Origin of the sequence: Flavobacterium ichthyis (assembly GCF_009915155.1) — a bacterium.
Lineage (GTDB): Bacteria > Bacteroidota > Bacteroidia > Flavobacteriales > Flavobacteriaceae > Flavobacterium > Flavobacterium ichthyis.
In genome coordinates, this window is record NZ_JAABLM010000008.1 from 1 (window position 1) to 57,671 (window position 57,671).

The following is a 57,671-nucleotide window of genomic DNA, read 5'->3' on the forward strand; positions in this document are numbered from 1 at the left end:
GATCTTTCATGGGACGGCCAAGTGTAAGTTTGTCTTCATAGGTAAATTTACCATATTTTTTTAACCATTTTGATATACAACTATGCCCAAGAATATTGTAGCGTCTTTGAAGTTCTGCCTTGGTGAACTTTTTTCAGGACAAGACACCTTTATAGAATCGGTTAACAACGAAATACAGGAATACGGACAAATGGAAGAACCCATTATTCAAAAGCAGTTTGATGGCAGAGATATAACCACAAATAACCTTTGTTTTGAAAACCGACTGTTTGAACTACTACACAGATTAAGTGACATTTTACACACTTTTTAAAATTGGAACTATGGAAACGATTAACGATATAACACAGGACTTTGGCACATTGTATCACCCAAAATCGGCTTTGGTATTCTATGAAAGTAAAGGAAGCAATACCGATGTTTATGTAGAACATTTTGATATGGATAAAAATGGTAATCCTATCAATGCCCATCCTTTAACTGTAAGGGAAGCCAACACATTGGAAAAGGCACTCAATAACGAACAGGAAAAGAACAAAGCCTTTTTGAAATCAAACGGAATTTTGCCGACCAACATTTTGCATATCAACCCCAATGCAGATAAGGGAGCGGTAATTTGGTACACCAAAGCACAGCAACGGCAAATGTATTTTGTAGATAGTCTACAAATTCCAAACGGAATTGCACAAGTACCGTCAATGCTTTGGAAAGCGAGTAAAAACGGTTTGAGCGTGTTTGCTCTTTCAATTGATAGAAGACCAACAGAAAATACAAAATTGTACCATACACCGTATTTTAATATATACGAAGATGGCAAAGTATGTATGGGTACTGTAAGTGTAGATATTAAAAAATCCGCTTCGGTAGAAATTTGTACAGGCTTGGGAGTATTATTTTTTCAATTCCTATTTCAGCCATTTGTTAGGCAATCACAACCCGATAAAGGTTAATTGCGTAAACCTTTGGAAAGACCTTGTAAACACAAATCAACCCTTTCCAAAAGAAGTATTGAAATCGAATAATAAAACCCTTAAAAATTTATTGTAATGGAAACAGTAAAAACAGCCGTTCATTTTACGGACAACTATCTGATAAATCCGACCAACCCGATTGAAGTCAATTTGATTGGTGCAGGTGGTACAGGTTCAAAGGTCTTAACTGCTTTAATGGAAATGAGCCACAGCCTAACAGAATTGGGACACCCAGGATTACTGGTTCGTTTGTGGGACGATGACATTATCACGGAAGCCAATTTGGGCAGACAGCGATTTGCACCAAGTGAAACAGAATTGTACAAATCAGTAGCTTTGATAAACCGTGTCAATCGGTTTATGGGTACAAATTGGAAAGCGGAAACCCAAAAGTTTGAAAGGAATAATTTTGGTAGATTGCCCGAAATGCAAAGGCAACGATTTACATGACTTGTGTGGACAATGTACAAGTAAGGTTTGATATTGCAGAAATGCTCAAAGAAATGAAGAACGATAGAAATTACAGAAATACGCCAAAGTATTGGATGTATTTCGACAACAGCCAACAGACAGGACAAGTGATAATATCTACTATCGGAGAGATTAAACAACCGCAATCAGAGAAATACATAACGGTGGCAAGCCTGCCAATGGTTACAGATGAATTTGGCGAACTGCTGAAACAGTCCGAACAAACAGACGATACACCAAGTTGTAGTTTAGCTGAAGCATTGGAAAAACAAGATTTGCATATCAATGCAACATTAGCTCAAATGGGTTGCTCTTTACTTTGGTCTATGTTTCGCTATGGAATGACTGAAAAAAGAGGTTTCTTTCTTAATCTGAAGAACTTACAAACACAACCGCTAAAAGTAGACTAACAGTTAAAATCGCGCGGCAAAAATGCCATTCTTTCCTGCGGTCGGAAACGCATTTTTGCATTTAAAATCGGTGCAACCCTTTTGTCAAATGTGTCGTTTCATAAATTTCACTTCTAACATTTACCAAACAGGTTACAACGTTATTTTCACGGGATATTCAATATCCCATTTTATCAGAATAAATGAAGTATTAAAGTGCTCTATGAGAGATTAAGCAGTGATAGATTTTTCTATAATAAATCTCTTTTCGAAAAAAGTTATATCACTAATTTTGCCAAAATATGGCGAACGATTTCCGGTTTTTGAGTTCCAACAAGTAATTTTTTTCCGTTTTTAAATTCAAGTTGTATTCCATTTTCACCTGAAACAGTATAAGCATTTCCTTTTCCAAACCATCCTAAACGGATGCCCCATCCGCCATATTCGTATATTGCAGCGTATTTTCTTACATATACTTCGGACAAAGCGCTAAGCTCAAACTTTTTGTAAGAAAAATGAAACGGAAAAAATCTTACATATACTGCCTCAGGTTTAATCTGTGTCTCTAACTTCATTACAATGAAAAGCAACGTGATAAGTATCGTTATTGCCCATGCAAAAAACAATCCGGTATCACTCATCGGTTTTGCACCAAAAATTTTATGTTCTGTATACTGCTCATATAATGCGATACCAAATAGTATATTTAGTAAAATGAGTATTAGCCACAGCCACCATTGTGTAAATCGTTGTTTTTCAAAAAATAGTTGTTGGTTCATGTTATAATGGTTTTATAAGTTGGTAAAAAAAATATAATACTAAACGGTTAAAGCGACATTAATTGATTTCCGCCCAGCAAAACTTTATATAAAATATAACCAGTCTCAGTATTAAAGGTTATTAACAATTCATTGGTTCAGACCACAAGCATCTGTACAATTTATTTTTCGACGTATCGATATTGTATTGTAAATGTACGATCCAGCCCCGCAAATCTTTATAAGATACACACAAGGAAGAAAAGCCCATAGCAAAGGTAATCTTTTGGAAACACTAAAGAGCGTTTCAAACCCATAATGCCATTTTCTGTTGAAACTTGCCATTGACAGTTGTGCCTTTTGCTGATCCAAACCAGAAGGCAATGACCTTACTTCTAAGTTTCTTAAAGGAACGGGAGAGATTAACCCAAACCAATCTAATCGTTTGACCAATTTAACAAAATTTGTGCAATTAGAACACCAGTTGTCGTACACGATGTAAAGTGATACACCCTTCATAATTTTAAATTAAAATAATTATATTTTTTTTTGAATCCATTGGTTAAGATCCATTAGCACTTTTGGAGAAATTGTTTCTTCAAGTGTCGCATACTCGTCCATCATGCCGGTCTTACAAGTTTGCAAGAGATGATTCAAATCAGAATAAATCTTACTTTCTATATTTGATTTTAGTAATACTTTACCAATCGCTTCTACATTGTCATGAGTTTCGATTTGGACATCTTTTTCGCCGTTTAATGCCAATACAGAACAATTGATTTTTTTTAAGTATGTAGCTGGGTCTAATTTGATGAATTCGAGCATCCAAGGGGTAGTGATTCTCTCAACTTGTTGTTTTAAAAAAGCGTCCTTCGATACGGCCGCTGGCAAATTTGGTAGTGGATGAGTTTTGTAATAATTCTCGATAAGGGCGAAAAGTTCATGTTTCAGGGCGTCATCTTCACTACCGTGTTTTATTGCATTGAACAATTTTCGATTCAAGTCGATTGATTCTATAATTTCCGCTTGAGGAACCCCCAAAGACTGCGCGATAGTTTCTTGTTGCTTCAGCAGAATTGCTTGACCAGGTAGGCCAAATCCTGCGAGCATTGCCAAAAATTGTATTTTTTTATCTTTAGCGGCAACCATCTGGCCCATTACGGCACCTTCGCTATGGCCAATGAGGCCTATTTTGTTCTTTTTAATATCTGCGCGGGAACGAAGATAAAATATAGCACTCTCTACATCATTAGCAAAATCACTAATAGTCGATTGGCTGAAAATACCTTCTGAGCCTGCAACACCTCTATCATCAAATCGCAATACCCCAATTCCACGAGAGGTCAAATAATCTGCGATCACAAAAAAAGGTTTATGTCCAAACACTTCCTGATCTCTATTTTGGGGGCCACTCCCTGAGATTAAAATTGCTATGGGAAATTTTCCTTTCTTTTTTGGTAACGTGAGAGTACCTGCAAGACGTATATTTGCACTTGTATTAAAGAAAACCACTTCCTCAGTATGATAATGGTAAGGAGGTGCAGGAGTCTGAAATCTTTCTATGCTCGAACTATTATTTTTAATAGATGACAAATTCATCTCGACTTTAAGATTACCTTGTCTAAAAGTTCCGTTTATCTTATCATTATGACGTCTTCCTTGATAGTTTATTCCCATTTCATCCACATCTAAAATAAGATTTAAGCTATCAACTACCTGAATAGAAACTGGAATACCATATATATTTTGATCAACACTGGCCATTTGTGCTGAATAGTGTCCATCAAATTCATCAATAGTGAATTGTAAGCGAAGGGGCATTCCATTTACATTGAGTAGCCCAGACCATTTACCTTTAAAACCTTGGGCATTTGCGGTAATCCAAAAAAATATGTGAATTAAAAAAAGAATATAATATTTCATAATGTTTAATTTGTATTGAATGTAGAAATTAGTTTACAGCTAAATTGTATTTCCTGAACTCTTGCTGATTTAGAGTAATAAATTAATTACGCCGTCTTAGTCGATTGATTTAAAGGTGTTTTAAGGCCATGTAAGATGTCGAAAACCTTCAAAAAATCTATTGAGTATAATATCCAATTCTAAATTCCGGCTACAGTTGTAATTCCGCTTCCGAAATAGGATACTTTTCATCTAATACACTTTGCTGAGATTTAGAAATAATTATGGCTTTCTTTGTTTTAATTGGCAGTCCCAAAATTTTAAAAAAGGCTTCTTTATTTAAATCTTTTGGAACTAGATACAATATTAAAGCACCAGCCATTGCAAAGAAAAAACTTACTAAACCATGAAATAATATAATCATCAAATGGAAAATCAGAGCATATTTTAAGAATGAAGATCTTCTTTTTCTAGAGCTAAACAATAGACCAAATAATAAAATTTCAAAAATGATTGTACCCCAAGTGAATGCAGTAACGAAAAATCCATTTGAGAGTAACGGGTTCAGTAAATATTTTAAATAATCAGATGCGCCAAATACATTGTGATTTATCCAATAGTAAAAAGCAGTACCGTCTGCCCATTCCTCAGATTTATAGGGCTTTTCAATTCCGGCTTGTAAATACACAATAGCTACTTGCAATTCCATTAAGCAGAATGTACAAAACGCAGCAAAGTTTTTATATGGGCTACTTATAGTACCACGCCAATGATTAATTCTATTGTCCATAAGTGTGACAGGCAATAATAAAAAGGTAAGAACAGCCACAATCTGGTCACCTCCATCAATCAACATAGAAGAATGTATAAACGAGGCAGCAACCCACCAATGTAAAATTCCTGTAATCCGAGGAATATATCCTGATATAACAATCAACATGATACTAATAGCCATTAACTGCGAGATCCATAAATGCTCATATCCGAAAAGAAAGAACAAATTGTACTCTCTTAGATAATACATAATGTCAGAATGGGAGTATAGATGTTCGGGAAATAGAACTTCTTTACTGCTTAATCCAATGGTCACTAACAAAGACATAGCTAATACTGACCGCGCTATTGCATAAGGAAAATTATACACTTTTTTAGCGGCGATTCGGTCACAAATTTTCTTAAGTTTTAATACGTACGATTTCATAAGGTATTTGATTAGGTTGTACAATTTCTTTCCACGCCCAAGGAATAGGGTAGCTCTTTACCACAACTAAGTCATGGTTTTTTAAAAAGTGGAGGTTTTTCGAATCAATTTCTACTAAATTTTCAGGTAGGTTAATATGTGAAAGGTCACTCTTTTTCTGCCAAAGTTCCGTTGCCACTAAATCAGTTACAATACTCACCTCCATACTAATTTTTCTAGCCTTGCGCGAAAGTCCAAAATAATTTGACGAAGACGTGTTGCGGGTTTCTAACAATTCTAAATTACCTTGATTTACAACATAGACTGTGTAACCAGCTTCTCTAGGGCTTTTTGTAAAGAATCCCCATCCTTCAGGTAAAGTCTTCGAAAGTATCTTTTTAATGGGGTAGTTAGGTGTCTGTGCATTGTAAGACAAACTAGCAAAAAAAAGGTTGTAAAGAAATAAAATGGATACGAAGACAGTAAAAACGTAAAAAATACTTTTTTTCATATAGTTAAATTTTAGAAAGATGTAAGGTTGTTTAAACCTTACATCTTATTAGATTTAGTAACGTGTAATGACTTGCCTTACAAAAGACTCATATTCCAACATATTCACATTATTCGTAAATAGTTGACTGCCTCCCACAACTGGTGGCATTGGTAGAACAATTGCAATCATATATAAAAGTCCTTGTCCTGGATCGATGACAATACCTCCATAGATAACTACTCGAGCCATTTTGTTGTCTACGGTTCGTTGATTATATTGAGATCTTAAATCGCTTTTTAAGCGATTGTAGTCTTCATCTTTAGTTAGGTCATACCGATCTCTATGAGTGATCATGTAATTTTCAATTTGATTGTACTCCTCAACAAGACCTATACTTGTGGCCACAATGGAACGAGCCTCTGTAATGGCTTGTATTACAGTATATGGATTGTCACTTAAAATTTTGCTTTTAAAATTTGCAAAGTAGCTCGCATCCTGCTTTTTGATAAGTTCGATAATTTTGTCAAAAGTGGCGCTTCGAGCGCTGCGTTGCTCTGGAGTCAATCGTTGGTTGATAGACCTTAAGTCACGAAATGCTGGAAGATTCATCGTAAAAACTTCACCTTCAAAAAAGATGACCTCACGAAAGATTTGTTCACCACTTCTATCGATTATTTTTACATCTTTGACCGATAACGTAGTTTTGGCGAAGCTGCCCACACTGAGTGTGAGCAGCATGCTAAATATAAATAATGCTTTTTTCATAATATAAAATATTAGTAAGCGCGCATAACCTGAGTGATAAACATATCTTGCTCTAAAGTACTATGCGAGATGTCTTGCATCACCCCCCATTTTACATTAAATACGACATAAGCGATTGCTGCTACGGCAACTACTGCCAAAGCTACTGCAATTACAACCGGTCCTACAAATAAAGCTTGTCTACCACCATTCATGTTTTTGCTTAGTGCTTCCAAATCTTTGGTCAAACGATTGATGTCTTCCTTATTTGTGAGGTCGTAGTTCTTCCCATTTTCATTCATATAATTTTTGAACTCATTAAACTCACTGACAAGGCTTAAGTTTCTAATTACCAAGTTACTGGCATCATGGATAGTTTGAGCGATTGTGTATGGGTTGTCGCTTAAAATATTAGTTTTGAACGTACGGAAATAATTTGGATTAGCCTGCTTTAAAACATTTACAATGTTGTCAGCTAATGCGCGTCTTTCTCGTTGTTGTTCCGCACTTAGATTTCGCAATAATTCGAACTGATCGCGAAACGCTGGTAAATCCATACCTAACTCGTTATTGTCCAAGAAAAGAATTTCCTTGAAAATTTCTTCACCAGTCTTATTGGTATCAACTAATATTGTTTTTTTCGACGGGCCAGCATAAACGGCGCTAAATCCCATCACTAATGCTAAAAATGAAGCAAAAAATTTGTTTTTTGAAAATTGTCTAATTGTTTTCATGATAAGTAAGTTTTTGTACTGCAAAAGCAGTGGTTGAATAAATGATTTTGTTTTAATATTTCCTTTTTTCTAAAAGGACAATCAACGAGGGATTTAAGTTTTTTTCATAATTCTATATTTTTTAGTTAAACAATTCTTTTTGCCTTGCTACTGGTGTTTTATAAAGTATACCACGACACAGAGGATTGCAGTTAAGAGAAAAACACTCATTAGGATGATTGCAATATTTGTGAACGAATGAGTATCAATTGTGGAAATTCCCATAACCAAAGCCAATGCGATTCCTAAACATATCATTAATACTGCAATCTTTAAATAACTCTTTCTCTTAACCATTATTCATATTCATTAATACCGTATAAAATTTCTTTCATCTTAGACCCATTCACTTCTACAGGGCGATATGCGACATTAAATTTGTTAATAGCAACATCGATGTCATTTTTTAGTTTTTGGTATTCAATCGGAAGTTTGGATTGGCATTGCTGCTCATTCTCGTAGCTATTGAGTATAATCTTGAATTTTTCGTAAAACTTTCCGCCTTGGTCAATGAAGTTGTTGTACTGTGTAATAAACTGCATTAAGCGGTCTATCGGAAATTCTATATTGATGTACATTTTAGTCTGTTCCGAACCGGTACTTTGAGCCAACTTGTTTAGATAGTCACTCATGTTTTTTCGTACAGTTTCCCAGTCATCATTGCTACGACATTCCTCTAGGGAAACCAAATAATTGATTGGCTTGGTGTAATCTTTGAAAAGAATTTCAATATCAGCCTTTACTTTGTCGTTGCTTTTTTGTAAAAATGAAGTTTCAAAATAAATGGTGTTTAAATCACCCTGCATTCTAAGAGTAAAGTCAATGATGCATTCGATATTTTTCAGCTCCGCTTCCTTTTCCTCTTTAGTCAATCCGGATACCAACATGTTTGAAAATGTATTGACAACCGATACTAGAGTATTTGTTCCTAAAATCGATGTCAGATCAAAACCTAATTTTTTATCACGTTTGTTTTGTAGCATCTCTTTCACCTTGGTGAACTCCGGGTACTGATTTGGATTGGCAATTTTGTTTATCTCTGAAAAGGTTCTAACAGATGCAAAATGATGATCCAAGCTCAATACTTTTTCGTAAAGAATTCTAATGATTTGTAATCCTTTTAGATAGCGAATTCGGGAAATGTCACTGGCATTATCTGTTTTAAGTTTTTGAATGCTCTCTCTCAACTTATCTTTTTCCAATATAAGCGTAAGCTTCACATCAATTGATTGAAAACGTTCAAGAGCTTTGTTAATTTGCCTGATTTCTAATTCTTTCTTGCTAATTAACGTTTGATAATCAGTGTTGCAAGTGTGGATTGCTGTAAACATATCCTGCATAACCTTATTAGGATCTAATTCGTCATTATCAATCCCAAAACATTGTGAATTACCAAAAAAGAGAACTGAAAAAATGATAAGGAGAGCTTTCATAATAGTCTTTTTTTTATTTACTGGTAAGAGAAAATAAAATCTCTAAATGTGTATTACCTTTGATTGTGATGAGGTATTTGCCCTTTGCAATGCAATTGGAATTCTGGTCAAGGTATAATCCTGATATAATCTCTTCGTGTAATTCAAAGTTAAAGTCCTGGGTAAAGTAAATTTCTTCACCTGAGTTTACTTCACTTAAAGATTTCCCGAGCCAATTCACCTCTTCTTTATCCCCCAAACCGGTCAGATCTACCCGCATTAACAATGTTGTATTGGATTGTTTTTCAAGGGTGATTGATTGTGAAGGATCGTCAATTTTTTCAAATTCACAGATATTTCCCTTGTTCCCAGTACAATTTCCCATTTTCTCACCTCGTCTAGCTACAAAGTTGTCTAAAGACGTTGTCTGTTGCGCGGCCAAAAAACTTGGCAATAAAACGGATGCCAATAAGAATTTTCGTTTCATAATATTTTTTGTTGAGTTTGTAAAAGATTTATTGCAACAATCCTGCGAGGGTGGCCATTATAATTGCATTTGCTTCACTGTATTCGTAGCCCATGGCAAATGATAATGTGCGTTTATCTCGACGATCATCATCGCCAGTGTCATATATTTGAGTGCATTGGTTCAATATTTGCTTTTCTTCTTCATCGATTGGCGGCAAAGAAGTGTACTGGTTTGAAATATCGTAACCCAAAAGTTCGGCTAGACCAACTTTGAAGGTACTAGAGCGTTGCAAATTGTTTATGTTACTAACAGGATTGTTCTGAAGTGAATTAGCCCAAGCTGTGCCAACAGAGTCGTTATATCCGTTTGCTGCAATGTTGATAAATCCTTCATGTGAAAACGCTACTGATTTTACCGCGTTATGCAAATTTTGCAAATCGGTAGCGGGCTGGTTTGTTAACGTAGATTCAAGGTCGAACACAATAGTTGGCGCGTCATAGTATTTAATGCTATATGATGCATATTGATAATCGAGGGAATTAGCGTTTTCAATTTCCATTTGGTCGACCGAACAGCTTACGAACGTCATTAATAGTGGGGCGGCAAACAATAAAATTTTTTTCATAATAAGTTTGTGATTAAATTAGGTTAATACTGTAATGAAACATTAAGCATGAGCTTTTTGATAGGACAAACTTATAGAGTGAAAGGTGGAAGAGGAAGGAAATTTAAATATGTATCAGTAAAAAGATAATATTGTGCGGCATAATTGTTATAGAAATGTGAAAATTATTAATTGAGTGTTCGGTAAAAATGTCAAAAAAATAGAAATATTGTTAATGTGTTTCTGATAATCAGTTTGTTAGGTTTGTTAAAAAAATTGTAATTTGCAACTATGAATGTCCCAAAATGTAATTTGCAATGTGTAGAATATTTTCCCTCTTTACCGTATTCCTCCTAACAATTATTGTTGACCAGCCGGTTAGAGGACAAGCGATGCCTAAAAAATCGAGTGATTATAAAAGTTGGTCATTAGAACAATTACTTTTTACAATAGATTCGGGTTTGTTAGACGATGTGCAGAGAACAGATTACATTGAACATTACCTGCAAAAGGCAAAACGTAGCGCCTCCCACAAAGATATCGTTGAGGGATACAAAAAGAAAATTGCCAATTTGGAGGATTATAGCCTAAAAGAGAGATACGCAGATAGTTTGCTTATTTATGCAATTAAGTCAAACGATAACAAAGTTATTGCAATGGGTTATGACTACAAAGGTTATGTGGCATTTACAAATAAAAAATATGAATTGGCTTTAAAGCATAGTATGAAAGCAGAGGAATTTGCTGAAAAAGTAAACGATCAAAATACATTGCACGATATTTATGCAACTATCGGTAATTCCTACTATCATCTTGAAAATTACGAGCAAGCATATTTTTATTTTAGAAAGAATACCTTTTACCACCGTTCAAAGTCAAAAGACGATTACAATAACAAGTTAAGTTATATTGTCAATCTGTATAGTCTTAGTAAAACGGCATTTCGACTCAAAAAATTTGATACGCTAGAGGTCTTATTGAAAGATGCGAAATTGGATGTTTACAAACTAAAAGAACATCACCAGCCTTTGGAATTTGCCTACGTTAAACTTGTGGAGGGAATGTATCAATCACAAAAAGGCAATAGAAAATTGTCAGACTCCTTGTTAAGCGATGCGTTGCCGACAATTAAAGAAAATCATGATTTCGCTAACGAACATTTGGCTTACCTACATTTAGGAATAAACAAGTGGTTAGATGGTGATAAAACACATTCTCTAAATTATTTCCTGAAAATAGATTCTTTATATCAATCTAAACAATTTATTAATAACGAACTTTCTGAAGCCTACACTTACATCATCAAATTCTACAGTGAGAAGAAAGATCCAGAAAAACAGCTGTACTACACTAACACTTTACTCTCAATTTCCCACGATTTACAAAAATCTAATAGCCATCTTAGCAAATATATGTACGCCAATCTGGATACTAAAAATTTAAAAGATTCAAAACAAAAACTAGAGCAGCAATTGCGAAACAATCAATATTGGATGTATTTAGGCGGCACACTACTTGTTGTTTTAGTTTTTGGGTTTCTGTGTTATTACTTATGGAATAATAAATCTCAACGAAAACTTCGCCTCCAAGTAAATAGCCATAATACAACCAAGGTAAATGATTTAAATAGCGATAATTTACAATATGCAAAGCCGATAGCAATAGAAAATGCCAAGAATTTTGACCGCACAACCCACATACTCAATAAATTAAAAACTTTTGAAGATAAGAAAGAATTTCTGAACAAAATTACACTAGATGAATTAGCCGACCAATTTGGTACTAATAGAACAACACTTTCAAAAATTATAAATGAAAACAAAGGAAGTTTTGCATCTTATCTAAACAATCTTCGTATTTCGCATGCAATCGAGGTATTATCAGATGAACAAAGTACCCACCATTTGCTTACAGTTGAAGCATTAGCTGAGGAGTTCGGTTTTGGAAACCCTAAAAGTTTTTCTGTAGCTTTCAAAGAAATTGCAGGTGTTTCCGTTTCCGATTTTATAAAATTTAGAAGATACACAGAATAATGAAATGTGATTATTAAAAACTTTGTGAATACAACTTCTATAAAAAAGTTAATATTTATACCTGTGAGAATGGACAAATTTCTTACTGTAACAATGTTACTTCTCAACACTAAAGCAACTTATCACTTATTAATTGTAATAATTTCAATACTCTGACTATAAGGCAAATAAGAAATACTCGCTTAGTATTTTCCTATGCTCCTAAATTTTTAACTTCCTTGCATTTTTCTCAGATTCTAAAAGGTCAAAGAAGAGGAGGCAGTCTCTTTTCTCGAATATGCCATAAAGCTATTTTTAAGCAAAATCTGATCTCGCTCTTATTCACTTAGATTATATTATACAAACATAGGAGAAGCAAAAGAAGGTTGATTGTTTCTGAATTATTTTAAAATTTATAATTACATACAATTAAGTACTACACGAAATTTTTGAGGTTATTTAAATTATTTCTATTAGTCCGATTTATATTCCGACAACTTTAATTTAATTTACAATTGTTGCTCCTATTTCGAAGTTTCATTCTTATTTTCAATCAGAAGTGATAGTGTCATAAAAAAATATCGACATTTCAATCTCAAGTGTAAGCTTATTATTTTTAACTATCAATGAATACTTTAAATTGACACTTATATAAATATGATTATGAAGTAGTCAATAAAAAGAAAATTCTAAATTTAATTAAATAGAAGAAATGTTTGGACATCTAATACCATTTCCTACCATTTTATTTATAATTATAAATTAATACTTTAATTTAAAGCATTTAATTATGAAGTCATTTTCAAAAAAGCAAATTTCTAATAAATTAGACGAAATTTTAAATAAGATCGAGTCTATTGAAGAGAGGATACAAAATCAAAAAAGTACAACAATTGCTGAAGAACCCATTAATGTTCTAGAGGTTTCAAAGCTCGTTAACCTCTCTGTTTCTACGATCTATTCAAAAGTCAGCAGGAATGAGATACCGGTCAACAAGGTAGGTAAAAAGCTATACTTTTTCCGTTCCGAACTCGAACAATGGATCAGATCAGGGAGAATAAAGACCACCCTAGAGATCCGCCGCGAAATCGAAATACAATTTAAGTCAAAACGGTAATAAGTTAATCCAATGAAATCCTTTTGGCTGCCTCCTTTTTCTTCTCATCTACAATTTTTGTATAAACCTGTGTAGTCTTTATATTCTTATGTCCTAGCATCTTTGAAATCGTAAATACATCGGTTCCAAGCGAAAGCTGCAGTGTAGCGTAAGTGTGCCTGAAGCAATGGAATGTGATGTGCTTGGTGATGCCCGCCTAGGCAATCCAAAGAGGCAGGTGGCGGTACACATCCCATTTGTGTAGGCCGTCGAAGACAGGCTGGTTCTTTAGGCCAGTTTCACCTAAGAGCACGTAGGCCTGAAGTGATATGGGCATAGTTTGCGGCTGCTCGGTCTTTTCCTGACGGAACCTTATTTGACAGTCTTCACCTTAACCCATAACATCGCCCCATTTCAGGTTCTCGATATCGGAATATCGAAGACCGGTAAGTATGGAAAAAAGACTTATTCTTTTGATGATTTCCTTTTCACAAGGAGTCCTAAAAAGAATTTGGGCTTCTTCAAGGGTAAGGTAGTTACGCATCGACTCCTGCTCGGATATGCCGTTCACGGCAGCATTCACGTCGCTTTCAAGTATCCGCTCCTTATAGGCTTTGCGTAGCGTTGCTTTGAATTTGCTGAAATAGGAGAGGGCAGTGTTCTTTAAGAGTTTCTTTCCTGTGTGTCTGAGGCTCTTTACCTTTAGTAGATATTCTCTGAAATCTTCTGCAAGGTCTGTGGTGATGTTCCTAAATTTGAAATCTCGACGCTCTGCAAACATTTCAAAATGTTGAATGCTACTGTCCCATATCTGCTTATTTGGACCTTCTTTATTATCTGACTGCTTCTTAAAATATTTGACAAATGAGCCCTCAAGTACTTTGTCCTTCCTGATTTGCTCAATCTCGAAAGGCGTATAAATAAATTCCTTGTTGACCTCGTTCTGTCTCTTTGTGCAAATCAACTCTGCAGTGTGCAGGTTCTCCATGTTGGCTATCTTATCTATCTGGTTTTTTGGCTTGGCAATGAGGTGTATCCTAAGGAACTCTCTTCGTGAATATGCGCCGATGTGTGCATTTAAGTACGGCGGGTAGAAATCCAAATAGAGTGAAAGTTTACCGTTTGACAAGGCTTTCTTCCGTAAAGTAACTTTTATCCTTTTCATAATCAGTCTGCATTAAAGATTAAATGAATATCTTCCTTTGAAACATATGTAAATTTCCCAACAACATACTTTGCAATTCCGTAGCGTTGTAAGACGTTATTTAAAGTAACTTGCGATACGTTGTGACGTTGTTATATTTCGGAGATTGTGTAGCAATTTTTTACCCCCGGGAATTCTTTTACAGCTGGGGCTATAACTTGGACCTTGGGTAGCTCAAACAAACTTTCAAGATCACTTTTTTTCAATACTGTTCGGGTGCCGAATTTCGCAAAATTTAGACATCGTTGGTGAATTAACCGGTAAATTGTCCTTTTGCTGATTCCCAGTAATACCGAGGCTTGGCTGATGGTTAGGAACTCCATTGCCTTGATTTTTGTCAAATGACCAGTTAGACTAGAATTTGTTACTTGTTCGACTTTTACTATTTTTTCCTGACGCTTTTTCGCCTTGTATTCCTTACGGTTACAGGGGAGAGAGCAGAAGCGGGTTCGAAAAGTTTTGGCGATAAACTGCTTTTTGCAAAATTCGCAAATTTTTGGAATGCTTAAGTTTGAACTCATTTTGTGACTGTTTATGTCCCTCGGTGTCTACATGTGCCTCTGTGTGCCTCCGTGTGCCAAAATTTCCCTCCGGATTTGTACCTCGAAAAAATTTTGATTTTGAGGTACAACTGGGGTACAAATCTGATACAAAAAACGCAAACCATCGCAAAATATCGCAAAAATGAAAAACCAGCTAAAGTGCTTTTTTATAAGCAATTGAGCTGGTTTTGTTTGTGGTATTATGTTTTTTTATACCTTTTTACTTCCCGATACAAAAATTCGCAAAAATATTACCCAGCAACTCGTCATTAGTTACTTCGCCGGTAATCTCACCAAAATAGTGTAGGGCAGAGCGAATATCTATCGCCATCAAATCCGAGGAAAGTCCCGCATCCAAGCTCCATTTTACCTTCTGGATTTCTTCCAAAGCTTTTAATAATGAATCATAATGCCTTGTATTGGTCACAATTGTTTCGTTATTTCGCAAAGCACCAGTATTGACAAAGGATAATAATTGACTTTTTAACTCTTCAATTCCGAGGTTGTTTTTAGCAGAAATGGTTTCAAGTTTAACGTTTAAATTTTCAAGTTGTTCCTTAATGTTTTGAATTTCATCTTCTGAAAGCAAATCAATTTTATTGATAACAACAACCAACGGTTTCAGCGGAAATTGATTTTTTATCTTTTCAATTTCAATGATGTATTCCGAACTTTGAACTTTGAACTTTAAACTTTCAAACAAGTACAAAACCACTTGCGCTTGCTCGATTTTTTCAAAAGTTTTCTTAATTCCTATGCTTTCCACAACGTCTTTCGTTTCGCGAATTCCGGCTGTATCAATGAATCTAAATCCAATTCCGTTAATGACCAATTCGTCTTCAATGGTATCGCGAGTTGTTCCTGCAATATCGGAAACTATTGCTCGTTCTTCGTTTAACAATGCGTTTAAAAGTGTCGATTTCCCAACATTTGGTTCACCAACAATAGCAACCGGAATTCCGTTTTTAATCACATTTCCAATAGCAAAACTGTCAATCAATCGTTTTAAAACAAATTCAATTCGGATTAAAAGTTCTTTGAATAGTTTTCTATCGGCAAATTCTACATCTTCTTCGGCAAAATCGAGTTCGAGTTCAATTAGCGATGCAAAATTTAATAATTCTTCTCTCAATTTAGCAATTTCAGAGCTAAATCCGCCACGCATTTGTTGCATTGCAATTTGGTGAGAAGCCTCATTTTCTGAAGAAATTAAATCGGCAACTGCTTCCGCTTGAGATAAATCTAATTTACCATTGATAAAAGCTCTTAAAGTAAATTCTCCCGCTTGAGCCATACGGCAACCTTTACGAAGTAATAATTGCAAAATTTGCTGTTGTATGTAAGTCGATCCATGGCAAGAAATTTCTACCACATCTTCACCTGTATAAGAATTTGGACCTTTAAAAAGCGTGAGCAAAACCTGATCATACGTCTTTCCATCTTCCACAATATGACCCAAGTGAACGGTATGCGATTTTTGTTTCATTAAATTTTTCCCGGAAACTGATTCAAAAACCCTTTCCGCAATAGAAAAAGCTTGATTTCCGGAAAGTCTAATGATGGCAATCGCGCCAGCTCCAGAAGGAGTAGCAAGTGCAGTAATAGTTTCTTGTGAAAGCATGGTTTTCAAATTTTTTTACAAAGATAAAGCTAAAGTTCCACTTCACGAAAACACAGCCAATCAGATTATTTAATCAATTATTAAGACTCAATTTTCTTTTAAACTTTCAAAATTTTGTACCTTCAAATAATCAAACACACACTAATATGAAACGAATTCTCTTCCCAACAGATTTTTCAGACACTGCAAAAAACGCTTTTCTTTACGCTCTGAATATGGCCGAAATTTTAAATGCTGAAATTATTTTACTGCATACTTTTGACATTCCATTGATTAATAGTGGCGAAATTCCTATTAATTATAAAGAAATCTACGACACAATTGAATTGCAGCAAACCACTCAATTTCAAGATCATATTCCAGAATTGATTCAAATTGCTACGCAAAATAATTTGCAACATATTCCGATGAAACACGTGATAAAATCTGCAGGTTTACATATTGCCATCGAAGATGCCGTGAAACAAAATGATGTGGCATTAGTAGTGATAGGCAATTCCGGAAGTCATGCATGGTTCGAAAATTGGTTCGGCTCAAACGCTTCGGATTTAATTACATCTTTGCCAGTTCCAATTCTTACGGTGCCAAAAGAAGCCCACTTTTCTGCTATAAAAAACATCGCTTTTACAAATTTATACCGCGAAAAAGATTTTCAAACTTTGGAACGCATCTCGATAATTGCCAAAAAATTAAATGCAACCATTAAAAGTATTTATGTTAAAATTTCGTCAAGTGATATAACTGAAGATGACATTCAAATGTTTCAAAATCGGGCATCGCATTTAAATGTTCAGTTTTTTGTAATTCCACACGATGATGTTCGGGAAACAATCGAAGATTTTTTGGCAACACAACAAATTGACTTGTTAGCGATTCTCACTTCCATCAGAGGTTTCTTTGCCGAATTATTTTCAAGTAGCTTAACGCAAAAGTTATCCTCTGAAATTGAAGTACCTATTTTGTCGTTACATGAAGAAGATTAATTTGTAAGCTGTTAAAGATTCATTAATTGACTTTCTGTACTCCAATTGGTTTACTAATTTTAAAGTAACCGAAAAAAAATACGTCCATTATCTGCATTTGATAACATGCATTAATCAAACTAATAATAACACGAAAAAAATAAACTATGGCTATAGAAACTGTAAATCCTTATAACAACGAAAAAGTAAAATCATTTGAGGAAATATCTGAAAAAGAGTTAGATAATAAAATAGAAACCGCACACCAAGCGTTTCAAAAATGGAAAAAAACTTCAGTTGAAAAACGATGTCAATTGCTTGAAAAAGTAGCATCTATCATGAAAAATAGAAAAACTGAACTGGCAAAACTCATCACTTTAGAAATGGGAAAACTCATCGAACAAAGTGAAGCGGAGATTGATATGTGTATTTCAGTTTACGAATATTACGCTAAAAATGCGGCTTCCTTTTTAGAAGATAAAAAAATAAAAATCGAGGATGGTGAAGCTTTTGTAAGGCTTACGCCAATAGGTTCCATCTTGGCAGTCATGCCGTGGAATTATCCGTTTAATCAAGTGGCCAGAATTGCCGCTCCAAATATTGCTGCTGGAAATGTTATCTTAGTTAAACACGCTTCAAATGTACCACAATGTGCCGCAATTATTGAAGAAATTTTTACCGAAGCTGGTGCAGAAACTGGAATCTATACCAATCTGTTTATCGCCAGCAAACGTGTAGCAAAAATCGCAGAAGACAAAAGAATTGCTGCCATGTCATTGACCGGAAGTGAAGGAGCAGGAGCAAGTTTGGCGGAAGCTGCTGGAAAAAATCTCAAAAAATCTGTTTTAGAATTAGGTGGAAGCGATCCGTTCATCGTTCTAGAAGATGCCGATCTTGATAAAGCCGTGGAGAATGCTGTGAAAGGGAGATTTGGGAATATGGGACAAGCCTGTACCTCATCAAAAAGAATTATTTTACTAGAGGAAATAGCCGATAATTTTATCGAAAAATTCAAAAAAGAATTACAAGATTTAAAAGTAGGCAATCCTATGGATAAAGACACCGAAGTCGGACCTTTAAGTACTGAAGAAGCTGCAAAGAAAATCGCAAAACAAGTGAAAGAAACGGTTGATGCTGGTGCAAAAGTTTTATTAGGTGGAAAACGAATGGATCGTGAAGGTGCTTTTTTTGAGCCTACCATTTTAACGGATATTAAACCAGGAATGGTAGCTTATCACGAAGAAATTTTTGGACCAGTTGCTTCAATTTTTAGAGTTAAAGATGAAGAAGCAGCGATTGAATTGGCCAATGATTCTTCATTTGGATTAGGAGGTTCGGTTTTTAGTAAAGATTTAAAAAGAGCCGTTGCCGTAGCCGATAAAATTGAAACTGGAATGGTATTTATAAACGAACATACGGCTTCAAGACCAGATTTACCATTTGGTGGCGTAAAACGTTCGGGTTATGGGCGCGAACTTTCAGCGTTAGGGTTTGAGGAGTTTTTGAATAAAAAATTAATCCGTATAGCAGAATAATGTTATACTTTCAATTATTAAAAATAACCTGCTGATGCAGGTTTTTTTTTGGAAAAAAAAACCGCAACAGCAAGTTACGGTCATTTTGGTTTTTGGGTTGGATTACTATTTATTATTCAGGAGCAACTGAATCATTATTTAATGTACCTTGATAAACTCCTTCAATTACTTGACCGTCGTTTCGGACAAATTGAAAGTTGAGGTCAATAAAATTATCTTCTAAATCTACTTGGTTAATTGTAACTAATGTTGAACTTGCGGTTAAACCAGTTTCAGTATTCAAAACCGAAGTTCCGGTTACGTAATTTCCTTCGGCATCAAAATAAGAACCAATTTCTATAGAATAATTGGGAATTACTTCGTAAGTTCCGGGTTGCAAGTCAATTAAATTTTGAATTGTAAAATCAACTTTTGACACATTAGAAATTGCATTTGCCAAGCCTAAATTCACATTTGACAACGTGAGCGAAATATCAGAAGGTGTTTCGTCAATTACATTTAAATCTTCAAACCACGCCTGATTGAGTGCATAAAAATTATTGCTGTACGAAAAACCAAAGGTATTCGGTTCCACTTTTCCTTCATCATCACTACAAGAAAAAAGCAGTAACAATGCCAACGCAATATTTATTTTGAAGATTTTTTTCATCAAAAATTAGTTGTTTAGCATCACTGGCATTACTAACATCGTAACCGTTTCGCCATCTTCTAAACCGTCAACTGGCGTTAAGATTCCGGCTCTATTTGGTAACGACATTTCAAGCTGTATTTCGTCGCTTTGCAAGTTAGTCAGCATTTCGGTTAAAAATCTCGAATTAAAACCAATTTGCATATCATCACCTTGATAATCACAAGTTAATCTTTCTTCTGCTTTGTTAGAATAATCGATATCTTCGGCAGAAATATTCAATTCTGCACCTGCAATTTTTAAACGAATTTGATGTGTTGTTTTGTTCGAAAAAATTGCCACACGACGAACAGAACTTAAAAATTGTGTTCTGTCAATCAATAATCTATTTGGATTTTCTTTTGGAATTACCGCTTCGTAATTAGGATATTTTCCGTCAATTAATCTACAAGTCAGGACATAATTATCAAATGAAAATGTAGCATTTGAGTCGTTATAATCAATTTTTACATCAGCTTCAGAAGTTCCTAAAATATTTTTTAAGATGTTAAGTGGTTTTTTGGGCATAATAAAATCTGCCACTTGTGACGCTTTTACATCAGTTCTGGCATATTTTACTAATTTGTGAGCGTCTGTTGCCACAAAAGTTAAACCTTCCGGAGAAAATTGAAAAAATACGCCAGACATTACCGGACGAAGATCATCATTTCCGGCAGCAAAAATAGTTTTGCTCACTGCTGTTGCCAAAACTCCAGCGGGAACAATTGTAGAAGATGGATCGTCTAAAATAACCGATTTTGGAAATTCTTCTCCCGGAGCATAAGCCAATGCATATTTACCTGAATTAGAACTAATTTCTATAGTATTATTTTCTTCAACGGTGAATGTAAGCGGTTGTTCTGGGAAAGTTTTTAAAATTTCCAATAACAATTTTGCGGGAACAGCAACACTTCCGGTACTTGAAGAATCGATTTCTAATGTTGCTGACATGGTTGTTTCTAAATCCGATGCCGAAACAGTCAATTGGTTATTTTCTAATTCGAATAAAAAATTATCCAATATTGGTAAAGTATTGCTGCTGTTAATAACGCTTCCTAAAACTTGAAGTTGTCTTAACAAATATGAACTCGATACTATAAATTTCATTGTTTTTTTTTTTTGGAATGTAAAAATCTACATATTTTTTACGATGCACAAATATATTTTAAAGTTACTGAAATCAAAAATGATTTAGTAACATTTATCGTGCATATTTTTTCTTTCTGATATAATTGAAAATAATTCCGAAAAGGGCTAAAATCAACAAGGGTAATCCAATGGTGATCAGCTGAATTTTCGTATAATTTTGCGTCACTTTTGTTTCATTTAATAACGGGAGCACTACATTTTTACCTCTAACGTTGAGTAATCCGGTATCATCTAACAAATAATTGACAGCGTTCAAAAGAAATTCTTTATTGCCATAAACCTGTTGTGTCCATTGGTCAATTCCGTTCATCAAAGGTTTTTTATTCACATAAGAATAATTGACAATATCACCATCGGCAATTACAATCATTTTATTATCAATACCATCTTCCATACTTTTTAAAGCCGAAAAAGGCTTCACGCGGTTTTTGTAAGCCGAAGTAAATTTTCCTTCCAGAAGTACACCAATGGGTTGTTTTCCTTTGTTAAATTGGGTTTCATCTAGCTCTTCCATAAATTGGTTCAGCTGCAATTCAACTGGAGTTCCAATGACTTTAGTTTGTTCTGAAGATTCTAAAATAACGGTTTTTTTGATGTCATTTTTCAAAAGATCGATTTGGTTGGCAAATTCTAATTTTACCAAATTCACGTTTTTATTAATCGGATGATTTTCAGGTGATTTTGCAATTGGGGAATATAACCAATCAATAGGAAATTCCCCTTGTTCGCTTTGTGCTGTAACTGGGGTTGACAATAAATCCTGAACCAAATTATAATTGATTCTCACGCCATAACGGAACAACATATCGTCGAGATTCAGGTTCAACGGGAACGCCATCGTCGATTGATTTTCGTTTCGCATGTTTTCTAAATCTGCCGCCACTTTATCAACCATCCAAAGCGTTTTACCGCCGTTCATTATATATTGGTCTAAAATATATTTTTCCGATTCAGAAAAAGCTTCAGTTGGTTTAGCAATAATTGTAGCATCAAAACGTTGCAAATTTTGCAAAACTTTGTTAGGATTATCCGAAAGCGAATCAAGGTTAAATTCACCAATCATATAATATTCACGCAAATTCATAATGAAATCTGCCAAATATTTATCCGAAATTTCTCCATTCCCTTTCAAAACCGCCACTTTTTTCATCTCAGTTGTGGAAAGTTTTGTCAATGCATCGGCAAAAGCATATTCGAGCAATTGTACGGATTTACTGATATTTTCTTCCGGAGTATTGTCAAAATTATTTACCAAAAGCGGCACTCTAACGGATTTTGTTCCATAGTTGGCAATGGCCCAAGGAAAAACCGGAATAGTTGATTTTTTTCCTCCTTTATTCATTTGAATATTGGTAGGCGAAAAACCTAAAGCCGAAAGTTCAGCCATAAATTGTTCGGCCTTTGATTCATCAGCCAAAGGATCGGTAAAATTGAAAATGATATTAGAATTATAGGCTCTGAATTCTTCTAAAATCTGACGGGTTTCACCTTGCAAACGCTTAAATTCTGCTGGGAAATTTCCGTCGAGAAATACATCTATGTAAAGTGGCTGGTCAACATTTTTAATTAAAGTCAACGAACTTTCTGACAAAGTATAACGTTTATCTTGTGTTAAATCAAATCTTTTAAAGAAAAATTGTCCTACAATATTAAGACCAATTATTGCTATAATGAGCAAAACAAGTTTCTGAATGTTTTTTTTCTGATTGGCTTTCATTATGATTTTAAAGATTTAAGTTTGAAAGCAGTAAATGCCAAAAATAAAACGGTAATACTTAAAAAATATAAAATATCGCGGGTGTCAATCACGCCACGACTAATACTTTTGTAATGAAAATCCATACCGAATGAAGCAACCATATAGTCAAATTCTCCAGCAAAAGAGGCTAAACCATCAAAACCAAAATAAAAAATAAAACATAAAAATACAGCGATGATAAAAGCTACAATTTGATTTTCGGAAAGGGTAGAAGTAAAGATTCCTATTGAGGTGTAAGCGGCAATTAAAAAAATCAATCCGAAATAGGAACCCATTGTACTGCCGTAATCTAAGTTTCCTTCCGGATTTCCGTAGGACGAAATGGTGAACACGTAAATGATTGAGGGAATTAATGCCATAAAAATTAAGAACATTGCACCTAAGAATTTTCCGCCCACAATATCATTGCTGCTCAAAGGTTTGGTAAATAAAAGTTCAATGGTACCTTGTTTTTTTTCATCAGAAAAACTTCTCATCGTGATTGCCGGAATCAGAAAAAGCAAAATCCATGGTGCCAAAGTAAAAAACGGACTCAAATCAGCAAAACCTGAATTTAAAATGTTGAAATCGCCTTCAAAAACCCATAAGAAAAGTCCGTTGAGAAGCAAAAAAATGGCAATCACCAAATAGCCAACCGGCGAACCGAAAAAGGATTTGATTTCTCGCAGTAAAATTGATTTCATGTAAAAATTTTTGTGTAAAGTTAAAAAAGTTTGTCGCTTTTATTAAGATTTATGGCAAAGTTGCCAATTTATCCACACTCCAAGCCTCCGGTTTATTGTTGAATAATTTTTTTGTGAACGTCCAAACCTCATCAAACAACGCCGAATTTCTGTAATTTTCCAAATCTTCTGGCGTTTCCCAATAACTGTAAGTAAAGAAAATTTCGGGATTGTTTTGATCCTGATACAACTCTAAGAAACGATTTCCGGGCGAATTTCGTATTTTTTCTTTCATTAAATTAAAATTTTCTAAAAATGCCGGAATATTTTCTTGATGAAAAGAAAGTTTAACGATTCTGATAAACATAGTTCTTGTTTTTGTTAATTATCAAAGTTAATTTTTATCCTATATCCTAAATTACATCAAACTTCACTGTCACGATATCACGATAGGTAAGCCCAAATAAACTTGAAGCGCCACCGTGAGAATCAGGATTACTTCTATACATCGCAATTTCTAAAAATCCCGCTTCGTTAAAAATGGCGAGTTCTTTACCTTCGTAAAATTTCATGGGATTAGCATCAAAATTTACAATTGAAGAATAATTGGGTAAAATGGTTTTCAAAGAATAATTTCTGAATAAAATTTGGTATTTTCTTCCGTTGCCAACCTCTGTGAAAAGATTTTTAGAAATATTAGTTACCACATTCCCAAATCGGTCCACATAAATCACGTAACCTTTGATGGAAGATTTATCGGGAGATTCCACAGCTTGTAATTCTGTCACTTGATTGAGTTGCTGAATTTCTTTTCCAACCACGTTTAGCAATCCGCCTCTTGCGATATGAGCTGCCACTTTCACAAAAATATCCATTGCGGTTGCATCACTCGCAAAACGGTCATGGATGTTGATTGCCACAAGTTTCTGCGGAATAATTTTTTGCGTAAGCATCGATAAAATTCCGTTATCGGCACAAATAAAATACTGGTCATTCCATTGCATTGCCACATGTAGAGTTTGCTGATGTAATTCGGCATCAACCCCAATGATATGAATAGTTCCTTTAGGAAAAGAAGCATACGAAGCGGCTAAAATATAAGCGGTTTCTGAGGTATTAAACGGATCAATGTCATGCGAAATATCTACAATTTTGGCATCAGGAAATTCTGAATATATCTTACCCTTAATGGAACCCACAAAATGGTCTTTGCATCCAAAATCAGTTGTAAGGGTAATTATTGACATAAAATTGTTTATAACATTCGCACAATGGCGGCTTATTTTTTTATAAATTTGAGATATGCAAAGCTAATTATTTCTAAATTTAATACAGTAATAAATTATCTGAATTCCAATTTAAACACAAAACAATTGAACGAACGTACCATAGAACTCATAGACATCGCCCCAAAAGATTTTTGGGGAGCTCAAGATGCTCATCTTGAAACCATTAGAAAATACTATCCGAAATTAAAAATTGTAGCCCGTGGCACTACGCTCAAAGCTTTCGGTGAAAAAGAAGTTTTAGACGAATTTGAAAACCGTTTCAACCGATTAATGGTTCATTTTTCACGATACAATAATATTGACAATAATGTTATTGAACGCGTGATTGAAGGTGGCGTACAAATGGAAAAAATGGCGGATCACGATAAAATTCTGGTTCACGGAATAGGAGGAAAGCTCATTAAAGCCATGACGCCAAACCAACAATTGTTGGTCGATACTGTGAATAAAAACGATATGGTTTTTGCCGTTGGACCAGCCGGAACCGGAAAAACTTACACAGGTGTTGCCCTTGCCGTGAAAGCCTTGAAAGAAAAACAGGTGAAAAGAATTATTTTAACGCGTCCTGCCGTAGAAGCCGGGGAGAACCTCGGGTTTTTGCCTGGAGACATGAAGGAAAAATTAGACCCTTACATGCAACCGCTTTACGATGCCTTGCGCGACATGATTCCGCCAGAAAAACTAGAAGATTACATTTTAAAAGGAATCATCCAAATTGCTCCTTTAGCTTTCATGCGTGGTAGGACTTTAGATCATGCCTTTGTCATTTTAGACGAAGCGCAAAACACCACACATTCACAAATGAAAATGTTTTTAACCCGAATGGGAAAAAATGCTAAATTTATTATCACCGGAGATCCAGGACAAGTCGATTTGCCTCGAAGAACAATCTCTGGTCTAAAAGAAGCTTTGCTTGTACTTAAAGACATTGACGGCATTGGCATCATTTACCTTGACGACAAAGACATCGTTCGTCACAGATTAGTAAAAAAAGTAATCGACGCCTACAAAAAAATCGAAAATCACGATTAATTTTTTTTGGAGCGATCCGAAGCGTCGGGACATGTTCCCGCTTTTCGCTACAATCTTTTTATCAATTGCCCTGGATTTTCATCCGGGCAATCGATAAAAAGGATTTCCACTTCAAACACGGAGTGTTCACCGAACACATATGAAAATAAATGCTACGTGAGGTAATCGGGGCTATTTAAAAAACTTCGGCATCCCAAAAAACTTCCCAACCAAAACCTAAATACCTTGCTCGTTTCGTACAAAAAAATTAATTTTACCTACAAATAACAACACACTAAAATGAGCAACACCCTAACCCAAACCAATTTTAATTTCCCCGGACAAAAATCCGTGTACCGTGGAAAAGTCCGCGAAGTTTACAATATTAATGACAATCTTTTGGTCATGATTGCTACCGACAGATTATCGGCATTTGACGTCGTTTTGCCTAAAGGAATTCCTTATAAAGGACAAATTTTAAATCAAATTGCCACCCGTTTTATGGAAAGAACGGCTCATTTGGTCCCCAATTGGCTTATTGCCACGCCAGACCCAAACGTTGCCATTGGGCATCTTTGTGAACCTTTTAAAGTAGAAATGGTAATTAGAGGATATCTTTCTGGTCATGCCGCAAGAGAATATGCCGCTGGAAAACGAGAAATTTGTGGCGTTTCACTTCCCGACGGTTTAAAAGAAAATAATAAACTTCCTGAGCCAATCATTACACCCACCACAAAAGCCGATAACGGTGAACACGATCAAGATATATCTCGAGAAGAAATTTTGTCAAGAGGTTTGGTTTCTGAAGAAGATTATATAATTTTAGAAAATTATACCCACGTTTTATTTAACAAAGGAACTGAAATTGCGGCTGAAAGAGGCTTGATTTTAGTCGATACAAAATACGAATTTGGTAAAACCAAAGACGGAAAAATTGTGCTAATTGATGAAATCCACACGCCAGATTCTTCTCGATATTTTTACAAAGAAAATTACCAGGAACGACAAGAAAAAGGCGAATCTCAAAAGCAACTTTCAAAAGAATTTGTACGTCAATGGTTAATCTCAAATGGTTTTCAAGGAAAAGAAAACCAGCAAATTCCGGAAATGACAGACGAATACATCCAATCGGTTTCGGAAAGATATATTGAATTGTACGAAAATATTTTAGGCGAGAAGTTTTTTAAAGCTGATATTGCCAATATTGATGCCAGAATTGAACAACATGTAACTCATTTTTTATCCGAATATAAACAGTAAAATTACTTTTATTTAAAACAAAGAAAACCATGCAATTGCGTGGTTTTTTTGTTCTTTGTAATCAAGGTAATGATTTATTCTCAAGGAGTTAAAAGTTAAATCCATGTTAAAATCTAAATTATTGGTAACGAATGATTTATTCGTTCGTCTATTAAAGTACAATCAAAATAAATTAATCATCAATTAAATTAATCAATCATGAAAAAAACAGCAATTTTATTTGGAATGGCGTTTTTAAGTTTATCAACTTTTGCAAATGCAGCAGCGAAAGTTACTAATCCAGGTGTTGTAAAAGTTTCAACCCTTAAAGATGTTAACCCACTTTGTCAGGCGGTTGCCAAAGGAGATTTGGAAGCGGTAAAAAAAATGATAGAATTTGGTACGGATGTTAATTCTACATCCTCAAACGGAATGACACCTTTAATGTATGCGGCTCGTTATAACAAGATAGAAATTGTTCAATTTTTGTTAGACAATGGTGCAAATGTAAAGTTGAAAGATTCTAAAGGTAACACAGCTTTACAATACGCCGAATTTTCAAACGCTACGGAATCGGTAGAAATTTTGAAAAATCACAAGAAAAAATAATCGTCATCAATCAAAAAAAAGAAATCCCGTCCAAATTTGAGCGGGATTTTTTGTTGAAACGATTTTTAATTATTTATGAAAAATAGGAAAAAGTGTCGTCGCCTTTAATTTTTAAAACGGATTCGTATATTAATTTAATCACATTTTCCACATCGTCTTTATGCACCATTTCAACCGTGGTATGCATATACCGAAGCGGTAAAGAAATTAAGGCCGAAGCCACGCCACCGTTACTGTAAGCAAATGCATCAGTATCAGTTCCGGTAACTCTTGAAGAAGCCAAACGCTGGAAGGGAATCTTTTTTTCTTCGGCAGTTTCAAGTATTAATTCACGTAATTTATTTTGAACTGCTGGAGCATAGGTTACAACAGGACCTTTGCCAATTTGTGTGTCGCCTTCAATTTTTTCATCAATCATCGGTGTTGTAGAATCATGGCAAACATCGGTTACAATTGCTACGTTTGGGCGAATAGTTTTAGTAATCATTTCCGCACCTCGAAGTCCTACTTCTTCCTGAACTGAATTGGTGATGTATAACCCAAACGGTAATTTTTTCTTATTTTCTTTCAAAAGGCGTGCGACTTCTGCAATCATAAATCCGCCTAAACGGTTGTCAATCGCGCGGCAAACAAATTTATTTTCGTTCAAAATCATAAATTCATCCGGATAAGTAATCACACAACCTACGTGAACACCTAACTTTTCAACTTCTTCTTTGGTTGAACATCCGCAATCAATAAAAATATTGTCAATTCTTGCGGGTTCTTCTTTGGCTCTATTTCGGGTATGAATGGCAGGCCAACCAAAAACGCCTTTTACAATTCCGTTTTTGGTATGAATATTGACACGTTTTGAAGGAGCAATCATATGATCTGAACCACCGTTTCTAATCACATAAATTAATCCGTTATCTGTAATATAATTCACATACCAAGAAATTTCATCGGCATGACCTTCAATTACAACTTTATATTTGGCATCAGGATTGATGACACCTACAGCGGTTCCGTAAGTATCAGTTATAAAAGTATCAACGTATGGTTTTAAATAATCCATCCAGATTTTTTGCCCTTCAGATTCATATCCGGTTGGCGAAGCGTTGTTCAGGTAATTTTCGAGAAAAGCCATTGACTTTTCGTTCAAAATTGATTTTGATGACATAAACAGTAATTTTTTGCTAAAATATAAATTTGAAATTAGAGTTATCTATTTAATGTATAATTTTACCCAAGAAAATATCTTTAAATGAAAGCATTTGCAAGCCTTTTATTTTGTTTGATTTTATCCACACAAGCGATTTCGCAAGTGGATAAAAATGACGAATATTTAAACGAACCCGATACTATTATGCAGATAAATTTGCCTGAAGTTCTGGTGTTTAGAGGAGAAGTGGACGAAGAAAGTAGAAAGAATTTTTTGATTTTGCAAAGAAGGGTTTACAAAGTTTATCCTTTTGCGAAAGCGGCCTCGGAACGATTAACATCGTTAAATAATACTTTAGCAAAGTTGAAAACGGAGCGTGAAAAGAAGAAATATTTCAAGATTGTTGAAGATTATCTCGAAAAAGAATTTGAAGGAAAATTAAAAAATTTATCTCGAAAAGACGGGCAAATTTTAGTAAAATTGATTCATAGACAAACTGGAAGCGTAACTTTCGACTTAATCAAAGAACAAAAAAGCGGTTGGAAGGCTTTTTGGGCCAACAAAACCGCTCGTGTATTTAGTATAAATCTCAAAACGCCTTACAATCCTGAAAATAATGGCGAAGATTTTTTAATCGAAACAATTCTGTCGCGTGCCATTCAGGAAGGGCGATTGCCAAAACAAAATCCAAAAATGCAAATTGATTACAACCATTTGACTAAAATTTGGAACGACAGAATTGCAACTTCAAAATTAAAAGCGAAGGAATAATTTTTATTTGAATAAATCCATTCCAGGAATATTTGGCATGCCATCTTTGGCAACAGCTGCCAATTCTGCCTCGTTTACACTTGTTGCTTTTTCAATTGCTTTGTTGAAAACCATCAATAAATAATCTTCTAATTGCTCTTTATCTTGCAATAAGCTATCATCAATTTCTATAGATTTTACAACTCTATTTGCAGTTAACGTTACCTTCAAAAGCCCGTCATTGCTTTGTTCGTCAATTAAAACCGTATTTAGCCTGGTTTTAGTTTCTTCAATTTTTTGTTGGGTCTCTTTGATTTTCCCCATCATACCCATAATATCTCCAAACATGTTGATAAATTTTAAAATTAGTAACGGCGAAATTAGTAAATTGCATAGTTAATTTCAAACGAAGCCGTATGAAAATCTTAAGGATTTTGCCGAGTGCATTTCTAATGTTTACGGCAAGTTATGCTCAACAATCAATAAACAAAATGTCTGAAAAAATACTTCCCCCTGTTGCCAAAAAAATTCCGGTTACTTTAGAAAAACATGGTGATAAACGCATAGATAACTATTTTTGGTTAAACGAAAGAGAAAATCCCGAAGTAATTGATTATCTCAATAAAGAGAATGAATATTACCAAAAGTCAACCCAGCATTTGCAGAAATTTCAACAAGAACTATTTGAAGAAATGAAAGCCAGGATTAAGGAAGAGGACGAATCCGTTCCTTATTTTTATAACGGTTACTGGTATTTAACCCGATTTGAAAAAGGTAAAAATTATCCCATTTACGCCCGAAAAAAAGCTACACTTGACGCTCCAGAAGAAATTCTTTTTGACTGTAATCAACTTGCGGATGGACATAGTTATTTTAATTTGAGAGGTATTAGCATCAGTCCTGATAATAAATTTGCGTCATTTGGAATTGATGTAGTAGGTAGAAGAATTTATACCATCAAAATTAAAAACCTTGAAACAGGAGAAATTTTTAAAGACGAAATTCAGCATGCTACCGGAAATTCGACTTGGGCGAATGACAATAAAACGCTTTTTTACACCACTCAAGATGAAAAAACTTTGCGTTCTGATAAAATTTGGAAACATGTTTTAAACGATTTCAGCAAAAAAGATGTACTCGTTTATGAGGAAAAAGATGACACATTTAATGTTTCAGTAGGAAAAGAAAAGTCTCGGAAATATTTAGTTATTAATTCTGGAAGTACCTTAACCACAGAATCGAGAATTTTAGAAGCCGATAATCCATCGGGCAACTTTAGAGTTTTTCAACCTCGAATTCGTGGTTTGGAATATTCAATTGCGCATTACCAAGACAAATTTTACATTTTGACCAATAAAGATGAGGCTACAAATTTTAAGATAATGGTTACATCCGAAACGGCTACTAAAAAAGACAACTGGAAAGATGTTATTTCGCATCGCGAGGAAGTTTTGGTAGAAGATTTCGAAATTTTTAAAGATTATTTGGTCGTTGGTGAACGGGAAAATGGCTTAAATAAAATTAGAATCATGCCTTGGAACGGTGAAAAAGAATATTATTTGCCTTTTAACAGCGAAACTTATACGGCAAGTTTAGGCACCAATCCAGATTTTGAAACACCAGTTTTACGTTACATATATCAGTCGCTCGCCACGCCTTCGTCAGTAATTGATTTTAATATGGCTACAAAAACCAAAACCGTGATGAAAGAACAAGAGGTTTTGGGAACTTTTGACAAAGAAAATTATATTGAAGAGCGCATTTGGGCAACCTCAGAAAATGGTGTTAAAATACCAATCTCGATGGTTTATCGCAAAAATTTAAAAAAAGACAGCAACAATCCATTGTTATTATATGCTTACGGTTCATATGGAATGACGATGGATCCCTATTTTTCTTCTTCAAGATTAACTTTACTAGATCGCGGATTCATTTGGGCAATTGCTCACGTAAGGGGAGGCGAAGATTTAGGACGACTTTGGTACGAAGATGGAAAACTGCTTAAAAAGCGCAATACATTTAACGATTTTATTGCTTGTTCGAAATTTCTAATCAAAGAAAAATATACAAGTCCTCAACATTTGTATGCTGAAGGCGGTTCTGCTGGAGGATTATTAATGGGAACGATAATTAATGAAGCTCCGGAATTGTATAATGGTGTTATTGCTCAAGTACCTTTTGTGGACGTTGTTACCACAATGTTAGATGATTCCATACCCTTAACTACGGGAGAATATGACGAATGGGGGAATCCAAACGACTTGATCTACTATAATTATATGAAAAGTTATTCGCCTTACGATAATGTTAAAGCACAAAATTATCCAAATCTATATGTTTCAACAGGACTTCATGACTCTCAAGTGCAATATTGGGAACCAGCGAAATGGATTGCGAAACTCCGCGAATTGAAAACTGATAAAAATAAATTATTTTTTGATGTAAACATGGACGCGGGTCATAGCGGGGCTTCCGGACGTTTTGAAGCCCTAAAAGAGCTTGCCAAAGAGATTAGTTTTTTATTAGATTTGGAAGGGATTGAAAAGTAATTGAAATTTTTTTGTTAAATTTGCAAGGATTTGAGACCGGTAAAAATTGAAGACCGTCTTGATTAACTATTTTTTTATGAAAGAAGAAATAAAAGCTTACAATAACGCATTGGAATTAATAGGAAACACACCACTTATTAAGCTCAATAAAGTTACTGAAAATATTGAAGGAAATTTTTACGCAAAAGTAGAAGCCTTTAATCCGGGACACTCCACAAAAGATAGAATTGCTCTTTATATTATTGAAGAGGCCGAAAGACAAGGTATCCTTTCGCCAGGCGATACAATTATCGAAACTACCTCTGGAAATACCGGTTTCAGTATTGCAATGGTAAGCATTATAAAAGGTTATAACTGTATATTAGCGGTAAGTTCAAAATCGTCTAAAGACAAAATTGATATGCTACGAAGTATGGGGGCAAAAGTATATGTTTGTCCAGCTCATGTTTCTGCTGATGACGAAAGGTCTTACTACAATGTTGCCAAAAGACTTCACGAAGAAACCAAAGGTTCAGTTTACATCAATCAATATTTTAATCAATTAAATATTGATGCTCACTACAAAACAACAGGTCCGGAAATTTGGGAACAAACTAACGGAAAAATCACACATTTAGTTGCATGTAGTGGAACAGGTGGAACTATTTCAGGAGCAGCAAAATTTTTGAAGGAAAAGAATCCTAATATTAAAATTTTAGGTGTTGATGCTTTTGGTTCTGTTTTGAAAAAATACCACGAAACAAAAGAGTTTGATGCTGCGGAAATTTATCCATATAGAATTGAAGGCTTGGGGAAAAATTTAATCCCAACTGCTACAGATTTTGACGTAATCGATAAATTTATTAAAGTAACTGATGAGGAAAGTGCTCATGCTACCCGAGAAATTGCTAAAAAAGAAGGTTTGTTCGTAGGTTATACTTCTGGAGCAGTTTTACAAGCAATTAAGCAATATGCTGAAGAAGGAGAATTTGATGAAAACAGTAATGTAATTGCTATTTTTCCAGATCATGGATCACGTTATATGAGTAAAGTATTTAGTGATGAATGGATGAATGAACAAGGGTTTTTTGACAGCGTTAATGTTGAAGAAACGCAAAAAATTGAATTTATCAAATGAATTTTTAGAATCTAAAATATTATATACAGCTCTGGAGAAATCCGGAGCTTTTTTTTGGAGATATTAGGAAACAATTTTTCTGTTAGAATTTTTCCCAACGCATTTTAGTTAACACAATTTTGTCATTCTGAAGCAAAAAAAAATTTTAGTAGCAACAATTGATTCCACATTGCCTCCATAAAGAAAACTGTAAAAAAATAGCTCCGAAAATAACCTCTCGGAGCTTTTTAAATATCAATTTTATAGTGGATATGTTTTTTTGTCTTAATACTTAATACTTAATACTAAAATCTTAAATTTTAAATATGCTATCCTAAGCTTCCTCCATTGTGTGATAAACGTTTTGAACGTCATCGTCTTCCTCAATTTTTTCAAGAAGTTTTTCAACATCAGCCACTTGATCTTCGGTTAATTTCTTAGTTACCTGCGGAATTCTCTCAAATCCAGAAGATAAAATTTCGATGTTTCTATTTTCTAATTCTTTTTGGATTGAACCAAAACTTTCAAACGGAGCATAAATTAAAATCCCACCTTCATCATCGGCAAAAATTTCTTCAGCACCATAATCAATCATTTCTAATTCTAATTCCTCAACATCAATTCCATCTGCTGGAATACGAAAATTGCAGGTGTGATCAAACATAAACTCCACAGAACCTTGAGTTCCCATGGTTCCGTTACATTTATTGAAGTAACTTCTAATGTTAGCTACCGTTCGGTTATTATTGTCTGTTGCAGTTTCAATTAAAATTGCAATTCCGTGTGGTGCATAACCTTCAAATAATACTTCTTTATAATTAGCGGTATCTTTTTCGGTTGCTTTTTTAATGGCACGTTCAACATTGTCTTTCGGCATGTTTGCCGCTTTGGCATTTTGAATTACAGCTCTTAACCGAGAGTTAGATTCCGGATTTGGACCACCTTCTTTAACTGCCATAACGATGTCTTTCCCAATTCGGGTAAATGCTTTAGCCATTGCTGACCATCGTTTCATTTTTCTGCCTTTTCTAAACTCAAAAGCTCTTCCCATTTCTATTTTATTTTTTTTTAAAGCGTTGCAAAAATAAGTTGTTCCAATAAAAATTTCAAAAAAAAACGTGTTTTAATTTGTCATATCTTCTTCAAAATCTGCCAGAATATTTAGCGCTTCGTTTGCCGTATAATTGGTTAATAATTCTTTTTTTCTTTCATTAAGGATCATTGCTTGAAAAGTGTCATTTAACGCTAGAGTTTTTTGGTGAGAAGTGTTTTCTAATTCAAAATCCATTTGTTTCTCTGACAACTCTTTTATTTTGTCAAACAATGAATCCGTTTGATGAAAATCCATAAAAACATTTTGTACCGAAATGCTAACAGGAGCTTTCTGGTTATTATAAACTTCTTCTAGTTCTTTATTCAGCACTACAATTTGGTTTAAAAATAAATCGTTGTCGATGCGCAAATTACTTTTTAAAATTACGTTTTTAAAAGCATTTTGGTAGGGCTTGAATTTAGCTGAAACTTTGATAACATCATTTGACAATGCCATTTCATTTGTGCTTTCGCGCTTTAAGATTTTATCATATAACTGTGGAATGTTAATATCGGGTATTACTCCAGTTTGCTGATGACTTGTACCATTTACCCTATAAAATTTACCTATGGTAAGTTTTACAAAATTTTTATTGTCTTCTGTTACAGGAAAAATTTGTTGCATTGTCGATTTGCCGTGTGTGTTTGACCCTACTATTAATGCACGGTTATAATCTTGCATTGCAGCTGCAAAAAGTTCACTTGCTGAAGCAGAATTTCCATTTACCAAAATAATGATATTTCCATTAAAAGCAGTTCCACGATTAAAGTCTCTTAATATTCTTTGTCTTTTTCTATTGTCAACAGATACCGAAACTGCTCCGTGATCAATAAATAATCCGGCTAATTTTACGGCTTCGTCCATAGATCCGCCTCCATCATTTTGCAAATCGATAATTAATCCGTTAATGTTGTCGTTTTTTAGTTTGATTATTTCTTTTAAAACATCATCGGCAACACCACCATTATCGGAATTTTCAAAATCTGTGTAAAAACTTGGAATTCTAATATAACCTGCACGTGTTGATCCTCTTTTTAAAATCATGCTATATACCGAATGTTCATCGGCCTTCATCAATTTTTTTTCTAGCGTAACATCATATTCTTTTCCGTCCTTTTTTCTAAAAAAAATGGTTACTTCTTTATAATTATCTGACCGGATCACTCCTCCAATTGTTTCTAATGAGGTGCAAGATACTAATAACTCCGCACCATTTTTAGGCAAAAGTTTAAGAATCTGGTCGCCTTTTTCAATAATGGTTTCGCTAGAAGCTGGACTACCTGGAACAACATTTTCTACAAATAACTCTTCGTTTTCATTAATTCTAACGTTGATTCCTAATGAAAGATTGTTAGTTGAAAGATCAGAAACAAATGAAGATTTTGCATCATATGAGAAGTAAGAAGTATGAGGATCAAAATATTTGCAAAAAATATCAAAAAGTTTAGAAGCGATGTTGCTCTCAATTCCGCCCTGAACACTTAACCGATTGTCAATTTTACATATGTTGGCATCAAAAATTTTTTGATGTGACTTTTTTTCAATTACCTCAAAATTTTGATTTATAGAATCTAGATTTTTTCCGGATTTAGCAATATCTTCTAAAATTTCATATTTCAATCTTTTTATAAAAACTTTTTCTATCTCATTTTCTTTAACATAAAACGGGAAAGCATCTTTATAAAATCTCACTGTATCACCGCTTGAATAATTCATGGGAAGTGGTCTGATTTTATCGATTGTTTTTTTTGTTCTAAGCAAAGCATTTTTATAAGTTTCAGCCACTTCTGCTATAAAACCACAATTTTTTTGAAACACATAGTTGTCAATTTTCAATTTGTGTTTTGAAAGTGCGTCATATTCTGTTTTTAAAAAAATATTTTTATGTGGATCCAATTCTGCCATCCATTTTTCAAAAACAAAAACCGAAAGACTATCATCAACCGATTTGGCTTTATAATGTTCGGCAACAATCAAACGCTGAATTTTACTTAAAATTTCGCACGGATTTTCTTCACTCTGACCAAATCCCGCCAAGCTTATTAACCAAAAACCAAGTGCAATTTTTTTCATAGATTATTTTTTGTAGAACGGAAGTTTTACCACTTTCGCAGGGATATCATTTTTTCTAATTCGGATAAAAATTTCCGAATCAACTGCTGCGTTTTCAGTAGTTACGTATCCTAGACCAATGCCTTTATTTAATGAAGGAGCCATTGTCCCGGAGGTTACAATCCCAATTTTATTTCCGTTTTCATCTACAATTTCATAGTCATGACGCGGAATTCCTCTTTCTAAAAGTTCAAATCCGACCAATTTTTTTGATACACCAATTTCTTTTTGAAGTTTTAAATTTTCAGAGTTTGTAAATGATTTATTGAATTTAGTAATCCAGCCTAATCCCGCTTCAAGTGGAGAAGTTGTATCGTTAATATCGTTTCCGTAAAGGCAAAATCCCATTTCTAAGCGAAGTGTATCACGAGCCGCTAAACCAATTGGCTTGATATCGTACGCTTTTCCCACTTCAAACACTTTGTTCCAGATGGTTTCCACTTGATTATTTTTTGCATAAATTTCAAAACCCCCTGAACCGGTATATCCTGTTGCCGAAATAATCACATCATCAAATCCAGCAAAATCTGCAATTTCAAAATGGTAATATTTTATAGCAGCCAAATCTACGGAAGTCAATGATTGCATAGCTTCCATGGCCATTGGACCTTGAATTGCTAAGAGAGAATATTCATCTGAAGCGTTGGTCATCTCGGCATTTACGTCATTTTTTGAAGCTATCCAGTTCCAATCTTTCTCAATATTGGAAGCATTAACAACCAATAAATATTTTTGATCGTTGATTCTGTAAACAATTAAATCATCTACAATTCCACCTGTTTCATTTGGCATACAAGAATATTGCGCTTTTCCGTCAACCAAAACTGCGGCATCATTTGATGTTACTTTTTGAATTAACGCTAATGCATTTGGACCTTCGATAAAAAATTCTCCCATATGCGAAACATCAAAAACACCCACACCATTTCGTACGGTTTCGTGTTCAACGTTCACGCCTTCGTATTGAACGGGCATATTAAATCCGGCAAATGGAACCATTTTGGCTCCTAAGTTTTCATGAATGTGCGTTAACGCAGTATTTTTCATCTCCAAGGGTGCTTTTAAATTTGTCGCTAATTTATTGATTTTTTTGTGGTAAACGGCGATAAATATTCGGTTTTTTTGTTTTTTTCATCTTAAAATGAATTAAAAAATCCCGAAATTTACTCGGGATTTCAAAATAGTGTAAGGTAATTTTTTTTTATTGATCGATGTATGTTTTATTTCCGTTTTTATTGATGTAATATTTTCCGCCTTTCGGTCCTGTGTAAACTTTTTTTCCGTTGTAAGTTTCGCCGGTAGATTTATCTTTTAATTCCGCAACTTTCTTCTTGGCTTCGCTTTTAGAAGTTGTAGCTTTCGCTTTGGCTTTAGCAACATCGGTTTGAGCTTTTGTTTCAGCTTTTGCAGCTTTTATTTCGGCTTTTTTAACAGCAGCTTTCGTGTCGGATTTTGTTTTTTGTATAGTGGTTGTGGTACGTTTTTTGACAGGCGTTTCCTGTGCATTGGTTAAGCCCGAAAAAAGCAAGGCTATTCCTATGAATAAAAATTTTTTCATGGTACTAAATTTTAATTTATCTTAAAAATACAAAAAAAATTAATTGGTTTAAATAAATTTGTTCTATAAAAATTGTATTCAATGAAATATTTCCTCCCAATATTGTGCCTGTTTCTTTTAATGGCTTGTAAAAATCCACAACCTGCGGTTTACAGCGATGCTTTGATTGCTAATAATTTTGAATTTATGGAAAACAACGCGGCATTGCTCGAAGCGGCGAAAAATAATTTGGCAGATACTACATTCGTTAATTTAAAAGATTATGGAAAGGACTTTTTTTACGACATGAAATATGCATCTGAGGATAATTTTTTGAAAGAAAAAGTGTACAATTGTGATGAATGTTTTTTGCGTTTAAAAACCGTAAAAGCACTAGTAAAAGCCAATCAAGAATTTGTGAAATTAGGATATAAAATAAAAATTTACGATTGCTATCGTCCGTTAGACGTGCAGAAAAAAATGTGGGACATTGTTCCGAATCCCACTTATGTTGCTGATCCTGCAAAAGGTTCCATTCATAATAGAGGTGGAGCCGTTGATATTACTTTAACGGATTACAGTGGAAATGAAATAGATATGGGAACGAAATTTGATCATTTTGGTCCGGAAGCCGCACATTCGTACAAAAATTTATCCCCTGAAATAATTACGAATAGGACTTTATTGAAATCAATAATGTTGCGCAGCGGATTTCGGTCTTTTGATTCGGAATGGTGGCATTATAACTTGTCAAATGCACAACAAATGCCGCTTTCTAATTTTTCTTGGGATTGCAAAAATTAATTACTGCTGGTTACACATTTTAGATTTTCAATGAAAAATTTCTCTGGCTTGTAAACTGTACCGTTGAGCTCGGATTTTAATTCGGATTTAATGATGTAATCAATAGTTTCCGTAGCATATTTTACACGAATCAAAGTCACGGGTGATTGTTCTAATTTAGCTAAAGAATTTTTTAAGAACAAGAACATTCCTGTTGTGATACGAATATTGTTTCCTTGTTCATCACGAACTGAGTTTCCGCAGTTGTCGTCCGAATTAGAATTTAATAAAGTAATAATCGAGCCATCAAGCAGTTGCAGGTAAATTTTAGAATTTTTGTCCAAACAATGAGCCGTTACAAAGTCTTTGCTTTTTTGAAATAACTGAAAATTTAATAGAGGCGTATCGTTTGAAACGGCCAATGAGAAAAAAATGAAAGTAGAAGCGTTTGCAAAATTTTTTTCGTGAACGATAACTTGTTTGGTCTCTTTATAAGTTCCGATTGAATCCGTGAAATTAACTGGATATTCACAATCTTTTTGAGCAAAACCAGAGATGGAAAATAGGAGCGAAGCAAAAATTCCTAAAAATAACTTCTTCATTAATTAAATTTTTTGGCAAAGTAATACAATTTTCTCGTTTTTCAAATTAGTCGAGAAAAACACATAAGAATTTCCACCATCTTTAATTTTCCACTTTTTCCGAAGATTTTCTACTGATTCTGGAAAATTTCGAGTGGCGACATTAGCATTTTTATCCGCAATATTTTCTTTCATCATTTTTTTATTATACGGAAACACATTTTCAACCTTAAATTTTCTACCGGGAAAATCCTCAACTAATGTTTCAGATGTAAATAAATGTGAGTGTTGATGGAGTTTTTTTACATTAAAACGTTCAATTAAAAAATCAAATCCCCCTGATTTTAAAATGGCATGATTGGGTTCATATAAATAAGTTAAGGGTTTACTTAACAAAATCTTAGGTTCAAGTTTCCATAAATAATTAAAAGTTTCTGGCTTATTTTTCTGCAAATTCACCGTTTTAATTTCAATTGAATTGTGATAATCTTTTTGAATTTCCCAAAGCAATTCTTTTACTTCATTTTCAAGCGCAACAACGTGAATTTTTGCTACATTTTTTAGTTCATTTATGCCAGCAGAAATATCTAAAATAGGAGCGGTTTTAATCAAAATATTATCGGCATATCTAAAGTATTCTGATTGTAAAAAAGGGACATTTGGCAAACATTCTTCTAATAAAAAAACTTTCCCTTTTGCGTCGTTTCGTCGGGAAGGATCGATGTAAATCCAAGAAAATTTCCGGTTTAACTTATGTAGAATTGCTAAACTATCACCCGTTTCACACTGAATATTCTCTGCTTTTAAAATCTCAAAATTATGTTTGACAATTGCCGAAAGTTCCGGGTTAATTTCACAGTGAACTACATTTTTAAAATTTTTGGCAAAATAAAAATCGTCCACGCCAAAACCACCAGTCAAATCAATCAATGAATCACCACAAATAAGTGAAGCCTTAAAAGCAGCGGTCTTTTCCGAAGATGTTTGCTCTACAGAAATTTTACTCGGAAAAATAACAGCATTATTTTCAAACCAAGTTGGCAGTTTCGTTTTGGCTTTAGACTTTGCCGCAATTTGGTTTAAAATTTCCTTCCAGTCATATTCAGGAAACGGATTTTTTTTAAGCGCTAATCGATTAAAATCTTCGTTTAAATTATCATTGATAAACTGCCTTATTTCTACTGAAAAATGTTTCAATTAATAGATTAAATATCTCGTGTTAATATTTTGATTACCTGATTTTTAGGAAAGAATTCTTTTGCAACAACTTTTGCAATTGTGTAAAGTGGAACTGCTACAATCATCCCAAAAATTCCTACGACAAATCCGCTTGCCAAAATTACGATAAAAATTTCCAACGGATGACTTTTAACACTATTTGAAAAAATTAATGGCGTGGTAACGTTATTGTCAATAATTTGCGCTATTGTATAACCTATCAACACATAAAGCGTGGTAGAAAGCATCGTATCTTGTTGGTCAGGTCCCATATGTCCTAACATGGTAAGAACCGCCACTAAAACAGTAGCAATTAATGGTCCGATGTAAGGAATAATATTGAGAAAAGCCGTAATAAATGCTATGATAAAAGCATTTTCTACCCCAAAAATCAACAGTACAATAAGATACATTACAAACAAAACTGAAATTTGTCCGATTAATCCAATAAAATAACGGCTTAATAAATAATTGGTTTTTCTAAAGGATTTGATAATTTTATATTCATGTTGCGATGGTAGAATTTTTTTGGCATTTACAGTAAACAATTTTTTGTCTTTTAAAAAGAAAAAAGTTACAAAAATAACTGAACCAACACCAACGCCAATATCACCAAGTGTTGCCAAAAATCCATTTAAAAATTGTGGAATAAAATTAAGGTTAATTTTAGACATGTAATTGGATTCTGCCAACATATTTTCGGCGTCAATCCCATAACTGGAAAGGTATGACGTTAACTGATTACGAAGATTATTCAAGTCGGTTTCAAGTTGAGCCGTATCTAATAATGATAAATTCTCACTTTGCGTAATAATTAGTGGAACAAACATCATAATAAACCCAGCTACCAATAATATAAAAAATGCTAACGTGGTGATGACTGCCGCAATGTGGTTAAATTTTAGTCTTTTCTCTAAAAAATTTACAATCGGATTTCCAATCATGCTTACAATCAAAGCGATGAAAATAAAAAGAATGACTGATCTTATCTTAAAAAGAAAAAGAAATAATAACGTAATTCCGGCCGTTATGAACAAGGCACGAAGTATTCCATTTCCAATTGTTTTAGAGGTTACCATGGTTTTTGAGTTTTTGTTTAGCGAATATAACAAAATCTCAAAGCAGAATAATTACATAATTTTAAAATTAAACTTAAATTTGGCAAAAATTATATAAAAGTATGCCAAAAGTGGTGTTGATTACCGGAGGCTCTTCGGGAATTGGAAAAGCAATAGGAGAATTTTTAACTGATAAAGGTTTTAAAGTGTATGGAACAAGCCGGAATCCAGAACGTTATTCAGATGTAAAATTCCCGTTAATTGCTTTAGATGTAAGAAATTCCGAGCAAATAAAAAATGCTGTTGCAACGGTTATCGAAAAAGAAAACCGCTTAGACGTGTTGATTAATAACGCTGGAGTTGGCATCACTGGACCTTTGGAAGAAATTCCGCTTAATGAAATTAAAAATAATTTCGAAACCAATTTTTTTGGTCCGATTGAAATGATGAAAGCCGTTTTGCCGCAAATGCGTTTACAAAAATCGGGGTTAGTGATCAACATAACCTCAATTGCTGGATATATGGGTTTGCCTTACAGAAGCGTTTATTCGGCATCGAAAGGCGCTTTGGAATTGATTACTGAAGCGTTGCGAATGGAAGTGAAAAATTTTGGCGTGGTGATCACTAATGTGGCTCCTGGAGATTTTGCGACCAATATTGCTTCTGGACGTTTTCACGCGCCTTTAATTAAAGATTCTGCTTACGCAAAAATTTACGGCGATATGTTAAAAACTATGAACGACCACGTAGATTCCGGAAGTAATCCGCTGCAAATGGCGATGGCAATTGAAAAGATAATCAATACGAAAAACCCGAAGATACATTACAAAGTTGGTGCATTTATGCAAAAATTTTCGATTGTACTGAAACGCATTTTGCCCGACAAAATGTATGAAAAAATGTTGATGAAACATTATAAGTTGTAATTTTGCGCAAATTTTTGCACGGGGGTTGCGTGAGGGATTGTAGTGGAAATCCTTTTTTCTTGCCTTTTTTTTTGGCAAGAGAAAAGATTGTAACGGAAAGCCCGACCCGAAGGGGCACGCCCAAAAAAATAAAAGTAAACACACAAATTAATTATAGATGAAATTTTTTATTGATACTGCTAATTTAGAGCAAATTAAAGAAGCCCAAGCGATGGGAATTTTGGACGGTGTAACGACGAATCCGAGTTTGATGGCGAAGGAAGGAATTACCGGGAAAAATAATATTTTGAAGCATTATGTGGACATTTGCAACCTTGTGGATGGCGATGTTAGTGCGGAAGTGAATGCGCTTGATTTTGACGGTATGGTGAAAGAAGGCGAGGAGTTGGCGGAATTACACGAGCAAATTGTGGTAAAATTACCCATGACAAAAGATGGCGTGAAAGCGGCAAAATATTTTTCTGATAGAGGAATTAGAACGAATGTAACTTTAGTTTTTTCGGCTGGACAAGCGCTTTTGGCTGCAAAAGCTGGCGCAAGTTATGTGTCGCCGTTTTTAGGAAGATTAGATGATGTTTCTACGGATGGCTTGAACTTGATTGCCGAAATCAGAGAAATTTATGATAATTATGGTTTTGAAACCGAAATTTTAGCGGCTTCAGTTCGTCATACGATGCATATTGTAAATTGTGCCAAAATTGGTGCTGACGTGATGACGGGACCACTTTCTGCCATTACAGGTTTACTGAAGCATCCGTTGACAGATATTGGTTTAGCACAATTTGTAGCCGATTTTGAAAAAGGTAATAAATAATTTTCCATAAAAAAATTCCGCTTCAATAAGCGGAATTTTTTTTACAATAATTTTTCAAAATTTACATCAAAGAGGTTGACAAACGCGTCTTTTATTTTTCCATTTTCCTCTATAATCATTGCTCTTTGAATCTTGGTAATTACCCATTTCTCCCGAAGTTTTTCGAAATCTTTAACACGGTATTCGTGAATATTTTGTAAATGGTATTTTGCCATTTCGTTATTCCATTTGACCTGATTATCGTCCACATTAATCCCAATAAACTGATATTCCGGAAATTTTTTTTGATACTCAATTGCTTTTTTATGAATGCCAATTAAATGTGATTCGGCATTTTCTGTCCAGAAAAAAATCACAGTTTTTTGGGTTAAAATTTCGCTTGACTTGATAATTTTACCTTCAGGATTAATTAGTTCTAACTCAGGAAGAGAATTTCCGGGTTTTAAATTTTTAATGGCGTTCCCTATTTTAGAAATTTCGTTTTTATTGCTTTTGTCTGTTGAAAGTTGGCTGTAACGCTCTAAAAACTTTTTATTGTTTTCAATTTCTTGATCTTCTAAAAGGTACGCAAATGCAATATTGTCTAAAACCGTATTTTTAATTTTTTCGTTTGTAAAAAGTGTATCGGCAATGTTAAGTTTGGCAATATTCATTTCAAGCGAATTGGCTTTTCGGGCACTAAATTCTGACGCGGTTTTTTCTAAAGCAAGATTATTTAATAAGTAGGTAAGGTATTTTACAAATGGCGAATAATGCGTAAGCAACTGATTGTTAAAATCAACTTCTTTTCGGAAATTGTAAAAATTTGAAGGCAATTTGTCGCTTATTTTTTCTCCGGTTCTCAGTTCGTGAACAACCGGATAAATTTCTTTGCGTGTGTAATACGGGAACGTTAACGCGGCTTGTGCGTAAAAATCAAATTCGTCGTTCCACTGGATTTTTTCTTTCTTGGTTTGGTAAAAATTTTTTCTTTTTGCGTAAGTGGAATCAATATAATGAGTGAATTTTTTCACATCATAATCGAAAACGGCAAACATTTTGCTTCTGTCGGAATCGTTTTGAAGGTACATTTCCATCAAAAAATTATTTTTCTCACCGCCTCGTCCGCAAAATATAACTGACTCGTCAAAATCAGTACTATTCATCCGAACCATAATACTATCGTTTTTATCAAAATAAACGTATTGATATTCAGGCTCATGTTTAAAAGTGTACAAACCGGGAGTTAAGGAATCAAATTTTTTGTAAAAGCGATTGTTTCTGTCCAACGGCAAGGTGTCAATGACCTCGCTATCTTTCAAAAATAGAACGTAACGGTTTTGCGGGTTGGTTACTTCTCCTCCGAAAAAAGCAGTAAAATTGTCGCTTTTATACTTTTGATTGCAAGATGCAAAAAGGGCAAAGCAAAATAGGGGGATTGATAATAACCTAAAAATCTTGTGGTTGTGCATTTAAATTTTTATCTAGTGGACAAAAATATTTAAGTGAAATCACAATTTCTGTTAAGGCATCGTTAAATAACTTTTATTTAGAAAGGGCACAAATAATTTTCAACGTCCACTTCGAAAAAGAATTTCGGCGAGGGCTAATTTTCCTTTAGTTTTTTGTAATTTTGCACCACTAAAAAAATTTGAAAAAATGCTAACAGTAAATAATTTATCAGTTCAATTTGGCAAGCGAATTTTGTTCGACGAAGTGAATACCACTTTTTCTGACGGAAATATTTATGGTGTGATTGGAGCCAATGGAGCTGGAAAATCTACTTTTTTAAAAATACTTTCTGGCGATATTGACCCCACAAGCGGAAATGTTTTTCTTGAACCCGGGAAAAGAATGTCGGTTTTGAACCAAAATCACAATATGTTTGACGAACACACGGTTTTAGAAACGGTGATGATGGGAAACAAAGTTTTGTATGCGGTAAAAAAAGAAATGGACGAGTTGTACCTTGATTATTCTGATGAAAACGCAGATAGAATTGGGGAATTACAAGTTCAATTTGAAGAAATGAACGGCTGGAATGCTGACTCTGATGCGGCTGCAATGTTGTCGAATTTAGGGATTAATGAAGACAATCATTACACTTTGATGGGTGATTTAGAAGGAAAATTAAAAGTTCGTGTGCTTTTGGCACAAGCGCTTTTTGGAAATCCAGATGTTTTGATCATGGATGAGCCAACCAACGATTTGGATTTTGAAACCATCGCTTGGCTGGAAAATTTCTTGGCAAATTATGAAAATACGGTAATAGTTGTATCGCACGACCGTCACTTTTTAGATGCCGTTTGTACACATATTTCTGATATTGATTTTGGAAAAATTAATCATTATTCTGGGAACTATACTTTTTGGTACGAATCGAGTCAATTAGCGGCAAAACAACGTGCCCAGCAAAACAAAAAAGCCGAAGAGAAAAAAGCGGAGTTGGAAGAATTTATCCGTCGATTTAGTGCAAACGTGGCAAAATCTAAACAAGCTACTTCTCGTAAAAAAATGATTAGCAAGTTAAATATTGCCGAAATTAAACCGTCAAGCCGAAGATATCCTGCGATTATTTTTGACCAAGAAAGAGAAGCTGGAGACCAAATATTAAATGTGGTGAATTTAAGTGCTTCAATAGATGGCGAAACGCTGTTTACCGATGTTGACTTGAACATGGCAAAAGGCGATAAAATTGTTTTATTTTCAAAAGATTCTCGTGCCACAACAGCTTTTTACGAAATTATCAACGGAAATGAAAATGCCGATTCAGGAACTTTTGAATGGGGAATTACAACGACTCAAGCTTATTTGCCAGCAGAAAATCACGAATATTTTGAAAACGATTTGACGCTTGTAGATTGGTTACGTCAATGGGCAAAAACCGAAGAAGAACGCGACGAAGTTTACATTCGTGGATTTTTAGGAAAAATGATTTTTTCTGGAGAAGAAGCTTTAAAAACCGCAAGAGTTTTATCTGGAGGAGAAAAAGTAAGATGTATGCTTTCGCGAATGATGATGCAAAGAGCCAACGTATTGATGTTAGACGAACCTACAAATCACTTGGATCTTGAGTCGATTACAGCGTTTAACAATTCGTTGAAAAACTTCAAAGGTTCGGTAATTTTTACCACTCACGATCACGAGTTTGCACAAACTGTAGGAAACAGAGTCGTGGAGTTAACGCCAAAAGGTGTGATTGACCGTTACATGACGTTTGACGAATATCTTGATGACGAAAAAATTCAGGAATTGAGAAAAAAGATGTATTCTTAAAAATAATTTAAAATTCTATTTTGATGAAAAAATTGCGATGAAAAAAGGACTATTACGTATCTTAGATTACTGTGTTGTTACTCCAATTTTTTTCATTACTGCATTTTATTTAATGGGTATCATTAAATTTGAATTTCCAAAATTATTGTATTTTTATTTTGTTGTGGTGGCGATTAATTTCATTATTAAAAAGTCTTTTCAACTTTTGTACAGTAAAAATTGAGAACAATAACAAGTAAATTTAAAAAATAAAAAATCCCGCTTAGAAAATTTCTGGCGGGATTTTTTGGTTATGAAGTGGTTGGTTATGGTTCGAATAAATTATTTTTTAAATCGGCTGATGATATATATAATTAAAGCGATGATGGCAATTACAATGAATACGCCAACACCCACACCGAAATTAAAAATACCTTCTACAACTTCGCAGCTGGAAAGTGACAACATTGCCAACAGAATCAGGCACATGCGTTGCATTTTGTTTAAATTGATATTTTTCATGGTTATTTTTGGTTTGGTTTGATAATGTAAAGTTCCATTTTTTAAAAAGAAAATGATTACAACATTTAATTTTTTGCTTATATAATTTTAACAAAGTAATTTGAAAGCAATATTTTTCAACCGAAATTTTTAACTAAATTTACACTCCAAACAACACAACAAAAATGAGTCAAAAAATATTGCTTACTTCTCGCGAAGTCAATATCATTCTGCATCGTTTGGCATGCCAGTTACTGGAAAAACACCTTGATTTTTCTGATACCATTTTAATAGGAATCCAACCTCGTGGCGTTTTCCTCGCCGAAAGATTGCGCAATATTCTCGAAAAAGAATACCAAGTAAAAGACATTGCTTTGGGCTATTTGGACATCACTTTTTATAGAGATGATTTTCGAAGAAAAGAAAAACCGCTTGAGGCCAACAAAACCCAGATTAATTTTTTGGTAGAAAATAAAAAAGTCATATTTATTGATGATGTTTTGTACACCGGAAGAAGCATTCGATCGGCATTAACTGCCATTCAATCCTTCGGAAGACCCGCAGAAATAGAACTTTTAGTTTTAATTGATAGAAGATTTAGCCGTCATTTACCTATTCAACCCGATTATCGAGGTCGCCAGGTAGATTCCATCAACCAGGAAAAGGTGAAGGTTTTTTGGGAAGAACAAGAAGGAGAAGATGCGGTTTATTTAATTACAAACTAAAATATTTCGGAAAAATTCGATTTTTTCGAAGTTTCGAAAATCGGATTTAAAAAATACATCGAAACAAAAAAAATCGAAACACAACACAATGAAAGAGCTTAGCGTTAATCATTTACTCGGAATAAAATACATCACCAAAAACGATATTGAACTGATTTTTGAAACGGCAGATCATTTTAAAGAAGTCATCAACCGTCCTATCAAAAAAGTGCCTTCACTTCGAGATATTACCATTGCCAACATTTTTTTTGAAAACAGTACCCGAACCAAATTGTCATTTGAACTGGCACAAAAAAGGCTTTCGGCAGATGTAATTAGTTTTTCGGCAGCTCAATCGTCGGTAAAAAAAGGAGAAACTTTAATTGATACCGTCAATAATATTTTGTCAATGAAAGTAGATATGGTGGTAATGCGACATGCCAATCCTGGAGCCGCTTATTTTTTATCTAAAAATGTGAAGGCAAGTATCGTCAATGCTGGTGATGGAGCTCATGAACATCCTACGCAAGCGTTGCTCGATTCGTTTACAATCAGGGAAAAATTAGGCGAAATTGCCGGAAAAAAAGTGGTCATTGTGGGCGATATTCTACATTCGAGAGTGGCACTTTCTAATATTTATGCTTTGCAAATGCAAGGTGCTGAAGTAAAAGTTTGTGGGCCAAAAACATTAATGCCAAAATACATCGAAAGTCTTGGAGTAACTGTAGAAAATAATCTTCGCAAGGCTTTAGAATGGTGTGATGTGGCGAATATGCTTCGGGTGCAAAACGAGCGAATGGATGTGAATTATTTTCCGTCAACTAGAGAATATACACAACAATATGGCGTTGACAAAAATTTATTAGATTCGCTAAATAAAGAAATTGTCATCATGCATCCTGGACCAATAAATCGGGGTGTAGAAATATCTTCGGATGTGGCAGATTCTCAGCAATCCGTAATTTTGGAACAAGTAGAAAACGGAGTTGCCGTGAGAATGGCAGTAATTTATTTATTAGCTTCAAAAATTTCTTAAACAAAATTTATATGGATATCGAAAAAAAAGGACATACGGTTATTTTAAGTTATCAAGTAAATGATAATCAAGGTTTTACAGATACTTTAATGAGTAGTCATAATGATTTTTTAGAGCACAACCTTATTATAAATCTTACACCTGCAAATCAAGTAGAAATGGACGATATCATGGCATTGATTCCAATTTCTGATAATCATCGCAAAAGAAAAAAATCATTTGTAGTAGTTGTGCCAAATATTGATTTCAATGAGGTTCCTGATGAAATTATGGTAGTTCCTACAATTTTAGAAGCCCACGATTTAATTGAAATGGAGGAGATTGAGAGAGATTTGGGATTCTAAACGGTAAATTCCAATGGAGAAATTTCAAAGTTATTAGAAATTTCAAAGTTATTAGAAATTCCAATTGTTTTAAATTCCAAACTAGCGTTGTGACTTCGCGAGAAACTTTGCGTCCCGACGCTTCTGGATTTCGGTTAAAAATTTCATTAACAATATCAGTATCAGAAAAAATTAAAATAATTCTTTAATCTGTGGCAAATACTTTAATCTTTTAATTTTTTAATCTTTCAATCCTAAAACTAAAATCTTAATTCGAAAATCCTCTTGAAAGTTACTATTTTAGGCTGTTATGCCGCGACACCACGAACTATTACCAATCCAACTTCTCAGGTTTTAGAGATACGAAACCGCATGTTTTTAATTGATTGCGGCGAAGGAACTCAGGTGCAATTGCGCAAGCATAAAATAAAATTTTCTAAAATTAACCACATTTTTATCTCGCATTTGCATGGCGATCATTTATATGGATTGATTGGATTGGTTTCGACTTATATGTTGCTCAATCGTGTGAATGCTTTGCATATTTACGGTCCGAAAGGAGTGAAAGAAATTATTTTGTTGCAACTCAAGCTCTCGGAAAGTTATACTTCATATGGACTTTATTTTCACGAAATCATCTCAAAACAACCCGAAATTATTTTTGAAGACGATGCCGTAAAAGTCACCACCGTTCCGCTGAAACACAGGATTTATACTAATGGATATCTTTTTCAGGAAAAAAATAAGGAAAGAAAGTTGAACATTGAAGCCGTTGAAAAATATGAAATTGATCCTATTTATTATCGAAAAATTAAATACGGTGGCAATATCACCTTAGATGATGGTACAATTATAGACAATGCCCAATTGACTTTTGATCCTGAACCTGCCAAAAGTTATGCCTTTTGTTCGGATACCATTTATGACGAAACACTTTCGGAGAAAATTAAGGATGTTGACGTCTTATACCACGAATCTACTTTTTTAGAGTCAGAAATTGCTTTGGCTGAAAAAACCATGCATTCTACGGCGAAACAAGCTGCAACAATTGCAAAACTCGCCAATGCCAAAAACCTCATATTAGGTCATTATTCTACTCGTTATGCCTCAATCGAAAAGTTTAAAGAGGAAGCCACTCAAATTTTCCCAAATGTTTTTTTGGGAGATGACGGAAAAAGTTTTGACTTTTAATCATTTTCTTTTCTGATGAAAATCATTTCGACGCCTTTTAAATCTTTGTAACTTTACATTCAAATTTAATTTTTTTTTGATAGGAATATATGAAAGATTTAAGCAATTATAGAAAATCGTACGAAAAAAGCCAACTTGTAGAAGATACCATTCCGCAAAATCCTTTTCAGCTTTTTACGAAATGGTTTCATGAGGCTGAACAATTGGCAACCTCGGAAGAAGTAAATGCTATGACAATTTCCACCAACGGTTTAGACGGTTTTCCCAAGTCGAGAATTGTACTATTGAAGCAATTTTCTCAGGAAGGTTTTGTTTTTTATACTAACTATTTATCGGAAAAAGGCTTGGCTATCGCTAATGATCCTCGCGTATGTTTATCTTTTTTTTGGGCTTTTGCCGAAAGGCAAGTCATTATTAAAGGGGAAGCTAAAAAAGTTTCAGCAGATGTATCGGATCAATATTTTCAATCAAGACCTAAAGGAAGCCAAATAGGAGCGGTTGTGTCAAAACAGAGTGAAATTATTCCCAGCCGGAATTTTATAGAAGAAAAAGCAATGTATCTAGAAAATGTATTTAAAGACGAAAAAATTATTCGTCCAGAACATTGGGGAGGATATATTGTGGAACCTGTAGAAATTGAGTTTTGGCAAGGAAGAAGTAACCGGTTACATGACAGAATACGTTTTCGTAAAGACAAAAATGATTGGATTATAGCCCGTCTTTCGCCATAATCCTGATTTAAATTTCCTACAAAGTCGATGAAATAGTGTATTTCATCGATTTTTTTTGCTCTTTATCGATTTGTGTTGTAATATTGTCCTGTGAAATAAGTGAAGCCCCAATTTCTTTTTTTTCACAACCACCCCGAGAAAGTTTTCCCAAAGGCTTTCGAGGATCAAAATTATTAACTTAACCTACTTTACTATGAAAGCAAAAATGCTTAGAGCATTATTGCCAGTGGCATTAGTGTTCGTAATGTTCTCTTGTTCTTCTGATTCTGATAGTGAAACATCAGTATTAACTGCAGAAGAAGTTACGCTGGTTACCGAATTCGATTATGATGAGTTTGAATTACGACTGATGAGTAATATTAACGATTATCGGAAATCTAAAAACTTACCTGAATTATTGCCAATAGCTCATATTTCTTATAAATCAGAAGAACATAATGAATTTATGATTGCAAATAACGTGGTAAGTCACGATAATTTTGAGGAAAGATCTCAAAACTTAATTCAAGTTTTAGGAGCTTACAGAGTGAGTGAAAATGTGGCATATAATTTTAATTCTACCGGTGCGGTTTTAAATGCTTGGCTTGCAAGTCCTGGTCATAAAGCAAATATTGAAGGAGATTTTTCACATTTTGGAATTGCAGTATCAATTAATCCTGAAACTGGAAGAAAATATTATACAAATATGTTCATTAAAAAGTAAATTTAAATAATCGGGAGAAAAAGGCTGCATCGAGTCATTCGATTGTAGTCTTTTTTTTGTGAAAGAAAAACAATACATTGTTGTTTTTAATGCAAATAAGGAGAGATGTAAATTCAACTGATTATTTTTGAATTTTAATATTAGATGGGGTTTAAATTTCAACGGTTAAAAAATTTAATCGAAGGGAATTTTCTGGTGAATTAGTAACATCTCAAATTATTGTTACCGTCTATATGGGGAATGTATTTGACTTATATTTAAATACGTTGTAGCCGGAATGAACAACAAAAAAAAGCTGCTTTTTCTCAAAAGCAGCTTTTAATCTTTTGTAAAAAAAAAACCGGTGAACCGGTTTCTTTTAATCTTCATCATCATCTTCTTCATCAATGATGTCGTTCAAGTCTTTGTCATCGTCTTCGTCATCAAGCTCTATTTTATCTTCCACATCATCATCATCATCATCGTCATCAATATCCATGTCTTTGTCAATATCCTTGATGGCATCAATTGGCACTGCAACATCATCGAGGTCATCTTCGTCAAAATTTTCGATTTTGCTGGCGAGTTTGGTGCTCACTTTTACTAAATAAATAGTGTCTTCAGTTCTTACTTCAACTGCTTCAATCATTTCGTCTTTGGCATTTTTGAAGCGGATGATATCCGAATCGTCATATCCGTCCGGAAATTTGTCAACCAACAATGTGAGGATTTCTGTGGTTAATTTAGAATAATCAACAATAATTCTTTTCATAAAATTTTATTATAAGTCTAGTAGGTAAGCAAAAATAAGGGGAGCAACAATTGTGGCATCAGATTCAATTACAAATTTAGGTGTATTAATGTCAAGTTTTCCCCAAGTAATTTTTTCATTCGGCACGGCTCCAGAATAAGACCCGTAGCTAGTGGTAGAATCAGAAATTTGGCAGAAATAACTCCAAAATGGAACGTCGTGCATTTCCATATCTTGATAAAGCATTGGTACTACACAAATTGGGAAATCTCCGGCAATCCCTCCACCAATTTGGAAAAATCCAACTCCTTTGTCGCTATTCTTGGTGTACCAATCTGCTAAGAATGTCATGTATTCAATTCCGGATTTCATGGTAGAGGCTTTCAATTCGCCTTTAATTACATAAGATGCAAAAATATTTCCCATTGTACTGTCTTCCCATCCCGGCACTACAATTGGCAAGTTTTTTTCGGCAGCGGCATACATCCAACTGTCTTTTAAATCAATTTCATAATATTCTTCTAATACGCCTGAAAGTAACATTTTGTACATAAATTCATGTGGAAAGTATCTTTCTCCGGCTTCTTCAGCATCTTTCCAAATTTTATGAATGTGTTTTTGCAAACGTCTAAATGCTTCGTGTTCTGGGATACAAGTATCTGTCACACGGTTTAATCCTCTTTCGAGCAAATCCCATTCTTGTTGTGGAGTTAAATCACGATAATTAGGAACTCTTTCGTAATGTGAATGTGCTACAAGGTTCATAATATCTTCTTCTAAATTGGCTCCTGTGCAAGAAATAATTTGCACTTTATCTTGACGAATCATTTCTGCAAAAATTTTCCCAAGTTCGGCAGTACTCATTGCACCAGCCAAAGTTACCATCATTTTTGCTCCATTTTCCAATTGCTGTTCATAGGCTTTTGCAGCATCTACAATAGTGGCAGAATTAAAATGCAGATAATATTTTTCAATAAACTGGCTGATTGGTCCTTTACTCATTTCGTTTGTTTTATTTTTAAGAAATTAAATATCTCTTGATTATTTATTGTTTGATTTTTTTGCAAAGTTTACAAAGAAAAATTATTTGTTAGTATCGTACCCTAAAATTTTTAATACATCTTCTGAGCTTTGTTGTTCCGAAAATACTTCGGTTCCTAAAATTCCATTTTCATCTCTATCGATTAAAATGTGTTTAGGTTGTGGAATCAAACAGTGATGTAAACCACCGTAACCGCCAATTGTTTCTTGGTAAGCTCCTGTGTTAAAAAAACCTATGTATAACGGTTTTTCCTTGTTGTATTTTGGCAAATAAATGGCATTCATGTTTTGTTCAGAATTGTAGTAATCATCACTATCACAAGTCATTCCACCAAGTAAAACTCTTTCGTATGTATCATTCCATCTATTGACGGCAAGCATTACAAATCGTTTGTTGATTGCCCAAGTATCTGGAAGTGTGGTGATAAAAGAGGAATCAATCATGTTCCACTTTTCTCGGTCATTTTGTTGTTTTTGGTACAATACTTCGTAAATCGCACCACCACTTTCACCTACGGTAAAGGATCCAAATTCTGTAAAAATATTTGGAACATCTACTTCAGCTTCTTCGCAAGAAGTTTTAATTTGGTTTACAATTTCGTCAATCATGTATTGGTAATCATACTCAAAGGCTAAAGAATTTTTGATGGGAAATCCACCACCAATATTTAATCCATCTAAGGTAGGACATTCTTTTTTTAGCGCAATGTACACTTTTAAACATTTTGCTAATTCATTCCAATAATATGCTGTATCTCTAATTCCGGTATTGATGAAAAAGTGCAGCATTTTGAGTTCCACATCTTTGTTTTCCTGAATTTGTTTACGGTAAAACGGAACAATATTTTTATAACCAATTCCTAATCTTGAGGTGTAAAACTCAAACTTAGGCTCTTCTTCAGCCGCAATCCTAATTCCGATTTTGAATTTTCCTTTGATTTGTGACTGCAATAAATCTAATTCTTCATAATTGTCAATTACCGGAATTGTTTTAGCATGACCATTGTTAATCAATCTTGCAATGTTGTCAATATATTGATCGCGCTTGAAACCATTACAAATTACATAGGTGTTTTTATTGATTTTGCCTTCAGCCATTAATTTTTCTACAATATTAATGTCAAAAGCAGAAGAAGTTTCAATATGAATATTGTTTTTAAAAGCTTCATTCATCACAAATTCAAAATGCGAACTTTTGGTACAGTAACAATAATAATATTTGCCCTCGTATTTATTTTTTTCCATTGCCTTTCTAAACCAGCCTTTTGCACGGTTGATATTATTAGATATTTGTGGCAGGTAAGTAAATTTAAGCGGTGTTCCGTATTCTTCCACGAGTTTCATCAAGTCAATGTTGTGAAACAAAAGATTGTCTTTGTTAAGTTTAAACTCGTCTTGTGGAAAATAATAGGTTTGGTTAATTAGGTCAAAATATTTTGTATTCATTTAAATGTCAGGTTTTTAAAATTAAATATAAGAAAAAATATAAAGAAGCGCTTATATTTAAACCCGAATATTTGCATAAACTATCAAAAGTTTTTCTTGATAAGTATTGGTGTATTGAAAAGTGTCGAACGCCAATAAGTTTTTTACCGCTTCAAATATTTTACGTAAAAGCCCATTAGCCTTGTAATGCATAGCTTTTTGATTTGGAGAAAAAGTAAATTGTGGTTGAGTTTTCATTGGCGCAAATGTAAAAAAATATATAAGTTTCATGCAACCCTTAAGTTTAAAAAACTTTTAACTTTTATAATCTAGAAATGCCTCCCTAATTTGGTCATTTTTTGCGGTTTGGTCTAACATCGTATTCCCAATTCCATTCAAAAGGGCAAATTTTACCACTCCAAACTCATTTTTTTTATCATGAACCAATAAATCAATCACAGCATTCAAGTCATTTTCCTCAAGTGGAATAGTGTTGAATATCGACAAAATAGTAGTTTTAATTTCATAATATTCTTCCGCAGAAATTAAATTTTTTTGTTTCGACAGAAAGGCTTCCATAACCATTCCAGCCGCAATAGCTTCCCCATGTAGAAGGTTATTTTTAGTTTCATTTTCCAAAAAATAACTTTCAATAGCATGGCCTAAAGTATGTCCAAAGTTAAGGGCTTTTCTAATACCGTTTTCGGTAAAATCCTGAGAAACAATTTTATTTTTTATTTCAACAGATTGGTAAATTAAAGCTTCTAAATCGTTTGTATTTAAGTTAGTTAGATCTTGAAAAATATCCCAGTAATTTTTATCAAAAATCAATCCATGTTTTAACATTTCTGCCAATCCGGAACGCATCTGATTTTCTTGCAAAGTTTGCAAATAATAGGTATCAATCAACACCATTTTTGGATTTGAAATCACCCCAATCTGATTCTTTAAAACACCTAAATCTACACCGTTTTTTCCGCCTACCGAAGCATCAACCATTGCCAAAAGTGTAGTAGGAACATTTATATAAGCAATCCCTCTTTTATAAGTAGAAGCCACAAATCCGCCTAAATCTGTTATCACGCCACCACCTAAATTGATAATCAAACTTTTTCTGTCTGCTCCTAAGTCGGTTAAAACATTCCAAACTTGAATACACGTTTCAATTGATTTATTTTCTTCGCCAGGCTCAATTTCAATAATTTCAATAGTAATTTCTGTTGCCAAATTTTGTAAAAAATAACCTAAACAGTTTTCGTTACAATTGCTATCAGTAATGATAAAAATTCCGGAATAATTACTTTCCTGAATATGATTGGAAAGTTTTTCATATCCAAATTCGTTAAAATTAATGCTATATCCCGGAGCTTCTATTGGCTTCATCTATCTATTGTTTAAAAAAATGTTTTTGTATCAAATGAAATTAGAAAATTAAGCTTTGAACAATTCAAAATTTTGAAGGACAAATTAAGTCAAATTTTAATAAAAAATAGGCGTGCAACTTTTATATTTGCAAAATTATTAACGCAATCGATGGAGAAAATTTTTAACAATACCCAAGTAGCTTTTGCCCTAAAAAGTGATACAGAATTAGATAGGGCTTATTTTTTATTTAAAATGATTGCTTCAGAACCATTAGTAAAAATAGGAACAGCGGTTACAAATTTTGCGTTAAAAGCGCATTTACCGGTGGAAGGATTAATTCGTGCCACTGTTTTCGACCATTTTTGTGGTGGCGTTACCGAGGAAGATTGCTTATCTGTGGTCGATAAAATGTTTACCAAAAATGTTTGTTCTGTTCTAGATTATTCGGTAGAAGGAAAAGAAGAAGAAGAACAATTTGACTTGGCACTCGAAATGACCTTAAAAACCGTTGAGTTTGCCAAAGAAAGATTAGCAATTCCTTTTGCTGTGTTTAAACCTACAGGTCTTGGACGATTCGCTTTATACGAAAAAATAGGTGAAGGAAAAAAATTAACTTCCGAAGAGCAAAAAGAATGGGCTAGAGTTGTAGAACGTTTTGACATTGTTTGTAAAACAGCGCATCAAAAAGACGTAGCGCTTTTAATTGACGGCGAAGAAAGTTGGATGCAAGATGCCGCTGATGATTTAGTTTTAGAAATGATGCGTCGTTATAATAAAGACAAAACCATTGTTTTCAACACTTTACAATTGTATCGCTGGGATCGCTTTGATTATTTGAAAAAAATCCATGAAATCGCTAAATCCGAAGGTTTTTCGATTGGTATGAAACTAGTTCGTGGTGCTTACATGGAAAAAGAAAATAATCGTGCAGTAGAAAAAAATTATAAATCACCAATTTGCGAATCAAAAGAAGCTACTGATAAAAATTTTGATACTACCGTGGCTTATATGCTGGATCATTTGGATACCATGTCAATTTTTGCAGGAACGCATAACGAAGAAAGTTCTTACAAGATTATGCAATTAATGCAGGAGAAAAATCTTGCTTCTAATGATAACCGAATTTGGTTTGGCCAACTATACGGCATGAGTGACAATATTAGTTATAATCTTGCAGAAAATGGTTACAACGTAGCGAAATACTTGCCTTTTGGTCCTGTGAGAGATGTAATGCCTTACTTAATTCGCAGAGCGGAAGAGAATACATCTGTTGCAGGTCAAACCAATAGAGAGTTAAACTTGATTAAAACCGAAAGAAAACGAAGAAAAAAATAATCAAAAATCCCGAACCTACGATTCGGGATTTTTTTTAGTACGTTTGAAAAAATTTTAAGACATAGTACAGGTATTTGTATGCCTTAAAATAAAAACCAATTAAAAATACAACATGAAACCAAACGTACTTAGGGTTATCGGTAAATTTTGTAATTTTTTACAAAAATG

General features: G+C 34.1%; 58 protein-coding genes and 2 pseudogenes. 24 read left to right on the top strand and 36 right to left on the bottom strand.

Features of this window, described 5'->3' with window-relative positions; genetic code table 11:
• The first annotated feature begins 82 nt into the window (after window positions 1-82).
• The 3 genes and pseudogenes from GV828_RS13310 to GV828_RS07620 all read left to right on the top strand — a co-directional run bounded on the left by GV828_RS13310 (window position 83) and on the right by GV828_RS07620 (window position 1,852).
• A complete protein-coding gene (locus tag GV828_RS13310) occupies window positions 83-313 on the top strand; it encodes a hypothetical protein (RefSeq protein ID WP_166536894.1) in 231 nt (76 codons plus the stop codon).
• Window positions 314-323: 10 nt separating this feature from the next.
• Window positions 324-1,047, top strand: a pseudogene (locus tag GV828_RS07615) (PRTRC system protein B).
• A pseudogene (locus tag GV828_RS07620) lies at window positions 1,047-1,852 on the top strand (PRTRC system ThiF family protein). The pseudogenes GV828_RS07615 and GV828_RS07620 overlap by 1 nt, the downstream one beginning before the upstream one ends.
• 257 nt (window positions 1,853-2,109) lie before the next feature.
• Here GV828_RS07620 and GV828_RS13180 read toward each other — a convergent pair.
• From GV828_RS13180 to GV828_RS07670, 10 genes are all read right to left on the bottom strand, one after another.
• Window positions 2,110-2,610 (bottom strand): hypothetical protein, encoded by a 501-nt coding sequence (locus tag GV828_RS13180; RefSeq protein WP_166536896.1) that lies wholly within the window; start codon window positions 2,608-2,610, stop codon window positions 2,110-2,112.
• A gap of 129 nt (window positions 2,611-2,739) precedes the next feature.
• Window positions 2,740-3,108: a DCC1-like thiol-disulfide oxidoreductase family protein gene (locus tag GV828_RS13315; protein ID WP_166536897.1), complete on the bottom strand. Its 369-nt coding sequence runs from the start codon at window positions 3,106-3,108 to the stop codon at window positions 2,740-2,742.
• A gap of 18 nt (window positions 3,109-3,126) precedes the next feature.
• Window positions 3,127-4,512, bottom strand: coding sequence for an alpha/beta hydrolase (locus GV828_RS07635; protein WP_166536898.1), 1,386 nt, complete (start codon window positions 4,510-4,512; stop codon window positions 3,127-3,129).
• A 190-nt stretch (window positions 4,513-4,702) separates the two neighbouring features.
• A complete protein-coding gene (locus GV828_RS07640; protein ID WP_166536899.1) occupies window positions 4,703-5,692 on the bottom strand; it encodes a sporulation-delaying protein SdpB family protein in 990 nt (329 codons plus the stop codon).
• Window positions 5,667-6,182, bottom strand: coding sequence for an SdpA family antimicrobial peptide system protein (locus GV828_RS07645; RefSeq protein ID WP_166536900.1), 516 nt, complete (start codon window positions 6,180-6,182; stop codon window positions 5,667-5,669). Before GV828_RS07645 ends, GV828_RS07640 begins: the two co-directional genes overlap by 26 nt.
• Before the next feature lie 54 nt (window positions 6,183-6,236).
• Window positions 6,237-6,929 carry a hypothetical protein gene (locus GV828_RS07650; protein ID WP_166536901.1) on the bottom strand — a complete coding sequence of 231 codons (693 nt, stop codon included), beginning with the start codon at window positions 6,927-6,929 and terminating at the stop codon, window positions 6,237-6,239.
• Between the two features lie 11 nt (window positions 6,930-6,940).
• On the bottom strand, window positions 6,941-7,642 hold the full coding sequence (locus tag GV828_RS07655) for a hypothetical protein (RefSeq protein WP_166536902.1): 702 nt from the start codon (window positions 7,640-7,642) through the stop codon (window positions 6,941-6,943).
• Between the two features lie 335 nt (window positions 7,643-7,977).
• Entirely contained in the window at window positions 7,978-9,114 is a 1,137-nt protein-coding gene (locus tag GV828_RS07660; RefSeq protein ID WP_166536903.1) for a hypothetical protein, read from the bottom strand.
• A gap of 13 nt (window positions 9,115-9,127) precedes the next feature.
• A complete protein-coding gene (locus tag GV828_RS07665; RefSeq protein WP_166536904.1) occupies window positions 9,128-9,580 on the bottom strand; it encodes a hypothetical protein in 453 nt (150 codons plus the stop codon).
• Window positions 9,581-9,608: 28 nt separating this feature from the next.
• Window positions 9,609-10,187 (bottom strand): hypothetical protein, encoded by a 579-nt coding sequence (locus GV828_RS07670; protein ID WP_166536905.1) that lies wholly within the window; start codon window positions 10,185-10,187, stop codon window positions 9,609-9,611.
• Between the two features lie 296 nt (window positions 10,188-10,483).
• Between GV828_RS07670 and GV828_RS07675 the strand changes: the two genes are divergently transcribed.
• The gene (locus GV828_RS07675) at window positions 10,484-12,199 is read left to right on the top strand and encodes a helix-turn-helix domain-containing protein (protein ID WP_166536906.1); all 1,716 of its coding nucleotides are present in this window, start codon (window positions 10,484-10,486) and stop codon (window positions 12,197-12,199) included.
• 769 nt (window positions 12,200-12,968) lie between these two features.
• Entirely contained in the window at window positions 12,969-13,295 is a 327-nt protein-coding gene (locus GV828_RS07680; protein ID WP_166536907.1) for a helix-turn-helix domain-containing protein, read from the top strand.
• Between the two features lie 4 nt (window positions 13,296-13,299).
• Here GV828_RS07680 and GV828_RS13185 read toward each other — a convergent pair whose 3' ends face one another.
• The 4 genes from GV828_RS13185 to mnmE all read right to left on the bottom strand — a co-directional run bounded on the left by GV828_RS13185 (window position 13,300) and on the right by mnmE (window position 16,641).
• Window positions 13,300-13,485: a tyrosine-type recombinase/integrase gene (locus GV828_RS13185; protein ID WP_317163817.1), complete on the bottom strand. Its 186-nt coding sequence runs from the start codon at window positions 13,483-13,485 to the stop codon at window positions 13,300-13,302.
• A 180-nt stretch (window positions 13,486-13,665) separates the two neighbouring features.
• Window positions 13,666-14,439 carry a site-specific integrase gene (locus GV828_RS07685; protein WP_235935432.1) on the bottom strand — a complete coding sequence of 258 codons (774 nt, stop codon included), beginning with the start codon at window positions 14,437-14,439 and terminating at the stop codon, window positions 13,666-13,668.
• Window positions 14,440-14,570: 131 nt separating this feature from the next.
• Entirely contained in the window at window positions 14,571-14,999 is a 429-nt protein-coding gene (locus GV828_RS07690) for a helix-turn-helix domain-containing protein (RefSeq protein ID WP_235935433.1), read from the bottom strand.
• A 241-nt stretch (window positions 15,000-15,240) separates the two neighbouring features.
• Complete coding sequence (gene mnmE / locus GV828_RS07695) at window positions 15,241-16,641, bottom strand: tRNA uridine-5-carboxymethylaminomethyl(34) synthesis GTPase MnmE (protein WP_166536908.1); 1,401 nt, start codon at window positions 16,639-16,641, stop codon at window positions 15,241-15,243.
• A gap of 146 nt (window positions 16,642-16,787) precedes the next feature.
• On the opposite strand from mnmE, the gene GV828_RS07700 reads away from it, so the two are divergent.
• Window positions 16,788-17,624 (top strand): universal stress protein, encoded by an 837-nt coding sequence (locus GV828_RS07700; protein ID WP_166536909.1) that lies wholly within the window; start codon window positions 16,788-16,790, stop codon window positions 17,622-17,624.
• 146 nt (window positions 17,625-17,770) lie between these two features.
• Window positions 17,771-19,138, top strand: coding sequence for an NAD-dependent succinate-semialdehyde dehydrogenase (locus GV828_RS07705; RefSeq protein ID WP_166536910.1), 1,368 nt, complete (start codon window positions 17,771-17,773; stop codon window positions 19,136-19,138).
• Window positions 19,139-19,250: 112 nt separating this feature from the next.
• Here GV828_RS07705 and GV828_RS07710 read toward each other — a convergent pair whose 3' ends face one another.
• The 6 genes from GV828_RS07710 to GV828_RS07735 form a co-directional block, all read right to left on the bottom strand.
• Window positions 19,251-19,787, bottom strand: a complete 537-nt coding sequence (locus GV828_RS07710) for a hypothetical protein (protein WP_166536911.1) — start codon at window positions 19,785-19,787, stop codon at window positions 19,251-19,253.
• A gap of 6 nt (window positions 19,788-19,793) precedes the next feature.
• Window positions 19,794-20,912, bottom strand: a complete 1,119-nt coding sequence (dnaN, locus tag GV828_RS07715) for a DNA polymerase III subunit beta (RefSeq protein ID WP_166536912.1) — start codon at window positions 20,910-20,912, stop codon at window positions 19,794-19,796.
• 94 nt (window positions 20,913-21,006) lie between these two features.
• Window positions 21,007-22,671 carry a gliding motility-associated ABC transporter substrate-binding protein GldG gene (gene gldG, locus GV828_RS07720; protein ID WP_166536913.1) on the bottom strand — a complete coding sequence of 555 codons (1,665 nt, stop codon included), beginning with the start codon at window positions 22,669-22,671 and terminating at the stop codon, window positions 21,007-21,009.
• A complete protein-coding gene (gene gldF / locus GV828_RS07725) occupies window positions 22,671-23,396 on the bottom strand; it encodes a gliding motility-associated ABC transporter permease subunit GldF (RefSeq protein WP_166536914.1) in 726 nt (241 codons plus the stop codon). Before gldF ends, gldG begins: the two co-directional genes overlap by 1 nt.
• A gap of 49 nt (window positions 23,397-23,445) precedes the next feature.
• Window positions 23,446-23,742, bottom strand: a complete 297-nt coding sequence (locus GV828_RS07730; RefSeq protein ID WP_166536915.1) for a putative quinol monooxygenase — start codon at window positions 23,740-23,742, stop codon at window positions 23,446-23,448.
• A gap of 46 nt (window positions 23,743-23,788) precedes the next feature.
• A complete protein-coding gene (locus GV828_RS07735) occupies window positions 23,789-24,622 on the bottom strand; it encodes an SAM hydrolase/SAM-dependent halogenase family protein (protein WP_166536916.1) in 834 nt (277 codons plus the stop codon).
• A gap of 126 nt (window positions 24,623-24,748) precedes the next feature.
• Between GV828_RS07735 and GV828_RS07740 the strand changes: the two genes are divergently transcribed.
• From GV828_RS07740 to GV828_RS07750, 3 genes are all read left to right on the top strand, one after another.
• Entirely contained in the window at window positions 24,749-25,696 is a 948-nt protein-coding gene (locus GV828_RS07740; RefSeq protein ID WP_166536917.1) for a PhoH family protein, read from the top strand.
• Window positions 25,697-25,975: 279 nt separating this feature from the next.
• Entirely contained in the window at window positions 25,976-26,935 is a 960-nt protein-coding gene (locus GV828_RS07745; protein WP_166536918.1) for a phosphoribosylaminoimidazolesuccinocarboxamide synthase, read from the top strand.
• 198 nt (window positions 26,936-27,133) lie between these two features.
• On the top strand, window positions 27,134-27,523 hold the full coding sequence (locus tag GV828_RS07750; protein WP_166536919.1) for an ankyrin repeat domain-containing protein: 390 nt from the start codon (window positions 27,134-27,136) through the stop codon (window positions 27,521-27,523).
• 73 nt (window positions 27,524-27,596) lie between these two features.
• Here the strand turns inward: GV828_RS07750 and GV828_RS07755 are convergent, their stop codons facing one another.
• Window positions 27,597-28,685, bottom strand: a complete 1,089-nt coding sequence (locus GV828_RS07755) for a M42 family metallopeptidase (RefSeq protein WP_166536920.1) — start codon at window positions 28,683-28,685, stop codon at window positions 27,597-27,599.
• A gap of 84 nt (window positions 28,686-28,769) precedes the next feature.
• Between GV828_RS07755 and GV828_RS07760 the strand changes: the two genes are divergently transcribed.
• Window positions 28,770-29,438, top strand: a complete 669-nt coding sequence (locus GV828_RS07760) for a DUF4294 domain-containing protein (protein ID WP_166536921.1) — start codon at window positions 28,770-28,772, stop codon at window positions 29,436-29,438.
• A 3-nt stretch (window positions 29,439-29,441) separates the two neighbouring features.
• On the opposite strand, the gene GV828_RS07765 is transcribed toward GV828_RS07760, so the two are convergent.
• Complete coding sequence (locus GV828_RS07765; protein WP_166536922.1) at window positions 29,442-29,765, bottom strand: YbaB/EbfC family nucleoid-associated protein; 324 nt, start codon at window positions 29,763-29,765, stop codon at window positions 29,442-29,444.
• A 143-nt stretch (window positions 29,766-29,908) separates the two neighbouring features.
• Here GV828_RS07765 and GV828_RS07770 point away from each other — a divergent pair, with 143 nt between their 5' ends.
• Window positions 29,909-31,966 carry a S9 family peptidase gene (locus tag GV828_RS07770; protein WP_166537047.1) on the top strand — a complete coding sequence of 686 codons (2,058 nt, stop codon included), beginning with the start codon at window positions 29,909-29,911 and terminating at the stop codon, window positions 31,964-31,966.
• Window positions 31,967-32,042: 76 nt separating this feature from the next.
• Window positions 32,043-33,083 carry a PLP-dependent cysteine synthase family protein gene (locus GV828_RS07775; protein WP_166536923.1) on the top strand — a complete coding sequence of 347 codons (1,041 nt, stop codon included), beginning with the start codon at window positions 32,043-32,045 and terminating at the stop codon, window positions 33,081-33,083.
• Window positions 33,084-33,396: 313 nt separating this feature from the next.
• On the opposite strand, the gene GV828_RS07780 is transcribed toward GV828_RS07775, so the two are convergent.
• The 4 genes from GV828_RS07780 to GV828_RS07795 all read right to left on the bottom strand — a co-directional run bounded on the left by GV828_RS07780 (window position 33,397) and on the right by GV828_RS07795 (window position 37,825).
• Window positions 33,397-34,113: a YebC/PmpR family DNA-binding transcriptional regulator gene (locus GV828_RS07780; RefSeq protein WP_166536924.1), complete on the bottom strand. Its 717-nt coding sequence runs from the start codon at window positions 34,111-34,113 to the stop codon at window positions 33,397-33,399.
• Between the two features lie 72 nt (window positions 34,114-34,185).
• Window positions 34,186-36,228: a S41 family peptidase gene (locus GV828_RS07785; RefSeq protein WP_166536925.1), complete on the bottom strand. Its 2,043-nt coding sequence runs from the start codon at window positions 36,226-36,228 to the stop codon at window positions 34,186-34,188.
• A 3-nt stretch (window positions 36,229-36,231) separates the two neighbouring features.
• The gene (gene gcvT, locus GV828_RS07790; protein ID WP_166536926.1) at window positions 36,232-37,314 is read right to left on the bottom strand and encodes a glycine cleavage system aminomethyltransferase GcvT; all 1,083 of its coding nucleotides are present in this window, start codon (window positions 37,312-37,314) and stop codon (window positions 36,232-36,234) included.
• Window positions 37,315-37,468: 154 nt separating this feature from the next.
• Window positions 37,469-37,825, bottom strand: a complete 357-nt coding sequence (locus GV828_RS07795) for a hypothetical protein (RefSeq protein ID WP_166536927.1) — start codon at window positions 37,823-37,825, stop codon at window positions 37,469-37,471.
• Window positions 37,826-37,906: 81 nt separating this feature from the next.
• On the opposite strand from GV828_RS07795, the gene ddpX reads away from it, so the two are divergent.
• Entirely contained in the window at window positions 37,907-38,608 is a 702-nt protein-coding gene (gene ddpX / locus GV828_RS07800; protein WP_166536928.1) for a D-alanyl-D-alanine dipeptidase, read from the top strand.
• Here the strand turns inward: ddpX and GV828_RS07805 are convergent.
• The 3 genes from GV828_RS07805 to GV828_RS07815 are packed head-to-tail and all read right to left on the bottom strand — an operon-like array spanning window position 38,605 to window position 41,465.
• Window positions 38,605-39,189 carry a hypothetical protein gene (locus tag GV828_RS07805; protein WP_166536929.1) on the bottom strand — a complete coding sequence of 195 codons (585 nt, stop codon included), beginning with the start codon at window positions 39,187-39,189 and terminating at the stop codon, window positions 38,605-38,607. The two genes, ddpX and GV828_RS07805, sit on opposite strands and share 4 nt — an antisense overlap.
• A 3-nt stretch (window positions 39,190-39,192) precedes the next feature.
• The gene (locus GV828_RS07810; RefSeq protein WP_166536930.1) at window positions 39,193-40,365 is read right to left on the bottom strand and encodes a class I SAM-dependent methyltransferase; all 1,173 of its coding nucleotides are present in this window, start codon (window positions 40,363-40,365) and stop codon (window positions 39,193-39,195) included.
• 8 nt (window positions 40,366-40,373) lie between these two features.
• Window positions 40,374-41,465 (bottom strand): AI-2E family transporter, encoded by a 1,092-nt coding sequence (locus GV828_RS07815; RefSeq protein WP_166536931.1) that lies wholly within the window; start codon window positions 41,463-41,465, stop codon window positions 40,374-40,376.
• Window positions 41,466-41,566: 101 nt separating this feature from the next.
• Here GV828_RS07815 and GV828_RS07820 point away from each other — a divergent pair, with 101 nt between their 5' ends.
• Both GV828_RS07820 and fsa read left to right on the top strand, forming a co-directional pair.
• A complete protein-coding gene (locus GV828_RS07820; protein WP_166536932.1) occupies window positions 41,567-42,370 on the top strand; it encodes an SDR family oxidoreductase in 804 nt (267 codons plus the stop codon).
• A gap of 157 nt (window positions 42,371-42,527) precedes the next feature.
• Window positions 42,528-43,184: a fructose-6-phosphate aldolase gene (gene fsa / locus GV828_RS07825; RefSeq protein WP_166536933.1), complete on the top strand. Its 657-nt coding sequence runs from the start codon at window positions 42,528-42,530 to the stop codon at window positions 43,182-43,184.
• A gap of 41 nt (window positions 43,185-43,225) precedes the next feature.
• Here fsa and GV828_RS07830 read toward each other — a convergent pair whose 3' ends face one another.
• Complete coding sequence (locus GV828_RS07830; protein ID WP_166536934.1) at window positions 43,226-44,635, bottom strand: TlpA family protein disulfide reductase; 1,410 nt, start codon at window positions 44,633-44,635, stop codon at window positions 43,226-43,228.
• Window positions 44,636-44,822: 187 nt separating this feature from the next.
• Here GV828_RS07830 and GV828_RS07835 point away from each other — a divergent pair, with 187 nt between their 5' ends.
• Window positions 44,823-46,439 carry an ABC-F family ATP-binding cassette domain-containing protein gene (locus GV828_RS07835; protein ID WP_166536935.1) on the top strand — a complete coding sequence of 539 codons (1,617 nt, stop codon included), beginning with the start codon at window positions 44,823-44,825 and terminating at the stop codon, window positions 46,437-46,439.
• A gap of 321 nt (window positions 46,440-46,760) precedes the next feature.
• On the opposite strand, the gene GV828_RS07840 is transcribed toward GV828_RS07835, so the two are convergent.
• The gene (locus GV828_RS07840; RefSeq protein ID WP_166536895.1) at window positions 46,761-46,940 is read right to left on the bottom strand and encodes a hypothetical protein; all 180 of its coding nucleotides are present in this window, start codon (window positions 46,938-46,940) and stop codon (window positions 46,761-46,763) included.
• A 164-nt stretch (window positions 46,941-47,104) separates the two neighbouring features.
• Here GV828_RS07840 and pyrR point away from each other — a divergent pair, with 164 nt between their 5' ends.
• From pyrR to GV828_RS07870, 6 genes are all read left to right on the top strand, one after another.
• The gene (gene pyrR / locus GV828_RS07845; RefSeq protein ID WP_166536936.1) at window positions 47,105-47,644 is read left to right on the top strand and encodes a bifunctional pyr operon transcriptional regulator/uracil phosphoribosyltransferase PyrR; all 540 of its coding nucleotides are present in this window, start codon (window positions 47,105-47,107) and stop codon (window positions 47,642-47,644) included.
• 88 nt (window positions 47,645-47,732) lie between these two features.
• Window positions 47,733-48,659, top strand: a complete 927-nt coding sequence (locus tag GV828_RS07850; protein WP_166536937.1) for an aspartate carbamoyltransferase catalytic subunit — start codon at window positions 47,733-47,735, stop codon at window positions 48,657-48,659.
• Between the two features lie 11 nt (window positions 48,660-48,670).
• Entirely contained in the window at window positions 48,671-49,003 is a 333-nt protein-coding gene (locus GV828_RS07855; protein ID WP_166536938.1) for a ribonuclease Z, read from the top strand.
• Window positions 49,004-49,267: 264 nt separating this feature from the next.
• Window positions 49,268-50,173 (top strand): ribonuclease Z, encoded by a 906-nt coding sequence (locus GV828_RS07860; protein ID WP_166536939.1) that lies wholly within the window; start codon window positions 49,268-49,270, stop codon window positions 50,171-50,173.
• Window positions 50,174-50,262: 89 nt separating this feature from the next.
• Complete coding sequence (gene pdxH / locus GV828_RS07865; protein ID WP_166536940.1) at window positions 50,263-50,904, top strand: pyridoxamine 5'-phosphate oxidase; 642 nt, start codon at window positions 50,263-50,265, stop codon at window positions 50,902-50,904.
• Between the two features lie 205 nt (window positions 50,905-51,109).
• Complete coding sequence (locus tag GV828_RS07870; RefSeq protein WP_235935434.1) at window positions 51,110-51,607, top strand: CAP domain-containing protein; 498 nt, start codon at window positions 51,110-51,112, stop codon at window positions 51,605-51,607.
• Between the two features lie 358 nt (window positions 51,608-51,965).
• Here GV828_RS07870 and GV828_RS07875 read toward each other — a convergent pair whose 3' ends face one another.
• The 5 genes from GV828_RS07875 to aroB all read right to left on the bottom strand — a co-directional run bounded on the left by GV828_RS07875 (window position 51,966) and on the right by aroB (window position 56,186).
• Entirely contained in the window at window positions 51,966-52,358 is a 393-nt protein-coding gene (locus tag GV828_RS07875; protein ID WP_166536942.1) for a DNA primase, read from the bottom strand.
• Window positions 52,359-52,367: 9 nt separating this feature from the next.
• Complete coding sequence (locus GV828_RS07880) at window positions 52,368-53,339, bottom strand: deoxyhypusine synthase family protein (RefSeq protein ID WP_166536943.1); 972 nt, start codon at window positions 53,337-53,339, stop codon at window positions 52,368-52,370.
• 81 nt (window positions 53,340-53,420) lie between these two features.
• Window positions 53,421-54,824, bottom strand: a complete 1,404-nt coding sequence (locus GV828_RS07885; protein ID WP_166536944.1) for an arginine decarboxylase — start codon at window positions 54,822-54,824, stop codon at window positions 53,421-53,423.
• A 57-nt stretch (window positions 54,825-54,881) separates the two neighbouring features.
• The gene (locus tag GV828_RS07890) at window positions 54,882-55,094 is read right to left on the bottom strand and encodes a hypothetical protein (RefSeq protein ID WP_166536945.1); all 213 of its coding nucleotides are present in this window, start codon (window positions 55,092-55,094) and stop codon (window positions 54,882-54,884) included.
• Window positions 55,095-55,118: 24 nt separating this feature from the next.
• Window positions 55,119-56,186, bottom strand: coding sequence for a 3-dehydroquinate synthase (aroB, locus tag GV828_RS07895; RefSeq protein ID WP_166536946.1), 1,068 nt, complete (start codon window positions 56,184-56,186; stop codon window positions 55,119-55,121).
• Window positions 56,187-56,336: 150 nt separating this feature from the next.
• On the opposite strand from aroB, the gene GV828_RS07900 reads away from it, so the two are divergent.
• Window positions 56,337-57,503 carry a proline dehydrogenase family protein gene (locus GV828_RS07900; protein WP_166536947.1) on the top strand — a complete coding sequence of 389 codons (1,167 nt, stop codon included), beginning with the start codon at window positions 56,337-56,339 and terminating at the stop codon, window positions 57,501-57,503.
• Window positions 57,504-57,671 lie beyond the last annotated feature (168 nt).

Excerpts from the sequence above, each read along its gene's own strand:
- GV828_RS07875 (WP_166536942.1), bottom strand. The coding sequence starts at position 52,358 with ATGAAAAGAATTATTGTTGATTATTCTAAATTAACCACAGAAATCCTC.
- GV828_RS07775 (WP_166536923.1), top strand. The coding sequence starts at position 32,043 with ATGAAAGAAGAAATAAAAGCTTACAATAACGCATTGGAATTAATAGGA.
- GV828_RS07830 (WP_166536934.1), bottom strand. The coding sequence starts at position 44,635 with ATGCACAACCACAAGATTTTTAGGTTATTATCAATCCCCCTATTTTGC.
- GV828_RS07765 (WP_166536922.1), bottom strand. The coding sequence starts at position 29,765 with ATGTTTGGAGATATTATGGGTATGATGGGGAAAATCAAAGAGACCCAA.
- GV828_RS07890 (WP_166536945.1), bottom strand. The coding sequence starts at position 55,094 with ATGAAACTTATATATTTTTTTACATTTGCGCCAATGAAAACTCAACCA.
- GV828_RS07780 (WP_166536924.1), bottom strand. The coding sequence starts at position 34,113 with ATGGGAAGAGCTTTTGAGTTTAGAAAAGGCAGAAAAATGAAACGATGG.
- GV828_RS07840 (WP_166536895.1), bottom strand. The coding sequence starts at position 46,940 with ATGAAAAATATCAATTTAAACAAAATGCAACGCATGTGCCTGATTCTG.
- gldG (WP_166536913.1), bottom strand. The coding sequence starts at position 22,671 with ATGAAAGCCAATCAGAAAAAAAACATTCAGAAACTTGTTTTGCTCATT.
- GV828_RS07870 (WP_235935434.1), top strand. The coding sequence starts at position 51,110 with ATGCTTAGAGCATTATTGCCAGTGGCATTAGTGTTCGTAATGTTCTCT.
- GV828_RS07900 (WP_166536947.1), top strand. The coding sequence starts at position 56,337 with ATGGAGAAAATTTTTAACAATACCCAAGTAGCTTTTGCCCTAAAAAGT.
- mnmE (WP_166536908.1), bottom strand. The coding sequence starts at position 16,641 with ATGCTTTCACAAGAAACTATTACTGCACTTGCTACTCCTTCTGGAGCT.
- dnaN (WP_166536912.1), bottom strand. The coding sequence starts at position 20,912 with ATGAAATTTATAGTATCGAGTTCATATTTGTTAAGACAACTTCAAGTT.
- GV828_RS07885 (WP_166536944.1), bottom strand. The coding sequence starts at position 54,824 with ATGAATACAAAATATTTTGACCTAATTAACCAAACCTATTATTTTCCA.
- GV828_RS07820 (WP_166536932.1), top strand. The coding sequence starts at position 41,567 with ATGCCAAAAGTGGTGTTGATTACCGGAGGCTCTTCGGGAATTGGAAAA.
- GV828_RS07665 (WP_166536904.1), bottom strand. The coding sequence starts at position 9,580 with ATGAAACGAAAATTCTTATTGGCATCCGTTTTATTGCCAAGTTTTTTG.
- GV828_RS07795 (WP_166536927.1), bottom strand. The coding sequence starts at position 37,825 with ATGAAAAAATTTTTATTCATAGGAATAGCCTTGCTTTTTTCGGGCTTA.
- GV828_RS07680 (WP_166536907.1), top strand. The coding sequence starts at position 12,969 with ATGAAGTCATTTTCAAAAAAGCAAATTTCTAATAAATTAGACGAAATT.
- GV828_RS07690 (WP_235935433.1), bottom strand. The coding sequence starts at position 14,999 with ATGAGTTCAAACTTAAGCATTCCAAAAATTTGCGAATTTTGCAAAAAG.
- pyrR (WP_166536936.1), top strand. The coding sequence starts at position 47,105 with ATGAGTCAAAAAATATTGCTTACTTCTCGCGAAGTCAATATCATTCTG.
- GV828_RS07745 (WP_166536918.1), top strand. The coding sequence starts at position 25,976 with ATGAGCAACACCCTAACCCAAACCAATTTTAATTTCCCCGGACAAAAA.
- GV828_RS13310 (WP_166536894.1), top strand. The coding sequence starts at position 83 with ATGCCCAAGAATATTGTAGCGTCTTTGAAGTTCTGCCTTGGTGAACTT.
- GV828_RS07635 (WP_166536898.1), bottom strand. The coding sequence starts at position 4,512 with ATGAAATATTATATTCTTTTTTTAATTCACATATTTTTTTGGATTACC.
- GV828_RS07850 (WP_166536937.1), top strand. The coding sequence starts at position 47,733 with ATGAAAGAGCTTAGCGTTAATCATTTACTCGGAATAAAATACATCACC.
- fsa (WP_166536933.1), top strand. The coding sequence starts at position 42,528 with ATGAAATTTTTTATTGATACTGCTAATTTAGAGCAAATTAAAGAAGCC.
- pdxH (WP_166536940.1), top strand. The coding sequence starts at position 50,263 with ATGAAAGATTTAAGCAATTATAGAAAATCGTACGAAAAAAGCCAACTT.
- GV828_RS07755 (WP_166536920.1), bottom strand. The coding sequence starts at position 28,685 with ATGTCATCAAAATCAATTTTGAACGAAAAGTCAATGGCTTTTCTCGAA.
- GV828_RS07655 (WP_166536902.1), bottom strand. The coding sequence starts at position 7,642 with ATGAAAACAATTAGACAATTTTCAAAAAACAAATTTTTTGCTTCATTT.
- GV828_RS07815 (WP_166536931.1), bottom strand. The coding sequence starts at position 41,465 with ATGGTAACCTCTAAAACAATTGGAAATGGAATACTTCGTGCCTTGTTC.
- GV828_RS07700 (WP_166536909.1), top strand. The coding sequence starts at position 16,788 with ATGAAACGAATTCTCTTCCCAACAGATTTTTCAGACACTGCAAAAAAC.
- GV828_RS07805 (WP_166536929.1), bottom strand. The coding sequence starts at position 39,189 with ATGAAGAAGTTATTTTTAGGAATTTTTGCTTCGCTCCTATTTTCCATC.
- GV828_RS07785 (WP_166536925.1), bottom strand. The coding sequence starts at position 36,228 with ATGAAAAAAATTGCACTTGGTTTTTGGTTAATAAGCTTGGCGGGATTT.
- GV828_RS07640 (WP_166536899.1), bottom strand. The coding sequence starts at position 5,692 with ATGAAATCGTACGTATTAAAACTTAAGAAAATTTGTGACCGAATCGCC.
- GV828_RS07760 (WP_166536921.1), top strand. The coding sequence starts at position 28,770 with ATGAAAGCATTTGCAAGCCTTTTATTTTGTTTGATTTTATCCACACAA.
- GV828_RS07880 (WP_166536943.1), bottom strand. The coding sequence starts at position 53,339 with ATGAGTAAAGGACCAATCAGCCAGTTTATTGAAAAATATTATCTGCAT.
- GV828_RS07645 (WP_166536900.1), bottom strand. The coding sequence starts at position 6,182 with ATGAAAAAAAGTATTTTTTACGTTTTTACTGTCTTCGTATCCATTTTA.
- GV828_RS07750 (WP_166536919.1), top strand. The coding sequence starts at position 27,134 with ATGAAAAAAACAGCAATTTTATTTGGAATGGCGTTTTTAAGTTTATCA.
- GV828_RS07685 (WP_235935432.1), bottom strand. The coding sequence starts at position 14,439 with ATGAAAAGGATAAAAGTTACTTTACGGAAGAAAGCCTTGTCAAACGGT.
- GV828_RS07650 (WP_166536901.1), bottom strand. The coding sequence starts at position 6,929 with ATGAAAAAAGCATTATTTATATTTAGCATGCTGCTCACACTCAGTGTG.
- GV828_RS07675 (WP_166536906.1), top strand. The coding sequence starts at position 10,484 with ATGTGTAGAATATTTTCCCTCTTTACCGTATTCCTCCTAACAATTATT.
- GV828_RS07835 (WP_166536935.1), top strand. The coding sequence starts at position 44,823 with ATGCTAACAGTAAATAATTTATCAGTTCAATTTGGCAAGCGAATTTTG.
- aroB (WP_166536946.1), bottom strand. The coding sequence starts at position 56,186 with ATGAAGCCAATAGAAGCTCCGGGATATAGCATTAATTTTAACGAATTT.
- gcvT (WP_166536926.1), bottom strand. The coding sequence starts at position 37,314 with ATGAAAAATACTGCGTTAACGCACATTCATGAAAACTTAGGAGCCAAA.
- gldF (WP_166536914.1), bottom strand. The coding sequence starts at position 23,396 with ATGAAATCAATTTTACTGCGAGAAATCAAATCCTTTTTCGGTTCGCCG.
- GV828_RS07730 (WP_166536915.1), bottom strand. The coding sequence starts at position 23,742 with ATGTTTATCAGAATCGTTAAACTTTCTTTTCATCAAGAAAATATTCCG.
- GV828_RS07705 (WP_166536910.1), top strand. The coding sequence starts at position 17,771 with ATGGCTATAGAAACTGTAAATCCTTATAACAACGAAAAAGTAAAATCA.
- GV828_RS13315 (WP_166536897.1), bottom strand. The coding sequence starts at position 3,108 with ATGAAGGGTGTATCACTTTACATCGTGTACGACAACTGGTGTTCTAAT.
- GV828_RS07855 (WP_166536938.1), top strand. The coding sequence starts at position 48,671 with ATGGATATCGAAAAAAAAGGACATACGGTTATTTTAAGTTATCAAGTA.
- GV828_RS07770 (WP_166537047.1), top strand. The coding sequence starts at position 29,909 with ATGTCTGAAAAAATACTTCCCCCTGTTGCCAAAAAAATTCCGGTTACT.
- ddpX (WP_166536928.1), top strand. The coding sequence starts at position 37,907 with ATGAAATATTTCCTCCCAATATTGTGCCTGTTTCTTTTAATGGCTTGT.
- GV828_RS07660 (WP_166536903.1), bottom strand. The coding sequence starts at position 9,114 with ATGAAAGCTCTCCTTATCATTTTTTCAGTTCTCTTTTTTGGTAATTCA.
- GV828_RS07710 (WP_166536911.1), bottom strand. The coding sequence starts at position 19,787 with ATGAAAAAAATCTTCAAAATAAATATTGCGTTGGCATTGTTACTGCTT.
- GV828_RS07670 (WP_166536905.1), bottom strand. The coding sequence starts at position 10,187 with ATGAAAAAAATTTTATTGTTTGCCGCCCCACTATTAATGACGTTCGTA.
- GV828_RS13180 (WP_166536896.1), bottom strand. The coding sequence starts at position 2,610 with ATGAACCAACAACTATTTTTTGAAAAACAACGATTTACACAATGGTGG.
- GV828_RS07735 (WP_166536916.1), bottom strand. The coding sequence starts at position 24,622 with ATGTCAATAATTACCCTTACAACTGATTTTGGATGCAAAGACCATTTT.